This window comes from Pacificoceanicola onchidii, from assembly GCF_004804335.1.
GTDB lineage: Bacteria > Pseudomonadota > Alphaproteobacteria > Rhodobacterales > Rhodobacteraceae > Pacificoceanicola > Pacificoceanicola onchidii.
The window spans coordinates 113,863-170,653 of record NZ_SRXY01000006.1; the positions used below are offsets into that span (position 1 = coordinate 113,863).

General features: G+C 61.9%; 52 protein-coding genes and 1 tRNA gene (2 of these 53 running past the window's edge). 30 read left to right on the plus strand and 23 right to left on the minus strand.

Features of this window, described 5'->3' with window-relative positions; all coding sequences use genetic code 11:
* The 8 genes in view from E4662_RS16135 to lpdA are tightly spaced (at most 44 nt apart) and all read left to right on the plus strand, a layout consistent with a single transcriptional unit that may run on beyond the window.
* On the plus strand, positions 1–787 hold the 3' end of the coding sequence (locus tag E4662_RS16135) for a thiamine pyrophosphate-binding protein (RefSeq protein WP_136442640.1). Its footprint begins 926 nt before the window's first position; 787 of the gene's 1,713 nt are visible here — the last part of the coding sequence; its start codon lies off the left edge, out of view; the stop codon is at positions 785–787.
* Between the two features lie 14 nt (positions 788–801).
* On the plus strand, positions 802–1,575 hold the full coding sequence (locus E4662_RS16140) for an SDR family NAD(P)-dependent oxidoreductase (protein WP_168798003.1): 774 nt from the start codon (positions 802–804) through the stop codon (positions 1,573–1,575).
* Positions 1,576–1,590: 15 nt separating this feature from the next.
* Positions 1,591–2,511 (plus strand): transketolase, encoded by a 921-nt coding sequence (locus E4662_RS16145; RefSeq protein ID WP_136442642.1) that lies wholly within the window; start codon positions 1,591–1,593, stop codon positions 2,509–2,511.
* Between the two features lie 3 nt (positions 2,512–2,514).
* A complete protein-coding gene (locus E4662_RS16150; RefSeq protein ID WP_136442643.1) occupies positions 2,515–3,528 on the plus strand; it encodes a transketolase family protein in 1,014 nt (337 codons plus the stop codon).
* A 34-nt stretch (positions 3,529–3,562) separates the two neighbouring features.
* Positions 3,563–4,984, plus strand: a complete 1,422-nt coding sequence (locus E4662_RS16155; protein ID WP_206080303.1) for an aldehyde dehydrogenase family protein — start codon at positions 3,563–3,565, stop codon at positions 4,982–4,984.
* 6 nt (positions 4,985–4,990) lie between these two features.
* Complete coding sequence (locus E4662_RS16160; RefSeq protein WP_136442644.1) at positions 4,991–6,148, plus strand: mandelate racemase/muconate lactonizing enzyme family protein; 1,158 nt, start codon at positions 4,991–4,993, stop codon at positions 6,146–6,148.
* A gap of 15 nt (positions 6,149–6,163) precedes the next feature.
* Complete coding sequence (locus E4662_RS16165) at positions 6,164–8,038, plus strand: SulP family inorganic anion transporter (protein ID WP_136442645.1); 1,875 nt, start codon at positions 6,164–6,166, stop codon at positions 8,036–8,038.
* A 44-nt stretch (positions 8,039–8,082) separates the two neighbouring features.
* Positions 8,083–9,477 carry a dihydrolipoyl dehydrogenase gene (gene lpdA, locus E4662_RS16170; RefSeq protein ID WP_136442646.1) on the plus strand — a complete coding sequence of 465 codons (1,395 nt, stop codon included), beginning with the start codon at positions 8,083–8,085 and terminating at the stop codon, positions 9,475–9,477.
* 73 nt (positions 9,478–9,550) lie between these two features.
* Here the strand turns inward: lpdA and E4662_RS16175 are convergent, their stop codons facing one another.
* A complete protein-coding gene (locus tag E4662_RS16175; RefSeq protein ID WP_136442647.1) occupies positions 9,551–11,464 on the minus strand; it encodes an FAD-dependent monooxygenase in 1,914 nt (637 codons plus the stop codon).
* Between the two features lie 154 nt (positions 11,465–11,618).
* On the opposite strand from E4662_RS16175, the gene E4662_RS16180 reads away from it, so the two are divergent.
* From E4662_RS16180 to E4662_RS16200, 5 genes are all read left to right on the plus strand, one after another.
* Complete coding sequence (locus E4662_RS16180) at positions 11,619–12,050, plus strand: MarR family winged helix-turn-helix transcriptional regulator (protein WP_136442648.1); 432 nt, start codon at positions 11,619–11,621, stop codon at positions 12,048–12,050.
* Positions 12,051–12,340: 290 nt separating this feature from the next.
* Positions 12,341–13,108, plus strand: coding sequence for a crotonase/enoyl-CoA hydratase family protein (locus E4662_RS16185; RefSeq protein ID WP_136442649.1), 768 nt, complete (start codon positions 12,341–12,343; stop codon positions 13,106–13,108).
* Between the two features lie 4 nt (positions 13,109–13,112).
* Positions 13,113–13,595, plus strand: a complete 483-nt coding sequence (locus E4662_RS16190) for a MarR family winged helix-turn-helix transcriptional regulator (RefSeq protein ID WP_136442650.1) — start codon at positions 13,113–13,115, stop codon at positions 13,593–13,595.
* 2 nt (positions 13,596–13,597) lie between these two features.
* Positions 13,598–15,415: a feruloyl-CoA synthase gene (locus E4662_RS16195; RefSeq protein WP_136442651.1), complete on the plus strand. Its 1,818-nt coding sequence runs from the start codon at positions 13,598–13,600 to the stop codon at positions 15,413–15,415.
* A gap of 15 nt (positions 15,416–15,430) precedes the next feature.
* On the plus strand, positions 15,431–16,303 hold the full coding sequence (locus tag E4662_RS16200) for an amidohydrolase family protein (protein WP_136442652.1): 873 nt from the start codon (positions 15,431–15,433) through the stop codon (positions 16,301–16,303).
* A 187-nt stretch (positions 16,304–16,490) separates the two neighbouring features.
* Here the strand turns inward: E4662_RS16200 and E4662_RS16205 are convergent.
* A tRNA-Ser gene (locus tag E4662_RS16205) sits at positions 16,491–16,580 on the minus strand.
* A 219-nt stretch (positions 16,581–16,799) separates the two neighbouring features.
* On the opposite strand from E4662_RS16205, the gene E4662_RS16210 reads away from it, so the two are divergent.
* The 4 genes from E4662_RS16210 to E4662_RS16225 all read left to right on the plus strand — a co-directional run bounded on the left by E4662_RS16210 (position 16,800) and on the right by E4662_RS16225 (position 20,936).
* On the plus strand, positions 16,800–17,729 hold the full coding sequence (locus E4662_RS16210) for an SPOR domain-containing protein (protein ID WP_240705220.1): 930 nt from the start codon (positions 16,800–16,802) through the stop codon (positions 17,727–17,729).
* 308 nt (positions 17,730–18,037) lie between these two features.
* A complete protein-coding gene (locus E4662_RS16215) occupies positions 18,038–19,204 on the plus strand; it encodes a D-alanyl-D-alanine carboxypeptidase family protein (RefSeq protein ID WP_136442653.1) in 1,167 nt (388 codons plus the stop codon).
* Positions 19,201–19,821 (plus strand): dTMP kinase, encoded by a 621-nt coding sequence (gene tmk / locus E4662_RS16220; RefSeq protein WP_136442654.1) that lies wholly within the window; start codon positions 19,201–19,203, stop codon positions 19,819–19,821. The genes E4662_RS16215 and tmk overlap by 4 nt, the downstream gene beginning before the upstream one ends.
* On the plus strand, positions 19,818–20,936 hold the full coding sequence (locus E4662_RS16225) for a DNA polymerase III subunit delta' (RefSeq protein ID WP_136442655.1): 1,119 nt from the start codon (positions 19,818–19,820) through the stop codon (positions 20,934–20,936). The genes tmk and E4662_RS16225 overlap by 4 nt, the downstream gene beginning before the upstream one ends.
* Positions 20,937–21,041: 105 nt before the next feature.
* Here E4662_RS16225 and E4662_RS16230 read toward each other — a convergent pair whose 3' ends face one another.
* Positions 21,042–22,109 (minus strand): Mrp/NBP35 family ATP-binding protein, encoded by a 1,068-nt coding sequence (locus E4662_RS16230; RefSeq protein WP_136442656.1) that lies wholly within the window; start codon positions 22,107–22,109, stop codon positions 21,042–21,044.
* A 220-nt stretch (positions 22,110–22,329) separates the two neighbouring features.
* Between E4662_RS16230 and E4662_RS16235 the strand changes: the two genes are divergently transcribed.
* Positions 22,330–22,548 (plus strand): DUF1127 domain-containing protein, encoded by a 219-nt coding sequence (locus tag E4662_RS16235; protein WP_136442657.1) that lies wholly within the window; start codon positions 22,330–22,332, stop codon positions 22,546–22,548.
* A gap of 709 nt (positions 22,549–23,257) precedes the next feature.
* Positions 23,258–26,173 (plus strand): valine--tRNA ligase, encoded by a 2,916-nt coding sequence (locus E4662_RS16240; protein ID WP_136442658.1) that lies wholly within the window; start codon positions 23,258–23,260, stop codon positions 26,171–26,173.
* A gap of 77 nt (positions 26,174–26,250) precedes the next feature.
* On the opposite strand, the gene E4662_RS16245 is transcribed toward E4662_RS16240, so the two are convergent.
* From E4662_RS16245 to E4662_RS16260, 4 genes are all read right to left on the minus strand, one after another.
* Entirely contained in the window at positions 26,251–27,699 is a 1,449-nt protein-coding gene (locus E4662_RS16245) for a TrkH family potassium uptake protein (RefSeq protein ID WP_136442659.1), read from the minus strand.
* Positions 27,700–27,766: 67 nt separating this feature from the next.
* Positions 27,767–27,991, minus strand: coding sequence for a hypothetical protein (locus tag E4662_RS16250; RefSeq protein ID WP_136442660.1), 225 nt, complete (start codon positions 27,989–27,991; stop codon positions 27,767–27,769).
* A 198-nt stretch (positions 27,992–28,189) separates the two neighbouring features.
* Positions 28,190–29,287, minus strand: coding sequence for a GTP cyclohydrolase FolE2 (gene folE2, locus E4662_RS16255; protein ID WP_136442661.1), 1,098 nt, complete (start codon positions 29,285–29,287; stop codon positions 28,190–28,192).
* A gap of 154 nt (positions 29,288–29,441) precedes the next feature.
* Positions 29,442–30,629 (minus strand): aminotransferase class I/II-fold pyridoxal phosphate-dependent enzyme, encoded by a 1,188-nt coding sequence (locus tag E4662_RS16260; RefSeq protein ID WP_136442662.1) that lies wholly within the window; start codon positions 30,627–30,629, stop codon positions 29,442–29,444.
* 275 nt (positions 30,630–30,904) lie between these two features.
* Between E4662_RS16260 and E4662_RS16265 the strand changes: the two genes are divergently transcribed.
* Complete coding sequence (locus E4662_RS16265) at positions 30,905–31,846, plus strand: DUF726 domain-containing protein (RefSeq protein WP_136442663.1); 942 nt, start codon at positions 30,905–30,907, stop codon at positions 31,844–31,846.
* A 79-nt stretch (positions 31,847–31,925) separates the two neighbouring features.
* Positions 31,926–33,803, plus strand: coding sequence for a monovalent cation:proton antiporter-2 (CPA2) family protein (locus E4662_RS16270; RefSeq protein ID WP_136442664.1), 1,878 nt, complete (start codon positions 31,926–31,928; stop codon positions 33,801–33,803).
* A gap of 187 nt (positions 33,804–33,990) precedes the next feature.
* Here E4662_RS16270 and E4662_RS16275 read toward each other — a convergent pair whose 3' ends face one another.
* The 5 genes from E4662_RS16275 to E4662_RS16295 form a co-directional block, all read right to left on the minus strand.
* Entirely contained in the window at positions 33,991–34,500 is a 510-nt protein-coding gene (locus E4662_RS16275; RefSeq protein WP_136442665.1) for a CarD family transcriptional regulator, read from the minus strand.
* 265 nt (positions 34,501–34,765) lie between these two features.
* Positions 34,766–35,104 (minus strand): ferredoxin FdxA, encoded by a 339-nt coding sequence (gene fdxA / locus E4662_RS16280; RefSeq protein ID WP_136442666.1) that lies wholly within the window; start codon positions 35,102–35,104, stop codon positions 34,766–34,768.
* Positions 35,105–35,158: 54 nt separating this feature from the next.
* Positions 35,159–35,545: an RNA-binding S4 domain-containing protein gene (locus tag E4662_RS16285; protein ID WP_136442667.1), complete on the minus strand. Its 387-nt coding sequence runs from the start codon at positions 35,543–35,545 to the stop codon at positions 35,159–35,161.
* On the minus strand, positions 35,546–38,365 hold the full coding sequence (locus tag E4662_RS16290) for a helicase-related protein (protein ID WP_136442668.1): 2,820 nt from the start codon (positions 38,363–38,365) through the stop codon (positions 35,546–35,548). It lies immediately after the preceding gene.
* A 17-nt stretch (positions 38,366–38,382) separates the two neighbouring features.
* Entirely contained in the window at positions 38,383–38,949 is a 567-nt protein-coding gene (locus E4662_RS16295; RefSeq protein WP_240705221.1) for a tetratricopeptide repeat protein, read from the minus strand.
* A gap of 66 nt (positions 38,950–39,015) precedes the next feature.
* Between E4662_RS16295 and E4662_RS16300 the strand changes: the two genes are divergently transcribed.
* The 6 genes from E4662_RS16300 to E4662_RS16325 all read left to right on the plus strand — a co-directional run bounded on the left by E4662_RS16300 (position 39,016) and on the right by E4662_RS16325 (position 45,796).
* A complete protein-coding gene (locus tag E4662_RS16300; protein WP_136442669.1) occupies positions 39,016–39,306 on the plus strand; it encodes an SCP2 sterol-binding domain-containing protein in 291 nt (96 codons plus the stop codon).
* A gap of 4 nt (positions 39,307–39,310) precedes the next feature.
* Complete coding sequence (locus tag E4662_RS16305; RefSeq protein ID WP_136442670.1) at positions 39,311–40,273, plus strand: alpha/beta fold hydrolase; 963 nt, start codon at positions 39,311–39,313, stop codon at positions 40,271–40,273.
* Between the two features lie 36 nt (positions 40,274–40,309).
* The gene (locus E4662_RS16310; RefSeq protein ID WP_136442671.1) at positions 40,310–41,320 is read left to right on the plus strand and encodes a ligase-associated DNA damage response exonuclease; all 1,011 of its coding nucleotides are present in this window, start codon (positions 40,310–40,312) and stop codon (positions 41,318–41,320) included.
* Positions 41,317–42,909 carry an ATP-dependent DNA ligase gene (locus tag E4662_RS16315; protein ID WP_136442672.1) on the plus strand — a complete coding sequence of 531 codons (1,593 nt, stop codon included), beginning with the start codon at positions 41,317–41,319 and terminating at the stop codon, positions 42,907–42,909. Before E4662_RS16310 ends, E4662_RS16315 begins: the two co-directional genes overlap by 4 nt.
* A gap of 81 nt (positions 42,910–42,990) precedes the next feature.
* A complete protein-coding gene (locus tag E4662_RS16320) occupies positions 42,991–43,866 on the plus strand; it encodes a hypothetical protein (protein WP_136442673.1) in 876 nt (291 codons plus the stop codon).
* A gap of 97 nt (positions 43,867–43,963) precedes the next feature.
* Positions 43,964–45,796, plus strand: coding sequence for a M3 family oligoendopeptidase (locus tag E4662_RS16325; RefSeq protein WP_136442674.1), 1,833 nt, complete (start codon positions 43,964–43,966; stop codon positions 45,794–45,796).
* A gap of 56 nt (positions 45,797–45,852) precedes the next feature.
* Here the strand turns inward: E4662_RS16325 and E4662_RS16330 are convergent, their stop codons facing one another.
* Complete coding sequence (locus E4662_RS16330) at positions 45,853–46,623, minus strand: nuclear transport factor 2 family protein (protein WP_136442675.1); 771 nt, start codon at positions 46,621–46,623, stop codon at positions 45,853–45,855.
* A 92-nt stretch (positions 46,624–46,715) separates the two neighbouring features.
* On the opposite strand from E4662_RS16330, the gene E4662_RS16335 reads away from it, so the two are divergent.
* Both E4662_RS16335 and E4662_RS16340 read left to right on the plus strand, forming a co-directional pair.
* The gene (locus E4662_RS16335) at positions 46,716–47,081 is read left to right on the plus strand and encodes a winged helix-turn-helix transcriptional regulator (protein WP_136442676.1); all 366 of its coding nucleotides are present in this window, start codon (positions 46,716–46,718) and stop codon (positions 47,079–47,081) included.
* A gap of 69 nt (positions 47,082–47,150) precedes the next feature.
* Complete coding sequence (locus E4662_RS16340) at positions 47,151–47,618, plus strand: GNAT family N-acetyltransferase (RefSeq protein WP_136442677.1); 468 nt, start codon at positions 47,151–47,153, stop codon at positions 47,616–47,618.
* A 3-nt stretch (positions 47,619–47,621) separates the two neighbouring features.
* On the opposite strand, the gene E4662_RS16345 is transcribed toward E4662_RS16340, so the two are convergent.
* The gene (locus E4662_RS16345) at positions 47,622–47,891 is read right to left on the minus strand and encodes a DksA/TraR family C4-type zinc finger protein (RefSeq protein ID WP_136442678.1); all 270 of its coding nucleotides are present in this window, start codon (positions 47,889–47,891) and stop codon (positions 47,622–47,624) included.
* An 80-nt stretch (positions 47,892–47,971) separates the two neighbouring features.
* On the opposite strand from E4662_RS16345, the gene E4662_RS16350 reads away from it, so the two are divergent.
* Positions 47,972–48,487, plus strand: a complete 516-nt coding sequence (locus E4662_RS16350) for a glutathione peroxidase (RefSeq protein WP_136442679.1) — start codon at positions 47,972–47,974, stop codon at positions 48,485–48,487.
* 47 nt (positions 48,488–48,534) lie between these two features.
* Here the strand turns inward: E4662_RS16350 and E4662_RS16355 are convergent, their stop codons facing one another.
* The 9 genes from E4662_RS16355 to E4662_RS16395 all read right to left on the minus strand — a co-directional run.
* Positions 48,535–48,774 (minus strand): HP1242/YdcH family protein, encoded by a 240-nt coding sequence (locus tag E4662_RS16355; protein WP_136442680.1) that lies wholly within the window; start codon positions 48,772–48,774, stop codon positions 48,535–48,537.
* Positions 48,775–48,881: 107 nt separating this feature from the next.
* Positions 48,882–49,496: a thermonuclease family protein gene (locus E4662_RS16360; protein ID WP_240705222.1), complete on the minus strand. Its 615-nt coding sequence runs from the start codon at positions 49,494–49,496 to the stop codon at positions 48,882–48,884.
* A 137-nt stretch (positions 49,497–49,633) separates the two neighbouring features.
* Positions 49,634–51,289 carry a choline dehydrogenase gene (gene betA / locus E4662_RS16365; RefSeq protein ID WP_136442682.1) on the minus strand — a complete coding sequence of 552 codons (1,656 nt, stop codon included), beginning with the start codon at positions 51,287–51,289 and terminating at the stop codon, positions 49,634–49,636.
* A 132-nt stretch (positions 51,290–51,421) separates the two neighbouring features.
* Entirely contained in the window at positions 51,422–52,879 is a 1,458-nt protein-coding gene (gene betB / locus E4662_RS16370; protein ID WP_136442683.1) for a betaine-aldehyde dehydrogenase, read from the minus strand.
* 28 nt (positions 52,880–52,907) lie between these two features.
* Entirely contained in the window at positions 52,908–54,413 is a 1,506-nt protein-coding gene (betC, locus tag E4662_RS16375) for a choline-sulfatase (RefSeq protein ID WP_136442684.1), read from the minus strand.
* Positions 54,410–54,979 (minus strand): choline-binding transcriptional repressor BetI, encoded by a 570-nt coding sequence (gene betI, locus E4662_RS16380; RefSeq protein ID WP_136442685.1) that lies wholly within the window; start codon positions 54,977–54,979, stop codon positions 54,410–54,412. Before betI ends, betC begins: the two co-directional genes overlap by 4 nt.
* 114 nt (positions 54,980–55,093) lie before the next feature.
* Positions 55,094–55,291, minus strand: a complete 198-nt coding sequence (locus E4662_RS16385) for a hypothetical protein (RefSeq protein ID WP_136442686.1) — start codon at positions 55,289–55,291, stop codon at positions 55,094–55,096.
* Between the two features lie 146 nt (positions 55,292–55,437).
* A complete protein-coding gene (locus E4662_RS16390; protein ID WP_240705223.1) occupies positions 55,438–56,331 on the minus strand; it encodes a DMT family transporter in 894 nt (297 codons plus the stop codon).
* Positions 56,332–56,378: 47 nt separating this feature from the next.
* Positions 56,379–56,791, minus strand: the 3' portion of a protein-coding gene (locus tag E4662_RS16395) for a LysE/ArgO family amino acid transporter (protein WP_136442687.1). 181 nt of this gene lie beyond the right edge of the window; only the last 413 of its 594 coding nucleotides appear in the window; the start codon falls outside the window, past its right edge — the gene reads right to left on this strand; its stop codon occupies positions 56,379–56,381.

The following is a 56,791-nucleotide window of genomic DNA, read 5'->3' on the forward strand; positions in this document are numbered from 1 at the left end:
CGACATCGAACCGACGCAGGTGGGCCGCAACTACCCGGTCGCGCTGGGCCTGACAGGTGATCTGCGCGACACGCTGCGCGCCCTGTTGGCCAAACTGCGCACGGATCCCCGCGTGACACCGAAGACCGCCCAGCGCGATGCCGCTTCCGCTCTCACCGCCGTGTGGCGGCGCGAAAAGGGGATCGAGAGTGATCTGGCCCGGGACCTGTCCACCAAACCCGTGCACCCCATTCAGGTGATCCGCGCCATGCGCGAGGCCATGGGCGAGAGGGACGTTCTGGTCTGTGACAGCGGTTTCAACCAGATCTGGGGCGGACAGTATTTCGAGCTCCGCAGCACCGGGCGCAACTACCTTGGCCCACGGGGGTTTGGTGTCATGGGCTATGCCACCCCCGCCGCGATTTCCCGCGCGCTGACAACGCCGGATCAGAACGTGGTCTGCCTGACCGGCGATGGCGGCTTTGCCATGGTCATTCAGGAGTTGGAGACCGCCACCCGCGCCGGGGCCAATCTGACCATCGTGGTCATGAACAACTCCAACATGCAGTTCATCCGCGACAACCAGCGCCTGTTCTTTGACGCCCGCTATATCTCGACCGAGTTCAGCGAGTTGAACTACGCCGACATCGCCCGATCGTTTGGCTGCCATGGCATTCGTGTCGAGGTCAGTGGCGATCTCGATGCCGCCTTTGCCGAAGCCTTCGCCACGCCCGGCCCCACGGTCATTGATGTGCGCATCGACGATGACGCGGTGCCCGAACGCACCAGCCTGCAATCCTTCAAATGAGCATGGAACGCCAAATGAGTTCACTTTCCGGAAAAACAGCCGTGGTCACCGGCGGCGCGCGCGGCATCGGTCGTTCCATCGTCGAACGCTTCGCGCGCGAAGGGGCGGACATTGCCATCTGCGCCCGCACCCAAGGCGATCTGGACGACACGCGCGCCGCCGTTGAGGCGCTTGGGCGCAAATGCCTCGCCGTGGTCACCGATTTGTCGGATCAGGCCAGCACCAAGGCGTTTTGCGATGCTGTTCTGGCGGAGTACGGCCGGATCGACATTCTGGTGAACAACGCCGGGGTCTATCTCGACAAGGGCAAGATCGCGGAGGTCGACCCGGACGTCTGGATCAAGAATGTCGTCATCAACCTGCACGCGCCGTTTCTTGTCACGCGTCACCTGCTGGAGGCCATGAACGACGGGGCCAAGATCCTGAATTTCTCGACTGGCAAGGCGCTCAACCCCGGCAATGACGCCTCCTCCTATCACATCGCCAAGGCGGGCCTGCACATGCTGACCGGCTGTCTTGCCAATGAGCTCTGGCCGCGCGGGATCGACGTCAACAACATCGTGCCCGGCCCCACGGCAACAACCACTTTCAGCCGCGAGGATCCGGCCAATCGGTCCACGCCGGAGGCGCTGCTCGAAAGGTACAAGTCCGAGGTGCCAAACGGATTGCCGAAATGGGAGCGCGTCAAACACCCCGACGAAATCGCCGATCTGGCTTTCTGGCTCGTCTCCATGCCCGAAGGCGGCCCGACCGGCCAGACCTTCTCGCTTGCCCGCCGTCCATTGTGATCTGAGGAGAGGCTGATGGATAACACATGGCAAACCCAAACCCGGCGCGTGGCCTTTGGCGTGCGCAAACGAGTTCTGGAGCTGACCCTCAAGAACAACGGCTGTTATCTCAGCCAGACGTTGTCGAGCGCCGATGTTCTGGCCACGCTCTATACCAAGGCGCTCAACCTTGGCCCGTCAGAAGCGCCCTACATGCCCACGCTGCACCCCGGTGTTCCGGGCGAAAACGGCATCGAGGCGGGGTATGGGGCGACCTACAACGGCCCGCGCGGGCCGGAGAATGACCGCCTGCTGATCTCACCCGCGCATTACGCGGTGGCGATCTACGCCACGTTGGCCGAAACCGGGCGTCTGTCGCCGGAGGCCTTCTACAGCTTCAACACCGATGGCAGCACGGTCGAAATGATCGGGGCGGAGCATTCGCCCGGTTTCGAGCTGACCACGGGCTCCTTTGGGCAGGCCGTCAGCCAGGCCGGCGGGATCGCCTTTGCCAAACGGTTGCGCGGCGAAAGCGGGCGTTGTGTTGTCTTCATGTCCGATGGCGAACTGGAAGAAGGCCAGACCTGGGAAGGGCTGCAGTGCCTCGCCCACTACAAGATGGACAACGTGATTGTCATTGTCGACGTGAACGGCATGCAGTGTGACGGCGCGACGGCTGACATGATGAACGTGGAGCCGATCAACACGCGCATCGAAGCCTTCGGCTGCAAGGCTGTCGTGGTTGACGCCCATGATGTGGAGGCCATCGACGCGGCGATCAACGAGACGGAGCACGCGGGCCAACCTCTTGTGATCCTTTGCTATTCCAACAGCTCCGAAGGCATCCCCCTGCTCGATCATCGCAAGCCCAAGCTGCATTACGTGCGCTTCGGCAGCGCGGAAGAAACCGCGCAATACCAGGACTTCCTGGACAATTGGACATTCGAGGAGGCCTGAGCGATGGAAATGGTATCGAACCCGCACGCCCATAACATCGTGGCATTTGCCAAAGACCGGCCCGACGTCGTTGTGCTGTCCGGCGATCTGACCGTGGCCACCGAATGCCACAAGTTTCGGGAAGCCTATCCGGAGCGGTTCTTTGGCATGGGCATGGCGGAGCAGAACATGCTCAGCTGGGCCGGGGGCATGGCGCGCGAAGGGCTGAAACCCTTCATCCATACGTTTTCTGTCTTTCTTTACCGCCGCCCCTATGACCAGTTGCAGATGTCGGTGGCCTATCCGAACCTGCCGGTGCGGCTGGTCGGATTCCTGCCGGGATTGGACACGCCCGGCGGCGTGACGCACCAGTCGATCGAGGATATCGCGGCCCTGCGGCCAATCCCGAACATGACGATTTTCGAGGCCGGAGACGCGACGGATATCGAATCCCTGCTCGATCTCACCGACGACATTCCCGGCCCCGTGTACCTGCGCATGTTGCGGGGCGAGGTGCCGCGTTTGTTCGACGCGGACAAACCCACCCGGTTCAACACTGCGCGGGTTCTGAGCGAAGGCAGCGACATCACCCTGATCACCTCGGGGCGCTGCACCGAAGAGGCCATGCGCGCCACCTCTGTCATCCGCCAGCGCGGCGTGTCGATCAAACATCTGCACGTCACAACGTTGAAACCCTTCACCGATCCGGTGGTGCTGGAGGCGCTGGGCGCGCCCGGGTTCGGCATCATCACCATGGAAAACCACGTCCGGATCGGCGGGCTTGGCGGGGCAGTCGCGGAAATGATGACCGACCACGGGGTGGGCAAACGTCTGGTCCGGATCGGCATCGATGACACCTACTGCTCCGGCGCAACGCTGGCCTACCTCATGCGCAAACACGAAATCGACGCGCTCGCGCTTGTGCACCGGGTCGAGGAGATGATCAGCGAGAGGCTGAACATCTCCGAGGACGATCTCGCCGCCGCGCGCATCGACGATGTGAAATCCCGCTCCACCGAACAACTGGAGGCGCTGTGACGCCTGCCCGCCCTTGCACGAAGGACCCCCTGACATGACCTTGCGATACGATCACGCATCCGGATCTGAAAAGACCTATGACACCGTCAATCCGGCCGCCCCATCTGAAACGGTAGGCCGATATGCCATTCCCGACGAGGCCGAGACCGCCGCCATCATCACCCGCGCCAATGCCGCGGCGGCTGAATGGGCCCGGGTGCCGGGGCTGGAGCGCGGCCAGCGTTTGAATGCCTTCCTTGATGCGGTTGTGGCGAGGGTGGATGAGATCGCCGAGGCGATCACGCTCGAACAGGGCAAGATCCTTGCCGAGGCGAAGGCGGAAATCCTCAAAGGCTGCGCCGAAGGCCGGTTCATGGTGGGCGAAGCGGCCCGGATGGGCGCAACGCCGATTGCCGATGGCCGCCCGAACTTTTCCAACCAGATCCTGCGCCGCCCCCGCGGCGTGATCTTTTGCATCAGCCCGTGGAACTTCCCGGCGATGACGCCACTGCGCAAGATGTGCCCGGCCATTGCCTTTGGCAACGCGGTGATCATGAAGCCGTCGCAGTTCACACCCGCCGCCTCTTTCCTGCTTGAAGAGATCGCGCGCGCGCATCTCCCGGCGCACCTCTACCAAAACGCCATGATCAGCGGCCGCGCGGCCAGCGAGGTCATCGCCAAGGGCGATATCCAGGGCGTCAGCTTTACCGGCTCGGTCGAGGTTGGCAGGCTGGTCTATTCCGCCGCCGCCCAAAACCTGATCCCGGTCCAGTTGGAACTGGGCGGCAAGAACGCGGCGATCCTGAGCGATACAGATGATCTGGCAGGCGCCGTGCAGCAAATCGCAGCCGCAGCCTTCCAGACCGGGGGCCAGCGCTGCACCGCGATCAGCCGGGTTCTGGTTCAGCGCGATCTGGCCAAGCAGGCCAGCGCGCTGCTGGCCGAACGCGCGGATGCGATCACGCTGGGGAGCGGCATGGCGGACGGCGTTCAGATGGGTCCGCTGTGCAACCTGCCCCATTGGGACGGAGTTTGCGCGAACACGGCCAAGGCGATTGACGAAGGCTCAATTGCGCTGGCCGGAGGTGGCGCGGCGGAGGGTGCCGGGGCCGAGGGCGGTTATTTCTTCCGCCCGACGATCCTTGGCAATGTGGCCCATGACAGCACCGCCAGCCAGGTCGAGATCTTTGGCCCGGTGCTGTCAGTTCTGGAATACGACACTTTCGATCAGGCGATGGAGATGCTGAACGGCACGGAGTTCGGCCTGACTTCGGCGCTGTTCTCCAACAACAACGCCCATGTGCAGCGCTTCCTGAAGGAAAGCAACAACGGCATGCTGCACGTCAATCACGGCACGATCCCGGACAACAACATGCCCTTTGGCGGCATCAAGAATTCCGGTGTCGGCGCCTATTCCGTCGGCCCGACGGCGGTGAACTTCTACACCTCCGAACACGCTGCCTATGTGACGTGGTGATCCGTGATGCAGCCCGCTCTTGCTCTTGATGACAAAGGATTCACCCAGACCCTGACTCTGGACACGGTCGGGCTGTATCCTCTGCGCGCCGCCGGGGGCATCAGCCCTTCGATGGCTCTTGGCACCATGCCGACCCGGCCTGCCCTGCTGGTGTCATTGACCGACAGCCAGGGTTGCATCGGCTGGGGCGAGGTCTGGGCGAACTTCCCGCCCCGCGCCAACCTGCACAAGGCGCATCTGATCCAGGATGTGGTTGTCCCGAAGCTGGCGGGTCTGCGTTTCACCGAGCCGCGCGAGGCGATCAGCCAGTTGCGCGAGACGCTTTCGGTCTACTTCCTGCACATCGGGCAGGAGCAGGTGTTCGAGCATATTCTGGCCGGGCTCGACACCGCGCTTTGGGATCTGGCGCTGCGCAGTGCGGGGCGCAGCTTTGCCGAGCACATGCAGGTCAGCCCGCGTGCGCAAAGCTATGCAAGCTCGCTCAATCCCGATGATCTGGACGAAAAGCTTGCCGAACACGGGGGATACGGGCAGCGGCATTTCAAGCTCAAGCTTGGGTTCGGGGATGACGCCGATTGCGCCTTTGTTGCGCGCGCCGCAAGGGCCTGCCCGCCCGGGGGCCACCTGATGGTCGACAGCAATCAAAGTTGGGATCTGTCCCGCGCAACACGCATGTTGGACCGACTGGCGCCAAACGGCCTCCTCTTTGCCGAGGAACCCATGCCCGCCAATGCCCCTCTGTCCGAATGGGAAGCCCTTGCCCGTGCCAGCGACATCCCGCTGGCCGCCGGAGAAAACATCTACGGGATCAACAACTTCCTTGCGATGGCGGAGGCCGGGGTCCGGATCCTGCAACCGGACGTGGCGAAATGGGGCGGCCTCTCCGGGGCTTGCGATCTCGCCCGGGCCCTGCCGGACGGTGTACAGCTCTGGCCGCATTTCATGGGCACCGCTGTCGGACAGATGGCTGCCCTGTCGATTGCGGCGGCTGTCGGGGATAGCTCTGTCTGCGAGATGGACGTGAACGCCAACGTGCTGCGCACGGAGTTGTGCGGCGGGGCGCTTGGGATCGATCGGGGCGCAGTTGCCCTGCCAGCGGCCCCCGGCCTCGTGACGCCCCCCCGGACAGAGCTGCTCGAGCGCTTGGATGAAACCAGAAAATAAGGCCCCGCGCCGCTGATGCCCCAGTCATTCAAATCCTTGTTTGGCATGCCACGCCCGTGGTTTGCCGCCGTAACGCCTGACACGATGCGCGCGGATGCAATGGCTGGGCTGACCAATGCGGCGATTGTCCTGCCGCAGGGGGTGGCCTTTGCCGTCATCGCCGGGTTGCCGCCGGAGTACGGGCTGTTTACCGCGATGATCACCCCGGTGATCGCAGCGCTCTGGGGCATGTCGATGGTGATGGTCTCCGGCCCGACCACCGCCATTTCGGCCGTGATGTTCGCTTCGCTGTCGCAGCTGACACCACCCGACACGCCGGTGTACATCCATTTTGCTCTGACCCTGACGATAATGGCTGGGCTGTTCCAATTGCTGGCCGGTATTTTCCGGCTCGGCGGGGTGATTTCCTTTATCTCGCATTCGGTCATGGTCGGCTTCACCGCAGCCGCGGCCCTGCTGATCGGAGCCTCGCAGCTCGGCGGTGTTCTGGGCATCGCCGTGGAAAGCGGCGGCGGCGTGGTGGAGCGTGTGCTGCGGGTGATCGATCACCGGGACGCCTTCCAACCGCTTGCCCTGACGATTGCTGGCTTGTCCTTCGGGACCATCGTTGTCACCCAGCGCATCTCTCGCAGGATCCCGTCTTATGTCCTCGCCCTGGTCGTCGGGATTGCCGCCGGGGAGGCCCTTGGCGCGCGGGACGCCGGGATCGCCATGTTCGAGCCGCTCCCATCGATCATTCCAAGCCTGTCCGTCCCGCAAGTGACCCTCTCGCAAATCACCGAACTGATGCCTGCGGCCGTCTCCATTGCCTTTATCGGTCTTCTGGAGGCGATCAGTATTGGCCGGTCTTTTGCCATGCGCCGACACGAAGCCTACAACGCCAACCAGGAAATCATCGGCCAGGGCCTGTCGAACACGGTGGCCGGATTCTTTCAGGCCTATGCGGGATCGGGATCGTTCACCCGCTCCGCCCTGAATGCGGAAAGCGGGGCGCGCACGCCCATGTCGGCGGTCTTTGCCGCCGTGTTCCTGCTGCTGATGCTGTTCGTGGCCGCCCCTTTTGTCGACATGATCCCAAAACCGGCCATGGCCGGGATCATCCTGTATGTCGCGTGGCGACTGATCAGCTTCGAAGAAATCCGCCACATCCTGCGCGGCAGCAGCAGCGAAACGCTGATCCTGTGTCTGACCTTCATGACCGGCATTCTGACGGAGCTGGAGAACGCGATTTTCGTCGGGGTCCTGACCTCGTTGATCGTCTTCCTGCATCGCAGCGCCCACCCGCATGTGGCGGCGATTGCGCCGATCATTCACAATGGGCGGCGGATCATGCGCGGGGTCTTGTTCCACGATCTGGAGCAATGCCCGGAGATCATGATGTTGCGCATCGAAGGGCCGGTTTTCTTTGGATCGGTTGAACATGTGGAGCAGGAATTCCGCCGGTTCGATGGGCTGTTCCCCGGCCATCGGATCAAGGTTCTTGTTCTCAAAGGGCAAGGCAAAGTCGACTTTGCCGGCGTGGATCTTCTTGTCGAGGAAATCACGAAGGCGCGCGGACAGGGCGGCGATTTCCACCTCGTGATCGCGTACAAGGAAACCGTGACTGCGCTCGAACGGATGCGTCTGTTCGACGTTCTGGACCACAGCAACCTGCACCCGAACAAGGCCGAAGCGCTGGCGGCGGCGGTTGATCAGGTGGACCCGGCGGTCTGCGCGCGGTGCCAGATCCGGGCCTTTGTCGAATGCGGAACCCGGCCAGCCCCGGACGGGCATACCCCCGATCATCGCACGCCGGTCAAAGACGCATTGGGCCGGCCGGCCCCGGGCTTTGCCCCCGCGAAACGCTCTGGCGTGGCCAATCGTCTTCGCAAGAAAAGACCGCCGCAGTGACGCCCACCGCATCACGTCCCGGCCTTGAGCAACAGGAGACCCCCATGTCCGACACATCCTTCGACATGATTGTCATCGGCGCAGGCCCCGGCGGCTATGTGGCCGCCATCCGCGGCGCGCAGCTTGGGCTTAGCGTGGCCTGTATCGAGCGCGCGCATCTGGGCGGGATCTGCCTCAACTGGGGCTGCATTCCGACCAAGGCGATGCTGCGCTCAGCCGAAGTGCTGCATCTGGCCCGGTGCGGTCAGGAGTTCGGGCTGGACATCGCGCCGCCCAAGGCCGACCTGAACGCCATCGTCAAACGCTCGCGCGGCGTGGCGAAACAGCTCTCGGACGGGATCGGATTCCTGTTTCGCAAGAACAAGATCACCACGATCATGGGAGAGGCCCGCCTGACCGGGAAAGGCCGCGTTGCCGTTATCGGAGAAGACGGCGAACAGGTTTTGCAGGCCAAAAGCATTGTCGTCGCCACCGGCGCGCGGGCGCGGGCGCTGCCGGGGTTGGAGGCCGATGGCAAACGGGTCTGGACCTACAAGGACGCCCTCTCCCCGCCGCATGAGCCTAAAAAGTTGCTGGTGATCGGCTCTGGCGCAATCGGGATCGAATTTGCCAGCTTCTACAACAGCATCGGCGCGGATGTCACCGTTGTCGAGGCGATGGATCGGGTGTTGCCCGTCGAGGACGCGGAGATTTCCGGACTGGCGAAGAAAGCCTTTGAAAAACAGGGCATGACGATCCTTGAAGGCGCGAAAGTAACCCGGCTTGATCGCGGCGCAGACGAGGTGACAGCGCATTTGGAGACAAACGAAGGCAGCCAGACAGAGGTTTTCGACACGGTCATTTCCGCGGTGGGGATTGTCGGCAATGTCGAGGGGCTGGGCCTTGAACGGCTGGGCGTTCGGATAGACCGGAGCCACATCATGACGGATGCGCACTGCCGAACCGGGGTCGACGGGGTCTATGCCATCGGCGATGTGGCCGGAGCGCCGTGGCTCGCGCACAAGGCCAGCCATGAAGGCGTCATGGTGGCCGAGTTGATCGCCGGTCAAACACCGCATCCGGTCAAACCCGAAACCATCGCGGGATGCACCTATTGCAGCCCTCAGATCGCAAGCGTCGGCCTGACGGAAGCGCAGGCCATCGAAGCCGGGTTTGACATCCGCGTGGGCCGGTTTCCGTTTCAGGGCAACGGCAAGGCCATCGCGCTCGGTGAGGCGCAAGGGCTGATCAAGACCGTGTTTGACAGCAAGACCGACGAGCTTCTGGGCGCGCATATGATCGGGGCGGATGTCACGGAACTGATCCAGGGCTACGTGATTGGGCAAAAGCTCGAAACCACGGCACAGGACTTGATGGAAACCGAGTTCCCACATCCGACGCTCAGCGAGATGATGCACGAAAGCGTGCTGCACGCGTTTGATCGGGCCTTGCACATCTGACCGCCGCGCCCTCGCGCATTGCCGTCTGTTCAGGCAATGGTCATTGCAAACTGGCCAACGGCTCTATCGAGCATCAAAGCGGAGAACCGCTGCCGTAAACCCCTTCAAAGAAAGAAGAAAGCGCATCATATTCGTCTAATGGCAGCACATGGGCGATGTATTGGTCCGGGCGAACCAAGACCATGCATCCCTGCGCGCGGTCTATGCCGCGCATGTCAAAGATATCGCCACGCCCCTTGTGATCGACACAGAACACCTTCTCGCGGTCCTGCAGCGCCAATCGGCCCTTAATCGGCATCAGCAGACGCGGCAGATCATCAAGAGACAGCGCGTCAAAGCTCTCCTGGAACACCGCGCGCAGATCAAGGAACGCATCGATGTCCTCATCGGCGCGGGTGCCCCTCACAACCGGCGAGCGGGCATCGTGCTCAAGCCAGCGCGCCAGATCAAAGACAGCGTCATGGCGCGCGCCGCAGAAGGCATAGAGACGCCACCGGCCATCCGCTTCGGCCACATGGCCCAATTGCATCTGCTTCGCATCCGAGACCCGGACAACCGGCGCGGAATGAAACCGTTTGCCGATCTCCTGCCCCTTGGCCAAAGGCTGAAACGTGGGCGCTCCGATCAGGTTGGAGGCGTCGTATTTCACCGCAAGCCCCCCGGTGAATTCGAGGTTCTCCTTAAAGGCGCGGACAAAGCGCGGTTCGTCACCCGCGTCCAGTTCGCTTTGTCCCGGTGGGGCCGACATAATGCGTGCCCATGCGTGATCCGTGTCGATCAGGCGCTTCGCCTCGGCCCAGCGCTCTGCGGAATAGGAATGGAGCAGCTCTGGTCCTGCCCGTCCTTGCAAAACATGCGCCAGCTTCCAGCCGAGATTGAACGCATCCTGCATTGAGACGTTCATGCCCTGCCCTGCCTTGGGGCTGTGTGTGTGGCAGGCGTCGCCCGCCGTGAACACCCGCGGCGTTCGCGTGTCACCCTCGCCTTCCGGCACGTCGTCAAACCGGTCCGTCAGCCGGTGGCCGATTTCGTAGATCGACCACCAGACCACCTCTTTCACATCAACCGAAAAGGGCCGCATGATGCGGTTGGCGGCGGCGATCAGATCGTCTTGCGTGAACGCCTTTTCGGCCACCCTTTCGTCCGCGCGCAGCTTGTCCAATTCCACGTACATGCGGAACAGATAGCCGCCCTCACGCGGCAAAATAAGGATATTGCCTTCCGTGGCGGAGGCGATCAGGCACTTCTGTCGCACGTCCGGGAAATCCGTGTTCGCCAGAATGTCCATGACGCCCCAGGCCTGATGCGCCGCGTCACCATGCAGCGTGCCGCCTATCGCGCGCCGCACGTTGGAGCGCGCACCGTCACAGCCAACGACATAGTTTGCCCGAACCCTGTGCCGTTGCCCCCAGTCAACACCGGTGTCTTCCAGTGTGACCGTCACGGGGTAGTCCTCTGTTGAGGTATCGACCTGAACATCCGTGACCGCCCAGCTGTAATCGGGCGCGAGGCGCGACGGCGCGTTTGCCATGACATCAAGGAACAACTGATGCAGGCGGGCCTGATTGATCAGGATGTGCGGCATCTCCGAGGAATCGTCCGCCACATCCTGAACCCGGCCAATCCGTTTGATGTGTTCGGGGCGGGCCGGATCCGACATCCAGAAACTGGTCTGGTTGACCCAGTAGCTTTCGCGCATGACCTTGTCCGCAAATCCGAAGGCCTGGAACATCTCCATGGTACGGGTGTTGATCCCATCCGCTTTGCCCTTGTTGATATTGGCCGGATCACGCTCGACGATCATGGTGGTGATCTCGGGGAACTGGGCGAGCTGCGCGGCAAGGCAAAGCCCCGCAGGCCCCGTCCCGGCAATCAACACATCAACCTTCTGGGGCAGGCGGCCATACGCGTCCCGCTCCCGCCGGTTGGGCGCGGCTTCCTTGACGTCCGGATCACCGCCGCGAAATCCATCCAAGTAGAACTGCATAAGCTCCCCTCCCCCTCAAAACCTGGCAGGCACAAACTGATATGTATACTTATCACTTTCGCTCGCCAAGAATTAATATGCATACACACCATATTGCATCCTCTACGGTTCTGGAGGACACTTATGCGCACGCGCCACAAGTCTCGGGTTCTCCATGCATTCGACCGATATGGCAGGCCATCTGATCCGGCGTCTGCACCAGAAATCCACTCAGATCTTTGCCGCACGGCTGCAACAGGAAGGGATCGCGCTGACCCCGGTGCAGTTCGCGGCGATGGACGCCATTCAGGCCAACCCCGGCCTCGATCAGGCGCAGATCGCGATGCTCATCGCCTATGATCGGGCGACAATCGGAGGGGTCATTGATCGGCTGGAGAAGAAAGGGCTGGTGGAACGCAGCGTGAGCGCCAAGGACCGCCGGGCGCGCGTGGTCCGGCTTACGACAAGCGGCCAGCGCCTGTTTGAAACCGCGCTTCCCGTCGTGCGCGCGCTTCAGGACACTATCCTTGGCGGTTTGGACGATGACGACCGCGGTGCGTTCATGGAATTGGCAAAAATCATCCTGACGTCCGACGCGGCGGAATAAGGCATTTCAGAAAAGCTGTTGTGGCCCCTGATCGCGGTCAACACGGGCTTGCGGCGGTTCATCCTGAGCCTGCTGCTTTGCACCGAGTTGTGAACCGTCTTCCCCGAAAATGGGACGACTCGAATCGCACCCTGAGAGCGAAAACCACTTAAAATACTGAAATGACGTATAAAAAAACCCTTCCACATTTAGTTATGGTGTATAATTATTATGGCAGAAATCTAATCGTTCGGTTTGCTGCCGTTGTCACGGAACGAAGCCAAGTGCCTCGCCATACCACGGAGAGATAAATGACCAGTCCCCTGTTGGACATCGCCATTGACGGCAAGATCGCCACGCTGACCATGAACCGACCCGGCAAGCGCAACGCCATGTGCGAAGAGCTGCTGGGCGCGCTTCAGGCGTTCTATTTCAATCCGCCCAAGGGGGTGCGCGTGGTGATCCTGACCGGTGTGGACGGACATTTTTGCTCGGGGCTCGACCTGTCCGAACACGTCAACCGCTCTGCCGAAGAAAACCTTCATCATTCGCGTCATTGGCATGAGGTGATGGAGCAGATCCGCTTTGGCGGGCTGATCACGGTGTCCGCCCTGTTCGGCGCGGTGATTGGCGGCGGGCTTGAGCTGGCCTCGGCCACCCATGTGCGCATCGCGGAGGCCACGACGGTCTTTCAACTGCCAGAAGGGCGGCGCGGGATTTTTGTCGGCGGCGGGGCAACAGCGCATGTCGGACGCCTGCTGGGGCCGGACCGTATGCTGGAGATGATGCTGACCGGGCGGAAGTATGGCGCGGACGAAGGGCTGGCGCTTGGTCTGGCGCATTATGCGGTTGCTGACGGCGAGGCGCTGGCCCTTGCTCAACACCTGGCGGGCAAGATCGCCGACAATGCACCCATGTCCAATTACCTGATGGTTCAGGCCATTCCCCGGATCGGCGACATGTCCGCTTCGGACGGGTTGTTCACCGAGTCCCTCGCCGCCGCCCTGTCGCAAACCACCCCAGACGCTGAGGAAGGCCTGCGCGCCTTCCTTGAAAAGCGCGAACCGAAATTCCGGTGATGACATGAAGAGACCTGCGCCCGCACACCCTGACCCAGAGGCCATCCCGAAGGTTGACGACAGCACCTTGCGAGGCTTTGTCGGGTATCGCATGAAACGCGCTTTCAACGTGATTCAGGATGACCTGAGCAAGACGTTGAAACCGTTTGAACTCAGGATGTTGACCTATACGGCATTGATCCTGATCGTCGACAATCCGGGCCTGCGACAATCCCAGTTGGCGGATGCCATGGACGTTGAGCGGCCAAACCTCGTTGTGATCCTGGACGAACTGGAGCGGCGCGAGTTGATCGTACGGGACCGCGTTCCGACGGACCGGCGCGCCTATGCGCTGAAGGCCACGCTGGCCGGGCGCAGATTGTCGGAACAGGCGGTTGCCGCCGTGACGGCGCATGAAGACCGCCTGATGCGAGGTCTCGACGACGGGGCGCTTGAAACCCTGCGCCACGCCTTGAAAACGATCGAAGCCCGCAAGCGCAGGGACTGACCATGAAACGATCCTCACAGTTCCTGTCCCATGCGGTTTCGCGCGAGGATCGCCCCGACGGCACGATCCTGCTGCGCTCCGAGCATGACCTGGGGCCGGTGGCCGAAAAAACCGGTGTTTGGCTGCACGACTGGGCATTGAAAGCCCCGGATCGCACGTTCATCGCCGAGCGCAGCGGCGCGGTCTGGCGCGAGGAAAGCTACGCCAGCGCATTGCAGAAGGTGCGCGCCCTCGCCTCTGCGCTGCTGGCACGTGGCATGGGACCGGATACGCCGATCCTCATCCTGTCCGGCAACGGCGTGGATCACGGGTTGCTGACCCTTGCCGCGCAGTATGTCGGCGTCCCGACCGCCCCGATGGCCGAACAGTATTCGATGATCCAAGGCGCGCATGAACGGTTGCTCCATGCCATCGCGCTTGTCGGCCCTGCAATGGTCTATGCCATTGACGCGGCGCAATATGCAGAGGCGCTGGCACTGGAGGCCATGGCCGGGCTCGAAATTGTCGCGAGCCGAACTGGCGGCAGGACGGACGTCACCGCCTTTGACGATCTTCTAAAGGGCGACTGCAGCGTCGATCTGGACGCCGCCCATGACCGGGTTGGCCCGGATACTGTCGCCAAGATCCTGATGACCAGCGGGTCCACCTCCGCGCCCAAAGGGGTGATGACAACCCAGCGTATGATGTGCGTGAACCAGACCATGGTGGCCGACGCCCTGCCCTTCCTGCGCGCCCGCCCGCCGAAGATCGTGGACTGGCTGCCATGGAACCACGTGTTTGGCGGCTCGCATAATTTCAACATGATGCTGGCCAATGGCGGCAGTCTGTACGTGGATGATGGCAAGCCGGTCGCCGGGCTGTTTGACCGGACGCTGGAAAACCTGTCCTTGATGACCGGAACACTCAGCTTCAACGTCCCCGTGGGCTATGCGATGCTGCTTGGCGCTTTGCGGAAAGACGCCGCGCTGCGCCACCGGTTCTTTCGCGATCTTGATCTGGTTTTCTACGCAGGGGCGTCCTTGCCGCAGGACATCTGGGAAGGCTTCGAAGCCATGGCACAACAGGTCAAAGGGGAGATCCCTCTGATGACCTCCTCCTGGGGCCTGACAGAAACCGCCCCAGCCGCGATGATGCAGAGCGAACCCATCGACCGATCCGGTGTCGTGGGCGTTCCGCTGAACGGTGTGACGCTCAAGCTGATCCCCGATGACGACATGCGCTGCGAGGTTCGGATCAAGGGGCCAAACGTCATGAATGGCTATTTCCGCGACCCCGGGAGAACCGCGGAGGTCTTTGACGAAGAAGGCTATTTTGTCACCGGCGACGCGATGCGGTTCGTCGATCCGGATGATATGAACAAGGGCATGACATTCGATGGCCGGATTTCCGAGGATTTCAAGCTTCTGACCGGCACATGGGTGCGCGCGGCGCAATTGCGGCTCGACATGCTGGCCTGTCTTGCGCCGTTTGCGGCGGATCTCGTGATCACGGGCGCGGACCGCAACGAGATCGGCGTCATGATCTTTCCCGACCGCGCCGCGCTGGACGCGCAGGGCTTTGATCTTGAGGACGACGCGGGCGCTTTCCGGTGTGCTTTGCTGCAGGACAAGGTTCACCGCCGCCTCAAGGAACGGGCGCGGGAGACGTCCGGCAGTTCGGCCCGCGTAACCCGCGCCATTGTGCTCAGCGCGCCGGCCTCCCTGTCCGAAGGGGAAATGACCGCCAAGGGCAACCTGAACTTCCGCACGGTGCTGACGCGCCGCAAGACCCTGCTGGAGCGGCTCTATTCCGATGCCGACCCGGCGGTTGTGACGATCTGAACAAGGAGCAAAGCCATGGTAGACATCTCGAAAGTCCGGGCAATCGACATCCATACACATGCCGAAGAGCCTTGCGGGTGCCATTCGGACGATGGCTACGATGATCTTCAGGCCGCCATGGCCTCCTATTTCAATGCACCGATTGTCCAGCCCACCATCGCACAGACCGCCGCGCATTTCCGCGAACAGAACGTGGCGGCAGTGATCTTTCCGGTCGATGCCGAACGGGAGACCGGCTATCGCCGCTACTCCAACGACGAGGTACTGGCCGAGGTCCAGAAGCATGACGATATCCTGATCCCCTTTGCCTCCATCGACCCGTGGAAAGGCAAGATGGCTTTGCGCGAGGCGCGCCGTTTGATCGAAGATCACGGCATCAAGGGCTTCAAATTCCACCCGACGATGCAGGGGTTCTACCCCAATGACCGCATGGCCTACCCGTTCTACGAGGTGCTGGCGGAACACGGCTGCATCGGGTTGTTTCACACCGGGCAGACCGGGGTCGGCTCGGGCATGCCGGGCGGCAACGGGATGCGCCTCAAGTTCTCGAACCCGATGTATCTCGATGATGTGGCGGTGGACTTCCCCGACATGAAAATCATCATGGCACATCCCTCTTTCCCCTGGCAGGAAGAGGCGCTGGCGGTGGCCCAGCACAAACCGAACGTCTACATTGATCTCAGCGGTTGGTCGCCACGGTATTTCCCGCCGATCCTTGTGCGCTATTGCAACTCGGTCCTGAAGAAAAAGGTGCTGTTTGGTTCGGACTGGCCAATGATCACCCCGGAACGCTGGCTGAGCGATTTCGAAGCAATCGACATCAAGGATCACCTGCGCGAAGACATTCTGAAGAACAACGCAGCCCGGCTCTTGGGACTGATGGACTGACGGAGATCACGGTCCGGGCTCTCATCTTCGCGCCAGTCCCTGGTGCGGCGGGCACCTGAAACAGAGCCAAGCGTTCATTGATCAGCCGATTGGCGTATCACCCATACGGAACGAACCCGCCCGGCAACCTGTCACCAGAACGCAATACGTCACCCATCGGGGCGCAAATCAAGCGTTTTGAAAGCTGTGGCGGAGGCTCAGGGATTCGAACCCTGGGGACGCTCTCACGCCCAACGGTTTTCAAGACCGCCGCATTCGACCACTCTGCCAAACCTCCGGTGTTCGCCTGATACCCTCCCCAAAATGATTCTGAAAGCGCACGGTCGCGGGAAAATCCGCCTACCCCCTTGTCAGCAGGCTTTTCTTATGAAGCGCATCGCGTTACTGTGTCTTCCAACGGGCCGCAAAGTGTCCGATCGAGAGCAGTTGAGACCGGGGCAAAAGACCCTGGCTAATCCCGCGACAGCGTGCGCGGACATGAGGCGAGAGGCAAGTTATGAGCAGGTGGACCCATGCACTCCGCAGCAGGATGCTGCGCAATTCGGTGCTTATCCTTGGATTTTTCGCATTGTCGGCCTGTGCGGATGGCCAGATGCCAGCGTTCCTGCAAGGCAACGCAGGAGCCGACCAGGAAGTGTCGCGAGCAGCGTCCAACGATCTGGCCCCGGGTGAAACCATCGAGCGCGACATCGAAGCGCCGGATATTTTTGCCGCAAAAGAAGCTGGCCTGTGGGACGGTCGTCCTTCTCTGGGCGGTGTCTGGGTGGCGCACCCGGATGTGGATGAACCGGGCCGCGTGATCATTCGCAATGAAACCAACGGCAAGTTTGTCATTGGCGCGCTGTTCCGCCGGGAACGCCAGTCGCCGGGACCGCGGTTGCAAATCTCGTCTGATGCGGCGGCGGCGCTTGGCATGCTGGCCGGTCAGCCGAACAACATGAACGTGGTGGCGCTCAAGCGCGAAGAGGTGAAAGCCCAGCCGACGCCGCTGAGCGAACCAGTCGCGGGTGACAGCATTCCGCCCGCCCCCGAAGTGGCCGAAGGGGCCCTGCCCCCTGCCGGATCGGATCCGGTGATTTCCGGTGCGGCAGCCGCGATTGAAACCGCCTCGCTGGCCCCATCGAAGCCTGTTGCGGCAGCCCCGGCAGCTCCGAAACCGGCCGCTGCCCCGACGCCGAAGAAGCCGTCGACGCTGAAGAAGCCGTATATTCAGATTGGCATTTTCTCGATCGAGCAAAACGCCAAGAACACCGCCGTCGCCATGCGTCAGGCGGGCATGGTGCCGACGATCAAGAAGCACAACTCCAAGGGCAAGGTGTTCTGGCGTGTCATCGTCGGCCCTGCGCAGACCAAGGATGAGCTTTCGTCGCTGCTGACCAAGATCAAAGGCTCTGGGTTTACAGATGCTTATGCGGTCACGCACTGAGGCGTCAAAGTGATGTGAGACTGAACCCCCGGGCCGTTGGCGCGGGGGTTTTTCGTTGGTACGTGTTGGCAATTGGCGGTCAACCAGTCCCCCCGTCCCGGACTTGATCCGGGACCTCTCGGCCAAGAACAAGCCACGCGGTTATGCCGGACGCATGATGGCGTGGCGAGTGGAATGTCCCTCTCCGGCCCCCAAGCAACCCCTGCCCCATCCCGCCCCTCGCGAAACCTCGCCAACCCTGCGTGACAGCCCCGAAACTATCGGCCATAAATAGCCTGACTCGAGCAAACCCCATGAGGAGCAGATAAATGACCGCCCTCCCCCGCCTTCTGAGCGCCGTGGCCGCGCTGGCGCTTTCCGCAAGCCAGGCCATCGCGTTTGACACACGCGCCGAAGCCGCCTTTGTCATGGATCAGACAACCGGCACCGTGCTGATGGCCAAAAACGCAGACGACGCGCTCCCGCCCGCCTCCATGTCCAAACTCATGACGCTCTACCTCGCGTTCGAAGCGGTGCGGGACGGCAGGATGCGCATGGAAGAAGAGTTGCGAGTCTCGCAGCACGCGATGAACTACGGCGGCTCGACCCTGTTCCTGAAAGCCGGAGAGCGGGTGAGCGTCGAAGATCTGCTGCGCGGGATCATCGTTCTGTCCGGCAACGACGCCTGCGCCGTAATTGCCGAAGCGCTCTCGCCCGATGGCACGGAAGCCGGCTTTGCCCGGCTCATGACGCAGCGGGCGCAACAGCTTGGGATGACCTCGTCGGTCTTCAAGAACTCGAACGGCTGGCCGGCAAACGGGCATGTGATGTCCATGCGGGATCTGTCGCTGCTGGCGCGGCACCTGATCGAGGATTTCCCGGAATACTACCCGATGTTTGCGCAAGAAGAATTCCTGTTCGATCAGAAAGAGAGCCAGAACCGCTATAACCGCAACCCGCTTCTGGGCCTCGGGATCGGCGCGGATGGTCTCAAGACGGGCCATACGCAGGAAGCAGGCTACGGCCTTGTCGGCAGCGCAAAGCAAGGTGAGCGCCGGGTGATCTTTGCCATCACGGGCCTGAGCACAGCCAAGGCGCGGGCCGAGGAATCCGAGAGCATCGTCAACTGGGCCTTCCGCCAGTTCGCCGAGAAAACCGTTGTCACCAAAGGCACGGAAGTTGCCCGCGCTGACGTCTGGCTTGGATCAGACGACAGCGTTGGTCTGGTGGCGGACAAGGATCTGTCGCTGCTGCTGCCGCGCGCAACGCCCGGAGGCCTGAAAGCGGAGGTGGTGTATACCGGCCCGGTCGAAGCGCCAATCCGCGCTGGTCAGCAACTGGCGGAACTGATCATCTCGCCCGAAGGGCTGGAAGAAACCCGCGTGCCGCTGTTTGCGGCCAGCGCCGTCGAAGCGGGCGGCTTCATGGATCGCATTATGATCGTCAGCAAACACCTGATCGCACGGGTCCAGGACCAACCCGGGGAGAGCATGTGACCCGCCCCGGCCTGTTCATCAGTTTCGAAGGCATCGACGGCTCCGGAAAATCCACTCAGACGCAGGCGCTGGCCGCCTATCTGCGTGAAAAGGGCCATGAAGTGGTGCTGACGCGCGAGCCCGGGGGCAGCCCCGGTGCTGAAGAAATCCGCGCGCTGGTGCTGCAGGGCGAGCCGGATCGCTGGTCCGCCGAGACAGAGCTGCTGCTGTTCACCGCAGCACGGCGCGATCATCTGGAGCGGGTCATCTGGCCTGCGCTGGAGCGCGGCGCAGTGGTGATCTGTGATCGCTTTGCCGATTCCACGCGCATGTACCAGGGGCGCTCCGGCCTGCGCGACAAGGTCGATGCGCTGCATGATCTGATGATCGGTGTTGAGCCGGACCTGACCATCCTGATCGACATGGACGCGGCTGAAGCGCTGTCCCGCGCCAAGGCGCGCGCCACCGACGAAGAACGTTTTGAAGACTTTGGCCTCGGCCTGCAGGAGCAGATGCGCGCCGGGTTTCTGGAGCTTGCCAAGGCCGCGCCCGAACGCTTTTGCGTGATCGACGGCGCGCGCGTTCCGGCGGTGATCTGCGCGGACATCATTCTGGCCGTGGACGCGCGCCTGTCATGAGCGAGACCGCCCTGCCTGATCCCGATTGCGTCGCCGGTGCGCCGCACCCGCGCGAGACACCGCAGATCCTCGGGCAAGACGCGGCCGTCGCGGACTTTCTCACGGCCTATAACACGGGACGCCTGCACCACGGCTGGCTGATCACCGGACCGCGCGGCACCGGTAAAGCGACGCTGGCCTGGGCGATTGCGCGGTTCCTGCTGGCCACCCCTCCGGACGAGGGCGACGGGCTCTTTGGTGCACCGCCCCCACCCGAAAGCCTGCATATCGATCCCGAACATCCCGTTGCGCGGCGCATGTTGGCGCTGTCGGAGCCGGGGCTGTTCCTGCTGCGGCGCGGGGCCAACGACAAGGGTGACAAGCTGGCCGCTGAAATCCGTGTGGGCGAGGTCCGCAAACTGGCGAATTTCTTTGCCCTCTCGGCGGCGGATGGCGGACGGCGTGTGGTGATTGTGGATTCAGCGGATGAGCTGAACGTGCAGGCGGCCAATGCGATCCTGAAGATGCTCGAAGAGCCGCCCGCGCGCACAACCATCCTGATGATCTCGCACCAACCGGCGCGGCTTTTGCCCACCATCCGCTCGCGCTGCCGTGCGCTGCGGCTGGATCCTTTGGGCGCGGAAGACATGGCGGCTGCTCTGGCGCAGGCGGGTGTCGCAGTGCCCGAAACCGACGCGGCGGCCTTGACGGAACTGGCGGGTGGCTCTGTCGGGGAAGCGGTGCGGCTGTTGAACCTGGGCGGGTTGGAGCTTTACCGCGAGGTGCTTTCGGTGCTGGGCAGTCTGCCGAGCCTTGACCGGGCGCGGATGCTGACGCTGGCGGACAGCTGCGCCGGACGCGGCAAGGAAGACCGGCTGGACCTTTTGCTGACGCTGACCGACCAGATCACCGCCCGGATCGCCCGCACAGCGGCCACCGGGGTTCTGCCTTCAGGAGAAGCCGCGCCCGGGGAACACCAGACGCTTTCCAAACTCGGCCCCAACCCGGCGGCGGCGCGGCGGTGGGCGCAGGTGGCACAGGACGCAGGGGACCGCGCGCGTCACGCCCGCGCGGTGAATGTGGACCCGGCGGCCCTGGTCACGGATCTGTTTCTGCAATTGCAGAAGGCGGTGTGATCCCGGGGAAAAATTTTGCCGGGACAAAATTTTGATTGGGGGCCTTGCCCCCGCGCCGTACGGCGCTCCCCCAGGATATTTCAGGCACAAAGAAGCAAGCGCGCGTCAGATGAGACCGCCCTCAATGAAACGGGCCGCAAGGCGGGCGTAGGCCTGCGCCATTTGACCCTCGCCCAGAGCGATAGGTGTGCCGTCGTCACCGCCGAGGCGAGTCTCGAGATCAATGGGCAGTTGTGCAAGCAGCGGCACGCCAAGTTTGTCCGCTTCTTTCGCCACACCCCCGTGGCCGAAGATATGGCTGTCTTTGCCGCAATGCGGGCAGGTGAACACGGCCATGTTTTCGATCAGCCCCAGCACCGGGGTTTTCAGCGTCTGGAACGCGTCGAGCGCCTTGCGGCTGTCGAGGAGGGCCACATCCTGCGGCGTGCTGACCACGATCGCCCCGTCGACGCCGCTTTTCTGGCAGAGGGACATCTGTATGTCCCCGGTGCCCGGCGGCAGATCGACGATCAAGGCGTCCAGATCCCCCCAATCGACCTGCATCATCAACTGTTGCAGCGCGCCCATGAGCATCGGCCCGCGCCAGATCACCGCCTTGGTCTCTTCGAGCATGGAGCCGATGGACATCACCGTCACACCATGAGCCTTGAGCGGCCGGATGGTCTTGCCATCCGGGGACTCGGGTTTTGTGGTCAGACCGAACATGCGCGGCTGGGAGGGCCCGTGAATGTCCGCATCAAGCAGGCCTACTCTCTTGCCCGCGCGCGCCAGCGCCACCGCGAGGTTGGAGGAGACCGTGGATTTACCCACCCCACCCTTGCCGGAACCAATGGCGATGAGCGTTTTGACCCCGGGCGGGCGCATAGGGCCCTCTTGCTGTTTGGCGTGACCGCCGATTTTCAGGGACGGTGCCTTTTGCTGAGCGGCGGCGGTCAGGACAGCATGCGCCGCGCTGACGCCCTCGAGCTCCGCAACAGCGGCTTCTGATGCCTTGCGCAGAGGCTCCATGAGGCGCGCAATTTCGGGTGTCGGGGCTTCGATCACGAAGCGCACAACGCCGTCTTCGATGCGCAAAGCCCGAATCATATCTCTGGAAATCAGGTTTCCACCGTCGGGCAGCTCGAACTGCTCCAGAACATCTCTTACAAACTCAAGTTTTCCAATTTTGCCCATTTTCTACTCCTGCCGCCGCTTTCCCGAGCCGTGACCCAGGGTCAACTCAACCGAGATGGCCCGTTTTGCACATTTTTCAAGCTTAACACGACCTTAGACCCGCTGCCCCCATGCATATGCTGCATAGCAGCATTGTCATTCCAATGGATTGTGCACCTGCAGCATATACCCCATGTTTAGCGCAACCAGACACAAACACCGCCAGTGAGGCAAGAACAACATGGCACATGCACCTTCGGTTACCCGCGCACCGTCCTCCGCATTCGGTGCTTTCCTGACGACCCTGATCGTTGACCTGCGTGCCCGCAAGGCCCGCCGTTCGGTCTACAAGACCACGTACCGAGAATTGGCGTCGCTGAGCGACCGCGAGCTGAACGACCTTGGCCTGAGCCGGTCCACCATCCGCCGCGTCGCTTATCAGGCCGCTTACGAAATGTGAGATGTCCGCCCGGTCCTCTCCTCCTCCCTGGGCCGGTCGGAACAACGCGATGATCTCTCTCCTCCTCCCTGAGGTCATCGCGCAAAACACGGGGCTCCGCGCCCCAACGAGATGAAGACCCTCTCTCCTCCTCCCTGAGGGTTCTCATCAAGGCGACAGCTTCCGCTCCTCCTCCCTGGGAGCTGTCGCCACTCAGTTTCAGGGCCAGAAACGGCCCACAAATGCTGGCTCTCTCTCCTCCTCCCTGAGAGCCGACATGACAGCGGCAGCCTCCTCTCCTCCTCCCTGGGGGCTGCCGCGACCCAGAATTCGGGCTGGAAAAGCCCAGACGCGATTGACGCCGGATCTTCTCCTCCTCCCTTGATCCGGGTCATGTCAGCGGCAGAGCCCTCTCCTCCTCCCTGGGCGCCTGCCGCCTCCATAAGAGCCTTCGGGCTCAGAAATGTCGGTGCTCTCTCCTCCTCCCTGAGCATCAGCATGAAAGCGGCGGCTTCCTCTCCTCCTCCCTGGAAGCCGCCGCACCAGATTTGAGATCGGGGCCCCTCTCCTCCTCCCTGGGGTGCCCGTACATGGAACGGCGGCGCTCTCTCCTCCTCCCTGAGCGTCGCCGTTTTCTTTTGTCTGATTGGCTTGCGAAGCCCCTGACCCCTTTCATTTCCGCCCCCATCCCGCTATCTGCGGACCCAAGCAAAGATTGGGAATTGAACCGATGGCGATGGACAAGAGTTTCGACGCAAAATCCGCAGAACCGCGCCTTTACGAGGCCTGGGAAAAGGCCGGGGCTTTCCGGGCCGGGGCGAACAAATCGCGGGATGAAAGCTTCTGCATCATGCTGCCGCCGCCAAACGTCACAGGCGCGCTGCACGTGGGCCACGCGTTCAACCATACGCTGATGGATATCCTTGTGCGCTGGCACCGGATGCGCGGCTTTGACACGCTCTGGCAACCCGGTCAGGACCACGCGGGCATTGCGACCCAGCTTCAGGTCGAAAAGAAGCTGAAGGCCGAGAAAAACATCCGCCGCCGCGATATGGCGCGCGACGAGTTCCTCGGCCATGTCTGGGACTGGAAAACGCAATATGGTGGCACGATCATCGACCAGATGAAGCGCCTTGGGGACAGCTGTGACTGGGAGCGCAACGCCTTTACCATGTCCGGCGCGCCCGGTGCGCCTGCGGGCAATGAAGGCAACTTCCACGATGCGGTGATCAAGGTTTTCGTCGACATGTACGAAAAGGGCCTGATCTATCGCGGCAAGCGCCTCGTGAACTGGGACCCGCATTTCGAAACTGCCATCTCGGACCTCGAAGTCGAGAACATCGAAGTTGCGGGCCACATGTGGCACTTCAAATACCCGCTCGCCGATGGCGTGACCTACACCTATGTCGAGAAAGACGAGGACGGCAACGTCGTGCTTGAAGAGGAGCGCGATTACATCTCCATCGCCACCACCCGGCCGGAGACAATGCTCGGTGACGGCGCGGTTGCCGTGTTCACCACCGATGAGCGTTATGCCCCCATCGTCGGCAAGCTCTGCGAGATCCCGGTTGGGCCGAAAGAGCATCGCCGCCTGATCCCGATCATCACCGATGAATACCCGGATCCGGAGTTTGGCTCGGGCGCGGTGAAGATCACCGGCGCGCATGACTTCAACGACTATCAGGTGGCCAAGCGCGGCGGCATTCCGATGTATCGCCTAATGGACACGCGCGGCGCGATGCGTTCCGATGGCGCGCCCTATGCGGAAGCGGCAGCGATTGCGATGGAAGTTGCGCAGGGCAAGCGGACCTTGACCGAAGCCGAGGCCGATGCAGTGAACCTTGTCCCCGATCACCTGCGCGGGCTGGACCGGTTTGAGGCGCGTGAGGCGGTGATCAAAGAGATCACTGAAGAGGGTCTGGCGGTGATGACCACCTCCGACGATCCGCGCCTTGGGCCGAAGCCGAAACTCAAGAAAGGTCAGGAAGAGCCGCCCGTGGTCCCTGCCCCGCTGGTCGAGGCGAAGGCCATCATGCAGCCGTTCGGCGACCGCTCGAAGGTGGTTATCGAGCCGATGCTGACGGACCAGTGGTTTGTTGACGCTGAAAAGGTCGTTGGCCCGGCGCTGGATGCCGTGCGCGGCGGCGACATCAAGATCATCCCGGAGAGCGGCGAGAAGACCTATTACCACTGGCTGGAGAACATCGAGCCCTGGTGCATTTCCCGCCAGCTTTGGTGGGGGCATCAGATTCCGGTTTGGTATGATGCCGAAGGCAACCACTACTGTGCTTCGACCGAGGCCGACGCGCAGGCGCAAGCAGGTGCCGGCGTGGCCCTCACACGCGACCCCGACGTGCTCGACACATGGTTCTCCTCCGGTCTCTGGTCCTTCGGCACGCTTGGCTGGCCGGAGCAGACGGATGAACTGAGGCGCTTCCACCCGACCGATGTGCTGATCACCGGGTCCGACATCCTGTTCTTCTGGGTGGCGCGGATGATCATGCAGTCGCTGACTGTCACGGGCGAAATCCCCTTCCACACCGTCTATCTGCACCAGCTCGTCCGCGACGAGAAGGGCAAGAAGATGTCGAAGACCACCGGCAACGTCATCGACCCGCTTGATATTGTTGACGAATACGGCGCCGACGCGCTGCGCTTCAACAATGCGGCCATGGCCTCCATCGGCGGCGTGTTGAAGATGAGCGTGGATCGGATCACCGGCTACCGCAACTTCGGCACCAAGCTGTGGAACGCGGCGCGGTTTGCGGAGATGAACGAGGCCTGCGGCTCGGATGGCACCATCCCCGCGCCCAAAGCCACGCTCAACCGCTGGATCGTCGGCGAGACCGCGAAGGTGCGCGAGAGCGTGGATAAGGCGCTGACCGAATACCGCTTCAACGACGCGGCGAGCGCACTTTACGCCTTTGTCTGGGGCAAGGTCTGCGATTGGTATCTGGAGTTCTCCAAGCCGCTATTTGGCTCGGACGATGCGGACACCGTGGCCGAGACCCGCGCAACCATGGCCTGGGTCATCGACCAATGCCTGATCCTGCTGCACCCGATCATGCCCTTCATCACCGAAGAGCTTTGGAAAGAGACGGGCACGCGTGACGGCTTCCTCATGCTTACCGATTGGCCGACCTATGGCGGCGAATTGGCCGATGCAGAGGCCGCGGCCGAAATGGAATGGGTGATTGCGCTGATCGAAGGCGTCCGCTCTGCGCGCGCACAGATGCACGTGCCTGCCGGGCTTTATGTGCCAATGCTGGTGACCGGCCTCAGCGAGACCGAACAGGGCGCATGGGACCGCAACGAGGTGATGATCAAGCGCCTCGCGCGGATCGAGAGCCTTGAAACGGTAGACGCCTTCCCCAAAGGCTGCGTGACGGTGCCCGTGGGCGGCGCAAGCTTTGGTCTGCCGCTGGCGGATATCATCGACGTGGCCGAAGAAAAGGCGCGGCTTGAGAAAACGCTGGGCAAGCTGGCCAAGGAATTGGGCGGTCTGCGCGGGCGTCTGAACAACCCGAAGTTCGCAGAAAGCGCCCCGGCGGAGGTGGTTGAAGAAACCAAAGCCAACCTCGCCGCGCGCGAAGGCGAAGAAGCGCAGCTCAAAGAGGCTTTGGCCCGCCTCGCGGAGATTGGCTAAGGGGATGCGGGGCATAGCCCCGCCCTACCGTCTTTTGTGACAAATGACGCCCGGACCGATCAGGTTCGGGCGTTTTCCTATGCGCGCCAGAACTGGACAGTAAACAGCGCAAAGACCGCGAGAATCTCAAGCCGCCCGGTCAGCATGGCAAAGCTGAGCATCCATTTCGCCGTGTCATTGAGCCCCGCGAAATTGCCCGCGGGACCAATCTCATCCCCCAGCCCCGGCCCAATGTTGGCAATCGCCGTAGCCGCACCGCTGATCGAGGTGATGAAATCAAGACCCGTGAGCGACAGCCCCACGGACAGCACCCCCATCGACACGACGAAAAACACGAAGAAGGACATGACCGAGCTGAGCACTTCGTCCGAGACCGGCCGCCCTTCGTAGCGCGGGGTGAAGACGCCGTTGGGCGAGTAGATGCGTTTGAGCTGGACTTTGACCGAGGCGAACAGAAGCTGGTATCGGAAGATTTTCACCGAACAGGAGGTTGATCCCGCGCAGCCGCCAATCAGACCGACGAAGAAGAACAGCATGATCAGGAACCCGCCCCACTGCATGTAATCGGTGCTGGCATAGCCCGTGCCGGAGAGGATCGAGATGATGTTGAAAAGCGCCTCGCGGATGGCCTTTTCCGGGGCCTGCGGAAATTGCCAGAGCAGGATGGCGACCGTCACAGCCACCAGAACGGCAATGATCAGCAGGAAAACATGGATTTGTGTGTCGCGCAGTAGCGGTTTGTGTGAGCCGGCGACCAATTGGACGTAGCGCACAAACGGCAGAGCGGCGAGCACCATGAAGACCGAGGCGACATACTCCGCGGGGCCGGAGAAAGTGCCGAACGACGCGTCATAGTTGGAAAAGCCGCCCGTGGCGATGGTGGTCAGCGCGTGAACCGACGCGTCAAAAGCGTCCATGCCGGTAAGCAGGTAGGCCCCGGCGCACATCAGGGTCAGAGAGACATAGATGGTGCTGATCGACGAGGAAATCTGCGTGGCGCGGGGCAGGATTTTCCCCATGGTATCAAAGGATTCCGACCGAAAAATCTGCATGCCGCCGACCCGCAGTTCGGGCAGAAACACCATGGCGACAACGATGATGCCGATGCCGCCCAGCCATTGCAGCAGACCGCGCCAGAGCAGGATGCCCTTGGGCAAGGTCTCAAGACCCGAAAGCACGGTGGAGCCGGTGGTTGTCAGGCCCGACATTGCCTCGAAATAGGCGTCCGTAAAGCTCGACTGCGTGGCGCCCAGCATCAGCGGCAGCGCACCAAACAGCGGCAGCGCCGCCCAGACACCAACGGTCAGCAGGAAGGTCTGCTGAATACTCAGACCTTCCTTGATGGCATTACGGCAGGCGAGCGCCGTCAGGCCACCGATGAACATGGTGATCGCCGCGCTCTCGAAGAACACGGTCCAGTGGCCCCGCCCTTCGGCGATGTCCACAAGCATGGGCAAGAGCATCGTAGCGCCAAGGCAGGCGACCAGAAGGCCGATGACATAGGCGACGGGGCGGATATCGAACATGCGCAAAGGCTTGGCCCCGCTGTGCGCGGCTGTCAAGCGGGGTTGCGCTCAAGCCGGTCCCGTCGTGTCAGGTCAGCAGATCCCGGAACACATGCGGCAGGATATCATCCCGATGCAGGCCCATATCCGCCAGTTGCGCATCACTGGCCGCCTCAAGCGCAATGATTTCGCCCAGGCGCGCGCGGCGCATCCGGCCCGGATTGAAACCGAATCCGATGGACGCAAGATAGGTGTCTATTTTTGCCCCAAGGGATCTGTGCCCCATGGCGATCTGTACGTTGTGTCTTGGCATTTCGGAAACCTCCTGTCAGGGGTGTCGCGCCCCAATGGGAACGCGAAAGGCAATCGGTTTCCTCCCATATGGGTCGATTATGACGCAAAACCTGTTTTCAAAGGGTGAACCTGCGATCACGTTTTGGGCAAATGCCCGTATTGCACAAAAAACGCCCGCCGAAGCGGGCGTCTGGGCATTCAAGCACCGGTTTTGCCGCTATCCGACGTGGAACAGCGTCGAAAACAGCTTGGGATCAAGGCTGTCCGAGGCGAAAAGCGTGCCTTCCGTCAGGACAGACACCGCGTCATGCGAATGCAGGCTTTCCTGGTGGGAGGCGATCACGCGGTAGTCCCCGATGCGCTCATCGTTCTGGCAGCCCTGTGCAAACAGGCGCGCCGCGTCTTCGACGAAAATCGGGTTGGCGGCGTTCAGTTCGGCAAAGGCCTGCTCGTCTTCGCGTTTGACCATGACCTGCGTTTCAGTCGGCACGGCCTCGCGGCAGATGTCGATCAGATCTTCGAACCACAGGCATTCGCCCGGCTTCACTTCGACAGAAATGCGCGCCACAGAGCGTTGCGAGTGCGGCGTGGCCAGTTGCCCGCGCTCACGGCGGGCATGTTCCGAAAGCTCCAGCGAACAGGGGCACGTGGAGGAATAAACATAGTCCAGATGCACGATCTTGCGGCGCACCCCGTCAACTTCCACCAGTTCGAGCGCGATGTCGTAATACTGATAGCCCGACAGCCCCGAGCGCAGCGATTTCACCTTCATCGGAAAGGAAAACCGCATGTTGATCCGCGCATCGAAGCTTTCAAGATCGGTTTTATAGTCGTCCAGCGCCGCTTCGATGACTTCGAAACTGAAGGTCTTTTCCGCGTGCGTGTAGAACGAGCGCATGATGCGGGACATGTTGATGCCCTTCTTGTCCGCATCGAGGCTGACCGTCCCGGTCACAGACGTCTCAAGCATCAGATCGCCGTTGTCACGGGTGTGATACCCAAGCGGCAGGCGGAAATTGGAAATGCCCACATGCTGGATCGCTCGGTTCGCGCCTTTGATCAAAGACGACGGACCGTTTTGAAGGTCCGGGAGGGACTCCTTGTAGGCCGGATCAACCGCGAAGTCTTCCGGATAGGCACGGCGCAGCGCCGGATAGGCTTCCGGCGCCAAGTCAGCCAACTTGGCCATTGCGGGGTCAAGCGCGCGCAGCTCTGCGCCGTCCTTGCCATCCGCCCAATGGCGCAGCAGCGCCAAGGCGGCCTCGGCCTCGTCCTTGGTTGGTTTCCGGTCAATTTCCGGCGTGTACATATTCATGGGGGTTCCCCCTCGCCTGTCGCGTTCCCAGTCTAAGATAGGAACTGTCCATCGTTTTTTCCATTCTCGCCTAGACATACGCTCGATACGACACTTTGGTTCAGAAATTCCCGGACTCCCTCACGAATCTGTGTTCCGATAAGCGCGGAAAGGCTCAGATTGCCTCCAGAGCTTGCAGAATATCACCGATGATATCGTCTGTCTCTTCGAGACCGACCGAAAGCCGCACAAGACCAGGTGTGATCCCCAGCATCCCTTTCTGTTCATCCGGCAAACGCTGATGCGTTGTCGTCGCCGGATGAGTCGCGATGGACTTGGCATCCGCAAAATTGTTGGAAATCAGGATGATATTCAGCGCGTTGAGGAAACGGAAGCAGGCGTCTTTGCCGCCCTTGACGTCAAAGGTCAGAACCGTGCCGGCCGCTTCGGACTGCGCCGATGCCAGAGCATGTTGCGGGTGCGCCTTGTGTGTCGGGTAGCGCACGGCGTTCAGCTTGGGATGGCCATCAAGCGCTTCGGCAAGCTTGAAGGCCCCTTTAGCCTGCGTTCGCACGCGCAACTCCAGCGTTTCAAGTGCCTTGAGGTGCGTCCACGCGGTGAACGGGTTCATCGCGCCTCCGGTGTGCTTCATATAGGCCTCAACCGAGCCGCGAATGATCTCTTTCGGCCCGCAAATCAGACCGCCAAGCATCCGCCCCTGCCCGTCCACGTGTTTGGTAGTCGAAATGATGCACAGATCCGCGCCGCAATCCTTTGCATAGGAAAACACCGGCGTTGCCATGGCATCATCGACCAGAACCAGAGCCCCGACACCGTGAGCCACGTTACAAACGTGTTTTAGATCAATCACTTCCAGCGTCGGATTGGAAATCGATTCAAGGAAGACAAGCGTGGTGTCTTCTGTGATGGCCGCGTCCCAGGCCGCGTTGTCCGTGCCATCAACCATGACCACTGTCACGCCAAAACGGGCAAGGATGTCTTCGAGGACATAGAGGCAGGAGCCGAACAAGGCGCGGCTGGCCACAACCTTGTCCCCGGCTTTGAGCAGAGACATCAACGCGCCATTGACCGCTGCCATGCCGGAAGCGCAGGCAAAACCGTCTTCAAAACCGAGATAGCCGCTCAGGCGGTCCTCGAACATGCGCATGGTCGGGTTGCCGTAGCGGGCGTAGATGAATTCATCATCCCCGACCTTGATAAACCGCTCTTCGGCGGATTCGGCCGTGTCGTAGACAAAGCCCTGCGTCAGGAAAACCGCCTCGGACACCTCGTTCCACTGGCTGCGTTTGCTGCCGCCATGCACCAGCTGGGTGCGGCGGCTTTTCTTGCCCTGTTCGCTCATGTTCCCTTCTCCCGGACGTCCTGCGCCCAATAAAAAAGCCCCGATCGCGGTCAAGCGAAAGGAGCCCTTCGTCTGACCTCTTTAGCGGTTTTTGGGGTCGCAGGTCTGAACGACCCGCCCCGTGGCCCGCAATCCGGTAACAAATCGCCACGGCGCATCGAATAAGGGTGTTGCGCGATGAAATCAAGGGCGTCACGGAGCGGTAATAAAAGGTTCACGAAATCGTCTCAGCCTTCTGGGACACGTTTCTCACACGCCGTTCGCGAGCCGCCACCATGCCCCTGCTACAGATTTCCGCACGCGAGACAGGACCAGCCCTGCATGGGGCCACGGCCCCGCTGCTGCCTTGTCTGCGCCGCGCGCTGGCCGGGGATCCGGGGCCGATCACAATCATGGTCCACGGCTACAAATACCTGCCCGGTCATCCGATTGCCTGCCCTCACAGGGGTATTCTGGCGCGCAAGCCGCTTGTAACCGGCAAGCGCGTGATCAGTTGGCCCCGGCGTCTCGGGCTGCGCGGACAGCATGGCGAGGGGCTTGGCATCAGCTTTGGCTGGCGCGCGCGGGGCTCGATCTGGGCCGCTTGGGAGGCTGCCTCCGAAGCGGGCCTGCAATTGGCCGCGCTGCTCGACATGCTGAGCCAACTGGCCCCTGAGCGGCCCATTCACCTGATTGGGCATTCCATGGGCGCGCGGGTGGTTCTGACCGCTCTGAATACCGCCGCGACAGGCACGCTGCGCACGGTCATCCTCTTGGCGGCAGCCGAGTTCGAGAGCACGGCGCGCCGCGCTCTGAACCGGCTGGAGCCGCAAACCCAGGTGCTCAACGTGACCAGCCGCGAGAACGATCTGTTTGATTTCTGCCTTGAACGGCTGGTCCCGGCACCAGAGACCGGGGCGCGGATGCTTGGCTGCGGCGGTCTGCGGCATCCGCGCATGGCGACCATCGCGCTTGATGACCCCAGTCACCTTGCCGCGCTGCGCCGCGCGGGCTTTCCCATAGCCCCTCCGGTTCGGCGCGTGTGCCACTGGTCGCCTTACCTGCGGCCCGGGGTGTTCCCGCTCTACCGCGCCTTGCGGGCGGGACGTATGGATGTGGCCCGGCTGCGCGCGCAGTTGCCCTGCGATACCAGCCCGCGCTGGTCCCGGCTTCGGCCGCCGCTCTGGAGCGGTCTGATGCAAAATCAGGCGCAAAGCCGCACAATCGGGCAGATTTGACACATTGAGACACCCCCGCCTGTTGCCTTTCCCCGCCGCTCCGCAGCATTCTTGATCCAGCGCAACAGGCAGGCACCTCATGGACACCTTTCTCCTTCAAGCATCGGTCTTTCTGGCGGCCGCGGTCATTGCCGTGCCCGTCGCCGCACGTCTCGGGCTTGGATCGGTGCTGGGTTACCTCATTGCCGGTCTGATCATCGGGCCGGGGCTGGGGATCGTGGCCGACACAGAAGACCTGCGCCATTTCGCCGAGTTCGGCGTTGTCATGATGCTCTTCCTGATCGGGCTGGAACTGGAGCCGCGTGCGCTTTGGGACATGCGCCACAGGCTTATCGGCCTCGGCGGATTGCAGATCACAATGACCATGGCGGCTGTCTTCATCGCCTGCTCGCTCATGGGCATGTTGTGGCAAACGGCGCTGGCTGTCGGCATGATCATGGCGCTGTCATCGACGGCGATCGTATTGCAAACACTGACGGAAAAAGGATTGGTCAAAACCTCCGGCGGGCGCTCGACCTTCTCGGTGCTGCTCACGCAGGACATCGCGGTGATCCCGATGCTGGTTGTCCTGCCGCTCTTGGCGACCGTTTCACCAATCTCCGCCAACCCGGACGGATCCATCAGCCGCAATCTGGCGCATGACAGCCACCACGGTCTGTCGCTGGTCGAAGGGCTGCCGGGCTGGGGCGCGGCGCTGGTGACGCTGGGCGCCATTGCCGCGATTATTCTGGGCGGTGTCTTTGGCGCGCGCCCGCTGTTTCGCTACATCCACTCCGCCAAGCTGCCGGAAATGTTCACCGCTGTCGCGCTGCTGATCGTGATCGGCATTGGCGCTTTGATGATGCTGGTTGGCCTGTCTCCGGCGCTTGGCACCTTTCTCGCAGGCGTCGTGCTGGCCAACTCCGAGTTCCGCCATGAACTGGAATCCGACATCGCCCCGTTCAAGGGGCTGCTGCTGGGGCTGTTCTTCATCACCGTTGGCGCGGGCATCGACATCGAGGCGCTTGGACGGGAGCCGCTGACGATTATTGGCCTCGCGCTTGGGGTGATCGTGCTGAAAGGGACGGTGCTCTACGTTCTGGGCGTCGCCTTCAAACTCAAAGGGCGCGGGCGTTGGCTCTTTACCCTGGGTCTCGCCCAGGCCGGGGAGTTTGGGTTTGTCCTGATCTCCTTTGGCCTGCAGCAGCAAGTGTTAACGCAGCGGTTGTCGGATCAGCTTTTGCTCATCGTGGCCCTGTCGATGCTCATCACCCCCCTGCTCTTTCTGCTGTTCGACTGGCTGGAAAAACGTCTGGAGCATGGGACGGAGACCATCGAAGACGATCAGATCGATGAGACCGGTCCGGTGATCATCGCCGGGATCGGCCGGTTCGGACAGCTCGTCTATCGCCTGCTGCAAAGCACCGGAAAGAAGGCGGTGGTGATCGACCGGGACATGCAGACGATCCAGATGATGCGCCAGATGGGCTACAAGGGTTTCTTTGGCGATCCGACGCGGCCGGAACTGCTGCATGCCGCCGGGATTGATAGCGCGCGGGTGCTGGTGGTGGCGCTGGACGATCCCAAGCAGGTCAACCGGCTTGTGGCCTATGCCCGCCGCGTGCGGCCCGATCTGCATATCGTGGCGCGGGCGCGGGACCGGACCCATGTATACCAGCTTTATCAGGCCGGGGCGGACGACATCGTGCGCGAGCTTTTCGACAGCGCCCTGCGCGCCGGGCGCTATGTTCTGGAAAACGTGGGAATGAGCGAATACGAGGCGGCGATTGCGCAGGAGACCTTCTTTCACGAAGATCGGCAGAACATTCGCGCCCTGGCGACCCATTGGGACCCGACCAAAACCGCCGCGGAGAACCCGGCTTACATGGCGCGGGCGGTGGAGCTTGAGAAAGAGTTGGAACGCAAGCTGTACGAGCGGCTGGAAGCGAAGGACAAGTCGGACGAAGACGCGGCTTGAAGGAGGGGTTTCGCCCCGCTGCGCGGTGCGACTCGCGTGGCGTGCCCCTCGGGCACGCCACGGTGAGGGCGCTGCCCTCGCCCCTTGCGGGGCTCACCCGAGGTATTTTTAGCCCAAAGAAGCCGGGATGCGCGCATGAAAAAGGGCCGCTCCATGGCGGCCCCTGTTGTGTTTGACTTGAGTGCGGTCAGGCCGCGCGCAGGTCCAGCACGTCCCCAACCTGCTTGGCTGCGGCCACTTCGTCGCCACCGGCAACGGCGGCGACTTCACGGGTGAGACGCTCAAGCGCTGCTTCGTAGAGCTGACGCTCCGAATAGCTTTGCTCGCGCTGGTCGTCGGCCCGGTGCAGATCGCGCACCACTTCCGCGATGGCGATCAGGTCGCCGGAGTTGATTTTCTGCTCGTACTCCTGGGCACGGCGCGACCACATGGCGCGTTTGACCTTGGCTTTGCCCCTGAGCGTTTTCATCGCCTGATCCACCACGTCCGGAGAGCTGAGCGAGCGCATGCCCACTTCGGTTGCCTTATGCGTCGGCACCCGTAGGGTCATCTTGTCTTTCTCGAAGGAGATCACAAAAAGCTCCAGCTCGATGCCGGCGATCTCCTGCTCTTCGATATTCACGATCTGGCCGACACCGTGAGCCGGATACACAACGTAATCATTCGGACGGAATTCGGATTTCTTGGCTTTGCTCATCTATGTCGCTTCCTCGCAACTGGCACAGGCGACAAAAAGGGCGAACGGAGGCTTGCGCTTTCCGTTCACCCGTTTCCATCGCTTTGGGATTACTCGCTGAACTGCGCCGCAGTCCGGCATCCTGTGCATTTCGTTTCCATATACCGAAGGAGTATATCACAAAAAGCGACCGATCGGTAGATATGCCAAAAACGCGGTAAAACCATTTTCAATCAGTGTCTTGCACGTCTTTTCGCCGCTTATCCCGGACTTGGCTCCGAATCGGTCAGCCGCCCTCGCCCGGCGCTTCGGAGAAATGTTTCTCCAGCTTGTTCGGCTCGCCATCCCGCTCTTCGTAGCCCGGCAGCGGATCTTTCTTGGTGATGATCACTGGCCAGAGCTCGGAGTACTTGCGGTTGAACTCGACCCATTTGTCCATATCCGGCTCCGTATCCGGACGGATGGCATCGGCAGGGCATTCCGGCTCACAGACACCGCAATCGATGCACTCGTCCGGGTGAATCACCAGCATGTTCTCGCCTTCGTAGAAACAGTCCACGGGGCATACCTCGACACAGTCGGTGTATTTGCAGGCGATGCAGTTGTCGATAACGACATAAGTCATTGGATCACATCCTGATAAGGCGCGTTGCGCGAGTAGCTAATCCAGCGGGGCGGATCATTCAAGCGCCCCCCGACGATCAAGATCGAGTTTCCTGCGATCCTTCTTGGTCGGGCGCGCATTGCCTTCCAAACGGCGAATTGGTGGAATTTCCGTCTCTTCTCGGGGCTTTGGCGGATCAAGATCCTCGTAGAGCGCCTGTGCCTCGGGCGCGGGACCACGCCGCGTGCCCAGTGCGACGATTTTGATCACCCGGATGTGACGATCTTTTCGGAACGTCAGAACGTCACCGATGCTCACCGCATAGGCCGGTTTCGCAATCGGCTGGCTGTTGACCCGGCAATGCCCCGCACCAACCTCCCGGGCTGCCAGCGTGCGCGTCTTGAAGAAGCGCGCATGCCAGAGCCATTTGTCGATGCGGAGTTTGTCCGGCGTCTCAGACACTTATTGCTTGTCCTTGAGCCCCATGAGTGCGGCGGCGAAAGGGTTGTCCGGGTCGATCCGGTCTTTCTTCTCCGGGCGGGATTGGAAGGTCTTGGGGCCACGATCGCCCTTTGGACCACCTTTGCCCTTGCCCTTCGGTCCTGCTTTGCCGCGCGGCTTGCCGCCCGCGTTCTGGCGACGGCCCTGCCCCTGATTGTCTCGGTTCGGACGTCCCCCGCCGCGACGTTCGCCGCGATTGCCCCGGTTTCCACCCCAGGTGAAGGTGTAGAAAACCTCCATCTCCGGGCCGGTCTCTTCATCAGCTGCAGCCTCGGCGGGCTGCTCAGCTGCCGGGGTTTCCGGCGCGGGGGTTGGTTCAGCAGCCGGTTCAGCTGGTTCAGCCGCGTCTTGCGGTGCCTCGGCGGTGAGAGCCGCCTCAGGCGCAGGCTGTTCCGCTGCGGCCTTGACCTTCTCCCGCTCGCCTTTTTCCGCCTTGTAGCCCAGACCGCCCATCAGATCGGCGAACTGTTCCAGCGTCATACCGGTGATCGAAAGCATGTCGGCCTTGGCTTCAAAGCCACCCCGGCTGTCCTCTGTGCGGATCATGTCCGCGAGGCGTTCCAGCATATCGATGCGAATGGCGCGCTGACCCGCTTTGCGATAACCCGCAAGCGTGTAGTGCTGCGCCGGCACGTCTTCCATGTTCGGCACGGTCACCAGCCCCGGCGGCGGCGCTTCGGGGAATTCTTCCAAACCGTTCGAAAGGCTCCACAAAACCAGACGCAGGCGCGTGGGAGCGGGTTTCAGCAGAAGTGGCATGAAGATCGTGTATTGGCCGAACCGAACACCATGTTTGCGCAGTGCGCCGCGCGCATCCTGATCCAGCGCCTTGACCTCATCGGCCACGTCGGCGCGCGGGATCACACCCATGCCTTCAACCAGACGGAAAGCAAACCCACGCGCAAGGCCGGTTAGCGTCTCGTCGTCCTGCATTTTCTGCAGCGGCTCGAACAAGGCCGCGACCTTGCGGTCAATGAAGTGTTGCAAGCGGCGCTCGACCTTCTGCGCCACGTCCGCTCCCGCTTCGTCATCGACAAAGGCAACAACGCGCGGCTTCAGCGGATCGTCGCCTTTGGCGAGTTTGCCCACCGCTTCGGTGCCCCACATCAGACCACCCTGCTCGGTGAAGTCGATCTCGGTGTCCGGCGCATTATAAAGCCGGTCTGCCCGCAAATGGAAATGCGGTGCGAGCGCCTGCATGGAGGCGGCCTTGAGCGTCTTGGCCTCCTGGCCCTGCGCGTCCTTGTCCTGGCGGAACCGGAACCCTTCGAGTTTCCCGACGAATTCACCTTCGACGGTCACTTCACCCTGATCGTTTACTTCGGCCAAGAGGGCCTCCTTCTGTTTCAACCGGCGAAGCAGAACACTTGTCCGCCGGTCTACAAATCTCTGAGTCAGCGCCGCGTGCAGGGCATCTGACAGGCTGTCTTCTACAGCGCGCGTCGCTTCGCGCCAATGGGTTTCGTCATGGACCCAGCCGCGTCGTTGCGACACGTAGGTCCATGTCCGGATATAGGCGAGACGTTTCGACAATGTGTCAATGTCGCCATCTGTCCTGTCGATGCGTTTCAGCTGACGGGCCATGAAATCGTCCGGGACCTTACCGGACTCATGCAGATGCTGGAAGATGGTCTGAAGCAGGCCTGCGTGCTCCGCAGGCGAAATTCCGCGAAAATCGGGGATTCTGCAGACATCCCAAAGCAGTTGCACGGATTGCGGGCTGCTGGCGCGGGCGCGGATTTCCGCCTCGGAGGCGAGCGCCCGGAGCGCCCGCAGATCATCCGCTTCGCGCGCTTTCATCAGGGTTTCGTGGTCCGGGGATTGGTCCAGGCTACGATCCAGCGCGTCGATGGAGCCGAAGTTGAGCTTGGCATTCCGCCAGTTCAGCTTTTTCAGCGGGGTGAAGCTGTGGCTGGTGATCGCGTCGACCCAGTCGTCCGGGATCTGGCCCGCGTCGCCCGTTGTGCCAAACGTGCCATGGCTCATGCCGCGCCCGGCCCGCCCGGCAATCTGGGCCAGCTCATTTGGCATTAGGGGGCGCATGCGGCGGCCGTCAAACTTGGTCAGGGAACTGAACGCCACGTGATCAATGTCGAGATTGAGCCCCATGCCGATGGCATCCGTCGCCACGAGGAAGTCCACCTCGCCGTTTTGATACATCTCGACCTGCGCGTTGCGCGTCCGCGGGCTCAAAGCCCCCATAACCACCGCCGCGCCGCCCTTCTGGCGCTTCAGGAGTTCAGCGATTGCATAGACATTATCAACAGAAAACCCCACGATTGCGGTGCGAGAGGGCATTCTGCTTATCTTTTTCGAACCTGAGTAGACAAGTTGGCTCATCCGCTCACGACGCATGAACTCCACACCCGGAACCAGCTGGGCGATCGGTCCGCGCATGGTGTCAGAACCCATGAACAGCGTCTCGTGGGTGCCGCGCATACGCAAAAGCCGGTCCGTGAACACGTGGCCACGTTCGGGATCCGCGCAAAGCTGAATCTCGTCGATGCCAACGAAATCCGCGCCCATGCCTTCCGGCATCGCCTCAACTGTGCAGACCCAATACTGCGTGCGGGGCGGCACGATCCGCTCTTCGCCGGTGACCAGAGCCACAACGGACGGGCCGCGAATGGCAACGATCTTGTCATAGACTTCCCGCGCGAGCAGCCGCAGGGGCAGCCCGATTATGCCGGTCCGATAGCCGAGCATACGATCAATGGCGTAATGGGTTTTTCCGGTGTTGGTCGGGCCGAGGATGGCCGCGATCCGTGCGCTCATGGCCATGGGGCCGCCTTATCTTATCAGAGCTTGATGCCCTTCACTGTCGCTTCAAGCCGCCCCAACGCTTGCAGAACGTCTTCGTCATGCGGCCTCAGTTCCAGTACCCTTTCATAGGCTTCATAGGCAAGCGCCGGATGACCGGTTTGCTCATGCACCGCCCCAACCCCGCGCAAAGCGGCAAAATGATGCGGATTGATTGCCAATGTACGTTCCAGAGCGTCCATCGCCGGGCCAAACCGGTTGGCCTGAAAATAGGCCAACGCCAACCCGTGCCAGCCTTCCGCAAAGTCAGGCGCGTGATCTGTCAAAGCGCGAAAGTGCTCTGCGGCTTCCGCGTGCTTCTTCACTTCCAGCGCGTTTTGCCCGCGCTTGAGCAGCAAATCCATGGCCGGAGAGCCGGATTTTGACCATTCGTCAATGATTTGCCGTTCCAATCGGTCTGCGGCAGTGGCGTCTTCGGCACCCTGCAACTCCTGCAAAAGGGAATCGGCGCGGGATTCCGCCGACACAACCATTGGTAGGGAAATCATTACTGTGGCCGTTAATGCCGCAACGGTAGATTTGAAGTCCATAATGCCTACGCTCATAGTGTGCTCCTAGTGTAGCGTCTGCGACGAACAAATCCAGCGCACGAAACCGAGAGGACCACGTAAATGAGCGAAACACTGACCACCGCCGTTGAGGCACTGAACGACAAACTGGGCGGCCAGGGCTTTGACGGTACCGCCAAGTTCGTTCTGGGCGACGACGGCAGCCTGATGATCGATTCGGACGGGGCCCGGCTCGGCGATGATGATGCGGATGTGACGCTCACCGCCGAAACCGAGACCTTCCAGCAGATCTTCGAAGGCGAGCTGAACCCGACCAACGCCTTTATGGCCGGGAAATTGACGATTGACGGAGACATGGGCGCCGCCATGCGGCTCGCCTCCCTGTTAGGATAAACGTATGCTCACTCCTGCGCCTTTCCACGCCGATCTCGCTGAAGGGCCCGCCTGGTCGCGGGCCTGGTGGATCACCGCTTCCGACGGGCTGCGCGTACGCGTTGCCCATTATCCGGCGGGTGAAAACGCGCGGGGCACCGTCCTGCTTTTTCCGGGGCGCACGGAATACGTTGAAAAATATGGCCGATCCGCTGCAGCCTTTGCAGCGGGCGGCTATCATACACTGGTGATCGACTGGCGCGGTCAGGGGCTTGCCGACCGCATGCTCGAAGACCCGCGCACCGGCCACGTGCATGTTTTCGAAGATTATCAAAAGGATGTCGCCGCCATCCTGCATGTGGCGGCGGAGCTTGACCTGCCGCAGCCGATGCATCTGATTGGCCATTCCATGGGCGGCTGCATTGGCCTGCGCGCAGTGATGGACGGGCTTCCCGTTGCCTCTTGCGCCTTTTCCGGGCCGATGTGGGGGATCCGGATCGCCGATCCGCTGCGCCCCGCCGCGTGGGCCCTGTCCTGGGGCAGCAAGCAGATGGGCCTGTCGCACCACTATGCGCCGGGCACCGGCATTGACAGCTATGTCGCCTCCGCCCCATTCGAGGACAACCTTTTGACCCGCGATCCCGAGATGTGGGATTACATGCGCCGGCAGGTGCTTGCCCACCCGGATCTGCAACTGGGTGGTCCCTCGCTTGGCTGGTTGCACGAGGCGTTGAGTGAATGCCGCACCCTTGCCCGGCGCCCTGCCCCGACCATGCCCTGCCTGACCTTCCTTGGCACCAATGAACGGATCGTGGACATTCCGCGCATTCGCGAACGCATGGCCCATTGGCCGGGCGGCAAACTGGTGATGATCGAAAAGGGCGAACATGAGGTCATGATGGAAGATGCGGGCACCCGTGGGCGCATCTGCAACCAGATGATCTCGCTTTTTGACGGAGCTTCTGCCAGTCACGCGATGACCGCCTGATCTGGACAGCCCGCCCCGCGCCGCTACCATGAGCGCATGGCCGATCCACTGCTGACTTTCACCGACCGTGGCATCTATTGCCCGCGTGGCGATTTCTATATCGATCCGTGGCGCCCCGTAGACCGGGCAGTGATCACGCACGGCCATTCCGACCACGCTCGTCCCGGCCACCGCGCCTATCTCGCAACCCATCAGGCTTTGCCGGTCATGCGCCATCGGCTGGGAGAGATCACGGCCCAGGGTCTGGACTACGGCGAAACCCTTGATATCGGCGGCGTCACTGTCTCGCTGCATCCGGCGGGCCACATTCCCGGCTCCGCGCAGGTGCGCGTTGAACATCGGGGCGAGGTTTGGGTTGTCTCTGGCGACTACAAGACCACCCCGGATGGACTGTGCGAGGATTTTGAGCCGGTGCAATGCCAGCATTTCGTGACCGAATGCACATTTGGCCTGCCGGTCTTCAAATGGAAGCCGCAGGCGGAGGTCGCGGGGGAACTCAACGCCTGGTGGGCAGAACAAGCCGCGCAAGGCGGCTTCGCCATGCTGGGCGCTTATTCGCTCGGCAAGGCGCAGCGTCTGTTGCACATGCTGGACCCCGGGATCGGGCCGATCCTGACCCATGGCGCGGTTGAAGCAACCAACGAGATTTTGCGCGGGCAAGGATACGATCTGCCCATGACAGAACAAGTGACGCCAGACATGGACGTCAAATCCAGAACGGGTGCCCTGATCATCGCGCCACCTTCGGCGCTCGGCAGCCAATGGGCCCGGCGGTTCAAAGGCGCATCCACTGGATTTGCCAGCGGCTGGATGCGGCTCAGAGGTGTGCGGCGGCGGCGCTCAACGGATCGCGGCTTTGTCGTATCGGACCACGCGGATTGGGACGGCCTCCTTGAAGCAATCAAATCCACGATGGCAGAAAATATATACCCAACGCATGGTTACACAGATATCTTCGCGCGATACTTGAACGAGATTGGATACACAGCGCGAGTTGTACCGACAGAATTTGGCGGTGATGAAGACGATCAGGAAACCGCCGCATGAAGGACTTTGCAGCGCTCTTCACACAGATCGATCAAACCACAAAAACCTCCGTTAAAACAGAGGCTTTGGCGGCGTTCTTCAGAAAAGCGAACGATGAAGACAAGCTCTGGTGCATCGCGCTTTTCTCCGGCCGACGCCCTAAACGCGCTGTCACCACAACGCAGTTGCGGGAATGGGCGGCTGAGCGCGCGGAGGTGCCGCTTTGGCTGCTGGAGGAGAGCTATCCGATCGTCGGCGATCTGGCAGAAACCATCGCCTTGCTTCTGCCCGAAGGCGGAGAAACCTCGAACGAGAGTTTGTCGTTCTGGGTCAAGGAATTGATCGCGCTGTCTCAAGTGGATCTGGACGCGCGCAAACCGCGTATTCTGGCGGCCTGGGACAGGCTGGATGCGACAGAGCGCTTCCTGTTCAACAAGCTCATCACCGGCGGGTTTCGCGTTGGCGTGAGCCAGAAGCTGATGACCCGGGCTTTGGCATTGGCCACCGGGCAGGACGAGGCAGTCCTGGCGCTCAAGCTGATGGGTGGCTGGACACCGCAGACGACCAGTTACCATGCTTTGATCGAAGCGGACTCGCCGGATGCCGATGCCAGTCGCCCCTATCCGTTTTACCTCGCACACCCGCTTGAAAGCGCGCCGGACGAACTCGCCGCGCCGCAGGATTGGCAGGCGGAGTGGAAGTGGGACGGGATACGCGGGCAACTGATCCTGCGGGACGGCGCGCAGTACCTCTGGTCGCGCGGCGAGGAATTGATCACGGACCGCTTTCCCGAGTTCGCCCGTACCGTCGATTTCCTGCCCCCGGGCACAGTGCTGGACGGCGAGATCGTCACCTGGGATGGCGCGGCGCCGATGGGTTTCTCAACTTTGCAGCCCCGGATCGGGCGCAAGACAGTGCCAAAGAAACTGTTGAAAGAAGCGCCCGTCATCCTGCTTGCTTACGATCTTCTGGAAGTAGGCGGTGAAGATTTGCGGGACCGCCCGTTGCACGAGCGGCGCGCAAGGTTGGACACCCTCCTGCAAGACATCCCGCCAGAGGCTGCCGTCCGCCCTTCTCCGGTGATCCGATTTGAAGACTGGCAGTCGCTTGCAGATACACGGGACACGGCCCGCGCCGCCAGGGCCGAGGGGCTGATGCTCAAACGCCTGTCCAGCCCGTACCAGATTGGCCGCAAGAAGGGTGATTGGTGGAAGTGGAAATTGGACCCGCTGACGGTGGACGCGGTGATGATCTACGCGCAGCAAGGGCATGGCCGGCGGGCCGGGCTGTTCACCGATTTCACTTTTGCGGTGTGGAAGGGTAACGAACTGGTGCCCTTCACCAAGGCCTATTCCGGCCTGACCGACGCGGAGTTTGGCCAGATCACGACCTGGGTGCGCAAAAACACGCTGGAGCGGTTCGGCCCGGTGCGGCGGGTCTCGCCTGAACATGTGTTCGAGATCGCGTTTGAAGGCATTCAGGCCAGTCCGCGCCACAAGAGCGGCATTGCCCTGCGCTTCCCGCGCATGGCGCGCTGGAGACACGACAAGCCGCCGCAGGAGGCAAACACGTTAAAAGATTTGCAAGACATGCTGGCGCTCTATGGCTGATCCAATTCTGCCCTTGCCGTAACGTCGCACAGGGTCATACTGAGGACAGGATTCTTTCGGGAGGCGGTTATTTTGATACGCATGGCCCTAATTTCTTTCGCTTTTTTCATTTCTCTGGCACCGGCTGGAGCGGCGCTTGCGCAAAGCTCCGGCATATCCACCGAAGGCACGCTTTCCATCAGCGCCCATGGCTATGGTCCCGATCATGGCATCGGCGCGGTGGACATCACTTTTAGCCTGCCGATCAGCCGAAACGGACGGTTCGGCCTCGAGCTCGGCACGTTCATGTACATCCTGCCGCAAAAACGTCCGCACGAAACCTATGTGGCGCTAACGATTGATGACCGCTGGCGGATTGGCGTGGTGCGGCCTGCCTATGATTTCGTATTACCCTCAGTCTTCGAAGAGGCCGCGCCGCATCTGGCTTATGCGCGGGCGGAGTACAGCCGGGCCTATACCACCACAAACGCCATGCGGCAGGGCGCCGTGCCGTGGGGGCTGTCCTACACGGATAACCGCGCGCCGTTTGGCTGGGCCATGTCGGTGCACCATGCCGCGGTTGGCGGGTTTTCCTCGGCCTCTCTGGCGGCGCGCTGGCAACACGGGGCGTGGCGGCTCGCGGCGGCCGTCGAAGGGGTCTGGAGCGAGGCCGGGGACTTTGACGACATCAACGCCAAGCTTGGCCTGTCATACGTTCAGGACCGCTGGTCCATTGGACTGGCATGGCTGCACCCTGAGGCCGAAGGCTTGCCCGACGCGCTGGCGTTGAACGCCGGGTTTGACGTCACGGACAAGCTGTCGCTTTCTCTGTTCGGGGAATTCACCGATGGCGGACGCGACGACGCTTACGGGCTTGCTGCGCATTACGCTTTTCATGACAGGGCCACGCTCAGCCTCGCCGCAACCCGGTGGAACGATGAGACGGGGTTTCATCTGACGTTGACGCATCGGTTCTAAGCCCGACCCGCAGCCCCGTTTCGCATTTTTCGCATGCGCCTGTTCCAACCGCCTGCAGCGCAGACTATGTCTTGGGACAAGCAGATATGAGGATGCCATGAAGCACAGCGCTTTCCCCCGCCCCAAACCGCTCTTTGACGCCAACGCCAGCGCCGGGGGCAAGGACCTCGGTGCGCTTCCCGAATGGGATCTGACGGACCTTTACGCGTCCGAAGATGCCCCGGAACTGACCCGCGATCTGGACTGGCTCGAAGAGGCCTGCGCGTCCTTTGCCGCCGATTACGAGGGCAAACTGGACACGCTGGACGCGAACGGCTTCCTTGAGGCCGTGCATCGCCACGAGAAGATCGAGAACATCGCCGGGCGGATCATGTCCTTTGCGGGGCTACGCTATTACCAGCTGACCACCGATGCGGACCGGGCAAAGTTCATGTCCGATTGCCAAGAGAAGATCACGATCTTCACCACGCCGCTGGTGTTCTTCACGCTGGAGCTGAACAGGCTCGATGATGCGTTGATCGAAGGCTTCTTTGCTGAAAACGCCGATCTGGCCCGCTACAAGCCCGCCTTTGACCGCATCCGCGCGATGAAGCCGTACCAGTTGTCCGACGAGCTGGAAAAGTTCCTGCATGATCTGGGCGTTGTGGGCGACGCGTGGGAGCGGCTCTTTGATGAGACCATCGCCGGGCTGACTTTCGAGATTGACGGCGAAGAGTTGAACATCGAGGCGACGCTGAACTTCCTGACCGAACAGGACCGCAGCAAACGCGAAGCCGCCGCCCATGAGCTGGCGCGGGTGTTTGGCGAGAATATCAAGATCTTTGCCCGCGTGCACAACACGCAGGCCAAAGAGAAAGAGATAATGGACCGCTGGCGCGGGATGCCCTCCGCGCAGATGGGTCGGCACCTGTCGAATGACGTGGAGCCGGAGGTTGTTGAGGCGCTGCGCAACGCGGTGGTGAACGCCTATCCGCGCCTGTCGCACCGCTACTACAAGCTGAAGGCCAAATGGCTCGGCCTTGACACCATGCAGGTCTGGGACCGCAACGCGCCCCTGCCGATGGAAAGCGACCGCACCGTGGATTGGGACGAGGCGCGCGAGACGGTGATGAGCGCCTACAACGCCTTTGATCCGCGCATGGGCGAGATTGCCGAGCCGTTCTTTACCAAAGGCTGGATTGATGCGGCCGTGAAGCCGGGCAAGGCCCCCGGTGCCTTTGCGCATCCCACGGTGACCAATGTGCACCCCTATGTGATGCTCAACTATCTGGGCAAGCCGCGCGATGTGATGACGCTGGCGCATGAGCTGGGTCATGGGGTGCATCAGGTGCTGGCAGCCGGGCAAGGCGAGATGCTGGCCTCCACCCCGCTGACACTGGCGGAGACGGCCTCTGTCTTTGGCGAAATGCTGACCTTCCAGAAGATGCTGGACGGAGCCAAGGACGATGCAGAGCGCAAGGTCATGTTGGCGGGCAAGGTCGAGGACATGATCAACACGGTTGTCCGCCAGATCGCCTTTTATGACTTCGAGTGCAAACTGCACGAAGCGCGGCGTGGCGGGGAGCTGACACCGGAGGATATCAACGCGCTGTGGATGTCCGTTCAGGCCGAAAGCCTCGGCCCTGTCTTCGAATACATGCCGGGCTACGAGACCTTCTGGGCCTATATCCCGCACTTCGTGCACTCGCCCTTCTACGTCTACGCCTATGCTTTCGGCGACGGCCTCGTGAACGCGCTCTATGCGGTCTACCAGGAGAACCCGGACGGCTTTGAGGACAAGTACTTCGACATGCTCAAGGCGGGCGGCTCCAAGCATCACAAGGCTCTGCTGGAGCCCTTCGGCCTCGACGCCACGGACCCGACCTTCTGGGATAAGGGCCTGAGCATGATCGAGGGTTTCATTGATCAGCTTGAAGCAATGGAAGACTGAAACGGACAGGGCGGGGATGACCCCCGCCCTGCCTTTGCGCAAGCCCGGCGGTTTGCTCAGAACTTTCCGTTATCATGGGCCATCTCGTCCGGGATGGCCTGAATGACATCCCAATGCTCGACGATCTTGCCGTTTTCGACGCGGAAGAGATCATAGAAGGCCGTCGACGCGCCGCCGAAAGTGCCTTCGGAGCCGGTGAAGACAAAGTTGCCCTGCGCCACCACAAGCGGCGTGCGGGTGTAGACCATCGCGAGCCCCTGCTCTGCCATCGCCGCAAGCGCTGCACCCAGCCCGTCAAGGCCATCCCCGACGCCGGGGTTGTGCTGGTGGTAGGTTTCGGTCGAGATGAAGTCGGTGATTGTTGATGCATCACCGCCCTGCAGTACGGTTTCGACGAACCCCATGACCAAAGCCTTGTTTTCGGCGGTCTTGTCCAGATCGGTGATCTCGGTCGGACCATCGGTCATCGAGCGGCCGGAGACGGTTTCGGTGACGATAGGCTGCAAGTTGTCCCAGTGTTCGGCGACCTTGCCGTCCTCAACGCGGAAGACGTCAAACCCAACAAGCGTGTCGCCGCCAAACAGTTGCGCGTTCGAGTAGGTGCCGTGCACCACCACCAGATCACCCTCGGCAATCACGCGGTGCGTCTCGACGGTCAGCCCGCTTTCCTTGAGCGCGGGGATCACGCCCAGGATCGGCTCCGCCCCGCTTGGCACGCTTGGGTTATGCTGGATGTAGTCCGGCGCGACGAGCCCGCGGGCCGCCTCTGCGTCGAAGTCCACAAAAACCGCCGTTGCAAAGGCGAGTACGATTTCGGTTGGTGTCATGGTTCTGCCCTTTCGGAATCATTGAATCAGTGATGGGCGAGTGGTATCAAATTCGCACCTAGTATCAATTACGCACAATAAAGGAACCAAGTATGCTTCCCGTAACCGCCCTGACCGAAGAGGCTGGCAAGACTTGTCCGGTCCGCAATGTGCTGGCGAAGGTCACAGGCAAATGGCAGGTGCTGATTGTCCTTGCGCTGGAAGATGGATCGCTGCGGTTTGGCGAACTCAAGCGGACCATCGGCGACGTCACGCAAAGGGTCCTGACCGAGAACCTGCGCTCGCTCGAACGGGATGGTTACCTGACCCGAACGGTCCACCCCGGCCCGCCGCTGGCCGTGAGCTATGCCTTGACCGACATGGGGCGGGAGTTGCTGGGTGTCATGAAACCCATGGTGTCCTTCGCCGCCAAACGGTTTGACGATGTGATGGCGTCACGGGAAGCCTATGACGGATAAAGGGCGCTTTATCTTCTGAGAAAACGCTGGTCTGTCGTTGCCTGTCCCAACCCGAGGTTTTCTGGCCGCATGTCTATCACCATCCGCCCGCTGCCGCTGTCAGAGCTGCATCTGACCCAAGGTTTCAACTTGCCCCCCGATCAGGCCGGGTTTGCGGATATGCCTATGGTCTCGATGCGCAATCCGGACGGACGCGATGGGCATTTGATTGAATACAACGGCGGGCCTGCAGGTTTCTTTGCCATCGATCGGCATTACGGCGCAGAGCAGACCTACGCGCCTGAGGGGGTCATTGGCCTGCGCATGTTCCTGATCGATCACGCCCAGCAGGGAAAAGGCGTGGCCTCGGGTGCCTGCCGCCTGCTGAAGACCTACCTGCCGCAGCACTACGACGCGCCGGAATGCTGGCTGACGGTGAACGAACGCAATCCCGGCGCGCGCAAGGCGTATTTGAACGGCGGGTTTGTCGATACCGGCGAGATGTATCTTGATGGCGGCTTTGGCCCGCAGCACATCCTGCGTTTGCCGCTGCGCTGATGCCTACTTGAGCTGACTGTCCTTGGAACCGCGCCGGTTGATGCCGGAGCGCACCTTGAACGCGCCGTCGCGCTCTGTTGCACAATCAACGCAGAGCTTCACCCCCGGCAAGGCCAGCCGGCGCTTTTCCGGGATCTCCTCGCCGCATTCGGCGCATTCGGCAAGGCTCTCCCCCACCGGCGCGCGCCGCAGTTTCATCCGCGCAAGCTCCTCCTGAATGGAAGCCTGCATCTGTTCATTCTCCGCGCCGTCGCGGCTCCATCCGCCAGCCATCGGGTCCCCTTCAAGAAAAAGTGATCCAAACCATGGCAGGCAGCGTAACTGGAATATATGACTTGGGCAAAGGGGCCGCCATGAACGCTCTTCTCACCGTGCTTGCCACAGTCGTCGCCCTGCCCGCTCTTGCAGCGCAAAGCTTTACGTTCGACAGCATCGATGGCGGGACGATTGACCTCGGCCAATGGAAAGGCCAGCCAGTTCTGGTGGTCAACACCGCGTCGAAATGCGGGTTTACCCGGCAATACAATGGTTTGCAGGACCTTTACGAGCGCTACGCACCGCAAGGGCTGGTCGTTCTTGCGGTGCCGTCCAACGATTTCAAGCAGGAACTGGCCTCCGGCGATCAGGTCAAGGAGTTCTGCGCGGTCGCTTTTGACCTGACATTGCCCATGACGGACATCACGAAAGTTCGCGGCGCACAGGCCCATGACTTTTACCGAACTCTGCGCGAGACCAAAGGATGGGAGCCGCAGTGGAACTTCAACAAGGTGCTCGTCGCTCCGGACGGCAGCATCGCCGCCACCTGGGGCAGCACAACCCGGCCCATGTCGCGCCCCATCATCGCGGCCATTGAAACATTCTTGCAATGAAAAAGCCCCGCCGTTTCGGGCGGGGCCTCTGATCATTTTGGCGTGTCTCAGGCTTTGCTGAGAATGCCGTAGATCTCGTCTTTCAGAGCCGCGCGCTGCTTGCGCAGGGTCTCTTCGGCCAGTTGCTCCATCGGCTCAACATTGGTCTCGGCGCGGTGCACCTGACGGTTCACTTCGTGGTATTCGTCCGCGAGCTTGGCAAAATGCGCATCGGACTGTTTGAGCGAGCTCATCAGGTCAACCTTGTCCGGGAATTCCTCGGCCAGTTCGTGGGGGGTATGGGACATGTCGCGCCTCCTCTTTCCTTGTTTGTTCGCAAAGAGTTTCGGCGATTCACCCGGTCCGGACCTTGACCCTGATCAATTGGCGAAGGGCTTTTCAAAAAACGTTAACGTCAGTTGTGCGCCGGACGCCAGCCTGCCGCCCTCGCCTCCTGCGTGTTGCAGAACCAGCGCTCACCCTGCGCCGCATTGATCCGCGTATCGTCGTAGTGCCGCTGACCCGGCAGATGATAAATCCGCGCCCCGCCATTGCGCGAGATATTGCCTTTGATCAGGCAGCCTTCCGGCGCGCCCCGCGCGTGCAGCAGTGCCGCCGTTTGCCGCACAAACTGACGAAAATCGGCTGGCGATTGCACCCCGACGGCGTGCAGGCCACGGCCCTGATCCGCCGCTGCGCGCTCATCGTCGAGATAATCCAGCGAGTAGCGGGTGTAGGCAAAGGCCAGTCCGCTGCGCACCAAAGCGGCCGCCATGTCCTCACCATCGACTTCGCAGCGCGCCACGGCGCGCCCGTAACGATCCGTATCAAGCCACTCACAGCGCGCCTCCCGGCCCGCGTAACGCGCCCGCACTTCCCCGCTCGCCCAAGCGCCGCAGGCCCAGACCGGCGCGCCTTTGCCCCCACAACGCTGCGCCTGTTCGGGCGCATCAATGCCGTGCAAGCGGATCTTCACATCCCCGATGCGTACCGTGTCCCCGTCCGTCACCAGGAGCGGGCCGGTGATCATGTCACCAACCCCCGACTGGGCCGGAATTGCAGTGAGGAGAAGAAGAAACAGTGAACAAGCTCTTAACATTCCGTTAAGATCGGCCTCTGGAGGCCAGATTTCAAGCCAATCTGTTTACTTCGGTTAACAGCTCGCGCTTACCTCTGCGCGTTTTCCCAGTCCGGGTGCACCCACGGCGCACTGTTGTCGGGGGGCAGTTGCCGCCCCAGAACATGGTCCGAAATCTTCTCACCCACCATGATGGATGGCGCGTTGAGGTTGCCGTTCGTGATGCGCGGGAAAACAGAGCTGTCCGCCACGCGCAATCCTTCGACGCCGATAACCTGCCCTTGCGGGTTAACCACGGCGGTCGGATCATCCTCCCGTCCCATCCGGCAGGTGCCGCAGGGGTGGTAAGCGCTCTCTGCTTCCTCTCGAATCACATCGTCCAACTCGTCATCGCTCTGCGCCTGATCGCCCGGTTGAATCTCGTGCCGGCGGTAAGGGGCAAAGGCCTCCTGCGCAAAAATCTCGCGGGTCAGGCGGATGCATTTGCGGAAGTCGATCCAGTCCTGCTCCTCGCTCATGTAGTTGAAGAAGATGCGCGGCGCGTCCTTGGCATGGGCGGTCTTGAGCGTGATCTCCCCGCGCGACGGCGAGCGCATCGGGCCGGTATGCGCCTGAAAACCATGACCTTCCGCGGCGACGGAGCCATCATAACGCACGGCCAACGGCAGGAAGTGATACTGGATGTCGGGATAATCCACCCCTTCGCGGGATCGGATGAAACCGCAGCTTTCGAATTGGTTCGACGCGCCCGGCCCGTCACGCCGGAACAGCCAACGCGCGCCCACATAGGCCTTGCCGATCAGGTTCCAGTACTTGAACAGGCTGACCGGCTGGCTCGCGGCCATCTGGATGTAAAGCTCGAGGTGATCCTGCAGGTTCTTGCCCACCCCGGCGCGGTCCGCGATGACGTGGATGCCAAGCGGGCCAAGCTCCTTCGCCGGGCCAATCCCAGACAGCAGCAAAAGCTGCGGCGAGTTGATCGCGCCCGCGCTGAGGATCACCTCCTTGCCCGCGTGGATCACCTCGCGCTGGCCCCGGCGCTCGATTTCGACGCCGATGGCGCGCCCGTCCTTGAACACAACCTTTTGTGCAAGCCCGCGCACCACTTCGGCCCCCAGTTTCTGCGCCGGGCGCAGGTAGGCCTTGGCAGCGGACCACCGCTCTCCCTTCCACACTGTCATGTCAAAGGGGCCAAAGCCTTCCTGTTGCTGGCCGTTGTAATCTCCAGTGACCGGATAGCCCGCCTGCCGCCCGGCCTCGACAAAGGCCTGCACCAACGGATTGTCCCGTTTGCCTCGGCTGACGTGCAAAGGCCCATTGGTTCCGCGCCAAGACGGATCTCCGCCATGACCGCCGTCATGCCAGTTCTCTTGCCGCTTATAATAGGGCAGCACGTCCGCATAACCCCAGCCGTCCGCGCCCTGATCGCGCCAATAGTCGAAGTCATGCGCATGGCCACGCACGTAGATCATGCCATTGATCGAAGAAGACCCCCCGACAACCTTGCCACGCGGACAGGCGAGCTGTCGCCCGCCCAAATGCGGCTCGGGCTCGGACTGATATCCCCAGTCATACTGCTTCATGCTCATCGGATAAGAGAGAGCGCCAGGCATGTTGATAAGCGGCCCCCAGTCAGAGCCGCCATGTTCGATCACGATGACGGACTTGCCCGCTTCCGCCAAACGATAGGCCATCGCGCAACCTGCACTGCCTGCCCCCACAACGATGTAATCTGCTTGTCTCATACCGATGTTTCCGTCTCGACTTTATGAACGCCTCCGGCGGGGATATTTGGAACAGAGAAGAAACAGGAACGCCGTGCCCTTTCTTCTCTGTTCAAATATCCACTTCGACCGCCGCCACTGGGCGCGGAGTGTTTAGAAAGGCGCCTCTACGTCGCCCATGCGCACAAAGACGCTTTTGAGTTGGCTGTAGTGTTCAATGGCTGCCTTGGAATTCTCACGGCCCACCCCGGATGCCTTCACCCCCCCAAAGGGCAGTTCGACCGGCGCGTCGTTGTAGCTGTTGATGAAGCAGCTGCCTGCGCGCAGTTTGCCAATGACGCGGTGGGCGCGGGTGAGGTCACGGGTGAAGACACCGGCCGAGAGGCCGAACTCGGTCGCGTTGGCGCGGGTGATCACCTCATCTTCATCGCAGAACGGCAGCACCGACATCACCGGGCCGAAAATCTCTTCGCGGGCGATGGTCATCTCGTCGGTCACATCTGAAAACACGGTGGGTTCCACGTAGAATCCATCCTGCTTCGGGGCTGTGCCGCCGCTGACCAGCGTTGCGCCCTCCTCGAGGCCCTTGGCGATGTAGCCCATGACGATCTCGCGCTGACGGTCCGAGACCATCGGGCCGATGTTGACCGCTTCGTCCATGGGATCGCCCATGACCACGCCCTTCAGCCGCTCGGACAGGCGCGCGAGGAAGGCGTCCTTGACCGCTTCATGCACAAAGACCCGCGTGCCGTTGGAGCAGACTTGGCCCGATGAGTAGAAGTTTCCGTTGATCGCGCCGCCGACGGCGTTGTCGATGTCCGCGTCTTCAAAGACGATCAGCGGGCTCTTGCCGCCGAGTTCCATGGTGACGTGCTTCATCTGCGCCGCCGCCGTGGCGTAGACCTTTTGACCCGTCGGCACAGAGCCGGTCAGAGAGACCTTGTTCACGCGGGGATCCGTGATCAGGGCGCCGCCCACGGCCCCAGCCCCCTGAATGACGTTGTAAAGCCCGGCAGGTGCGCCCGCCTCGATCAGGATTTCCGCGACCTTGAGCGCGCAGAGCGGGGTGGTTTCCGAAGGTTTGAAGATCATCGCATTGCCGCAGGCCAGCGCCGGCGCGCCTTTCCAGCAGGCGATTTGCGTCGGGTAATTCCAGGCCCCGATGCCAACGCAGAGCCCCAGCGGCTCGCGCACCGTATAGCCCCAGTCCGCGCCGAGCGGAACGTGTTCACCGGTCAGGCTGCCCGCAAGGCCACCGAAGTACTCCAATGCATCGGCGGCAGAGGTGGCGTCCGCCACGAGCGTTTCCTGCAGAGGTTTGCCGGTGTCATAGGTCTCGAGCACGGAGAGATCCCGGTTGCGCTCGCGCAGGATGTCTGCGGCCCGGCGCAAGACGCGGCCGCGCTCGACGCCCATCATACCGGCCCATTCGGCCTGCGCGCGCAAACCCGATGTGATGGCCTTTTCGATCACCGCGGGCGTCGCCGCGTAGACAACGCCGATTTCCGCGCCCGTGGCCGGGTAGATGACCGGAATGCGTTCTCCGGCCGTGTCTTCAAGATAGGCCCCATCCACGAAATGGCTGGCCTTGGGCTGTGTGTCATAGCTCATGTTTTGTGTCCTTACGATTGCCCGCCGGTTATTCGCCGCGCGGGAAACGTTGGTTTTCCTCGACCACGTTCAGGTCCATGTGGTTGCGCATGTAGCGCTCTGATGCTTTTTGCAGGGGCTGGTAGTCCCAGGGGTAATAGCCGCCCTCACGCAGGGCTTCGTAGACCACCCAGCGCCGGGCCTGGCTTTGCCGGACATCCGCGTCAAAACGGTCCAGGTCCCAGCGGGCATCCGCCTGAGTCCGGAAATCCGCCAGCACATCCGCCTGTGCAGGATCATCGGCAAGGTTTGTCAATTCGTGCGGGTCCGCGTCCAAATCAAAAAGCTGATCGGGATCGAGCGCGCAGCGGGTGTACTTCCACGGCCCCTGACGCAGGCAGACCATCGGCGCATAAGAGGCCTCGGCGGCGTATTCCATCGCAACGGGCGTTTCGCGGCCCTTGCCGTTCATCAAAGGCACGAGGCTTTCCCCGGCGGTCCAAGGGCTGACCTCGGACATGTCGACACCAGCCAGATCGCACAGCGTCGGGCAGACGTCGATATTGCTGACCGGATCGGTCACGAGCTGGCCTTCGCCGCCCGGCACAGCGACCATCATCGGCACCCGCGAAGAGCCTTCAAAGAAGCTCATCTTGAACCAAAGGCCGCGCTCTCCCAGCATGTCGCCGTGGTCCGATACGAACAGCACAATGGCCTCTTGCCGGGTGTCGCCGAGCACCTGCATCAACTCGCCGATCTTGTCATCGAGATAGCTGATATTGGCGAAATAGGCGCGGCGGGAGCGACGCACGTCCTCAGGGCTGATGTCGAAACTGCGCCAGTCGTTGGCGTCAAAGATCCGCTTGGAATGCGGATCGTGATCCTCGTAGTCCATCGGCGGCACCGGCGGGTCGAGGTGTTCGCAGTCTTCGTAAAGATCCCAGTATTTCTTGCGGGCCACATAAGGATCATGCGGGTGGGTGAAGCTGACGGTCAGGGCCCAGGGCCGGTCGTCATGACCGCGAGCCAGATCGTAGAGCTTCATCTTGGCGAAATGCGCGACCTCGTCGTCGTATTCCATCTGGTTGGAGATCTCGGCCACGCCTGCGCCGGTGACCGAGCCCATGTTGTGATACCACCAATCAATGCGCTCACCCGGCTTGCGGTAATCCGGGGTCCAGCCGAAATCAGCGGGGTAGATATCCGTGGTCAGGCGATCCTCGAAACCGTGCATCTGGTCCGGGCCGACAAAGTGCATCTTGCCCGACAGGCAGGTGTAATACCCGGCCCGGCGCAGATGGTGGGCATAGGTTGGAATATCAGAGGCAAACTCGGCCGCGTTGTCATACACGCGGCTGATGCTCGGAAGCTGGCCCGACATGAAGCTCGCCCGCCCCGGCGCGCACAGCGGCGAGGCGGTATACGCGTTGCGAAACCGGGTTGAGCGCGCAGCCAGAGCCTTCAGGTTCGGCGCATGGAGCCAGTCAGCGGGACCGTCCGGAAACAGCGTGCCATTGAGCTGATCCACCATGACAATCAGGATATTGGGCTTCATTCAGGGGTCTCCATCATGGCGTAGGCTGCCTGCAAAACACGATCCGCCGCCCCGCCGACCCCCTGCCCGGCCAAGGCCGCGCGCAGGTAGACGCCGTCAATCAGCGCCGAGAGGCATTCCGCGACCTGCTCGGGGTCTTTGCAGCGCCCGCGCAAGGCGTGGGTCAGGTTGGAGCGAAGACGGGATTGATAGACGCTCAGAAGCCGTGACGCCTCTGCGTCGCTCTGCGCCAGAACGTAGAAATTCAGCCAGGCGGAGATGGCGGGAGGCCGAAAGCAGCTTTCTGCGAAGTTGGCCCGGACGATGGCTTCGAGCCTCTGCTCGGGCGGCGCATCAGCCAGAGCCGTGCGCACTTCGAGCGCATATTCGGTAAGGATATGGCGCATGGCCGCCAGAAATATCTGGGCCTTGCCGCCGAAATAGTGATGCGCCAGCGCGCTGGACATGCCTGCGCGGCGGGCAATCTGGCCAACCGTCACATCAAGAGAGCCCGCCTCGCCGATGACATCGACGGTAGCGGCGACAAGCGCTGCGCGGCGTATGGGTTCCTGTCCGATCTTGGGCATGGAACTTTGGTGCCGTTTTTTGACTGGCCAGTCAATAAAAAACCGCAGGCCCCTGGCGAAGGCGGCGCGCCGGATCGGCGACGCCAGACATGCGGGCTGCTTTTACAGGCGGGCTCAGCCCTGGATCACACCAATCGGCGTGTTTTGCGGAAGGCGTGCCACTTCGATCCCGCCATCGGTGCGGCGCAGGTTGTAGCCGTAGCCACGCATGCGAAAACGCCATTCGGCGTCGGAAAGAACCTTGGCGCGCTCCGCCATCAGAAAGGCTTCGATTTCGCCCAGATCGTAGGTCATCTTGTTGTCGGCATACATTGGTCTAAACCCCGTTTTGGTGCCCGTTTGATGGGATCACCCTCTTGGCGAAATCGGGCTGAAATGCGCCCGATGCAGGGATTTTTCGGGATTTGGAAACAGTGCCGGTGCGTGCAGCGTGATCGTTTCGCAACAGTGCCGCTGCGTTAACCTTTGGTCTCGTTCATCCCCGGAGTGACCCGCCGTTTCAGCACCGCTTCGCGCCATGTGATGAAGACAACCGCGGCGACGATCACCGTGCCGCCCGCGATGACCCAAGGGTCGGCAGGTTCACCAAAGAACAGCGCACCGATACTCACGGACCAGACCAATTGCAGGAAGGTGATCGGTTGCGTCACCGTCACCGGCGCGGCCGCGAAGGCGAGCGTCATGGTGTAATGCCCTGCGGTGGCAAAGCAGGCCACACCAAACAGGATCGCCAGATCGCCCCATGTGGGCCAGACCCAGACAGCAATGGCAAGCGGCGCAAGACCGATGGTGACGGTAATCGAGAGCATCCCGACAACGACAGAGGCGCTGACCTCGCCGGAGAAAATCTTGGCCAGAAGGTAGGAAAGCGAGAAGGCAAAGGCCGTGGCAAGCATGGCGATATGGCCCGCATCCAACTCCCGAAACCCCGGCCTGAGGATGAGCAAAGCGCCCGCGAGAGCCGCCACGATCGCCAGAATCCGCCGCAGCGCAAGACGCTCGCCCAGGAACAGCACGGCGAGGATCGTGACATAAACCGGGTTCAGATAGTTCAGCGCGGTCACCTCGGCCAGCGGGATGCGGGTCATGGCGTAAAACCACATCACCACCCCGAAAGTGTGCACAAGGCCGCGCAGACCAAACAGCTTCCAAAGGCGCGGCGTCATCGGCGCGCGCCGCATGGCGGGCCACATGGGGATGAGAAAGACAAGGCCAAGAAGGTAGCGCAGGAAAGCGCTTTCGGCCGCGGGAACCCGCCCGCCCAGCGCTTTGACCAGCGCCGTGACCGCAACAAAGCACAGCCCCGTCATGATCATCCAGAAGATGCCCGCCCCGGGCCTGCTTGCATTCATGGCCCAAGGCTTAATCTGTTTGTCCGGGATGGCAAGGGGGCCCGGGTTCAGCCGATCAGCAGTTTCGCCGCGATAGCCCACATGGTCAGGGCAATGATCAGATCAAGGATCTGCCACGCCCTCGGTTTGGCGAAGAGCGGCGCGAGCAGACGCGCGCCGTAACCGAGGCTGAAGAAGAAGGCGAAAGAGGCGGTCATGGCCCCAAGCGCAAAAGCGAGGCGGTTGTCATATTGCGCCGAAATGGCACCGAGCAGCACCACGGTATCGAGATAGACATGCGGGTTCAGCCATGTGAGGGCGAGGCAAGTCAGGACCGCCTTGCGCAGGCTGCCGGCCTCTTCCCCGGCGGTGAGCGCACCGCCGCCCTTCCACGCGGAATAGAGCGTTTTTGCCCCGTACCAGATCAGGAAGGCCGCGCCGAAGAGGCGCATGGACCATTCAAGCCCCGGCATGGCTTCGA

What these genes read in the sequence shown, in the direction of transcription:
- E4662_RS16140 (WP_168798003.1), top strand. Translation starts at nt 802, where the DNA reads ATGAGTTCACTTTCCGGAAAAACAGCCGTGGTCACCGGCGGCGCGCGC.
- E4662_RS16145 (WP_136442642.1), top strand. Translation starts at nt 1,591, where the DNA reads ATGGATAACACATGGCAAACCCAAACCCGGCGCGTGGCCTTTGGCGTG.
- E4662_RS16150 (WP_136442643.1), top strand. Translation starts at nt 2,515, where the DNA reads ATGGAAATGGTATCGAACCCGCACGCCCATAACATCGTGGCATTTGCC.
- E4662_RS16155 (WP_206080303.1), top strand. Translation starts at nt 3,563, where the DNA reads ATGACCTTGCGATACGATCACGCATCCGGATCTGAAAAGACCTATGAC.
- E4662_RS16160 (WP_136442644.1), top strand. Translation starts at nt 4,991, where the DNA reads ATGCAGCCCGCTCTTGCTCTTGATGACAAAGGATTCACCCAGACCCTG.
- E4662_RS16165 (WP_136442645.1), top strand. Translation starts at nt 6,164, where the DNA reads ATGCCCCAGTCATTCAAATCCTTGTTTGGCATGCCACGCCCGTGGTTT.
- lpdA (WP_136442646.1), top strand. Translation starts at nt 8,083, where the DNA reads ATGTCCGACACATCCTTCGACATGATTGTCATCGGCGCAGGCCCCGGC.
- E4662_RS16175 (WP_136442647.1), bottom strand. Translation starts at nt 11,464, where the DNA reads ATGCAGTTCTACTTGGATGGATTTCGCGGCGGTGATCCGGACGTCAAG.
- E4662_RS16180 (WP_136442648.1), top strand. Translation starts at nt 11,619, where the DNA reads ATGCATTCGACCGATATGGCAGGCCATCTGATCCGGCGTCTGCACCAG.
- E4662_RS16185 (WP_136442649.1), top strand. Translation starts at nt 12,341, where the DNA reads ATGACCAGTCCCCTGTTGGACATCGCCATTGACGGCAAGATCGCCACG.
- E4662_RS16190 (WP_136442650.1), top strand. Translation starts at nt 13,113, where the DNA reads ATGAAGAGACCTGCGCCCGCACACCCTGACCCAGAGGCCATCCCGAAG.
- E4662_RS16195 (WP_136442651.1), top strand. Translation starts at nt 13,598, where the DNA reads ATGAAACGATCCTCACAGTTCCTGTCCCATGCGGTTTCGCGCGAGGAT.
- E4662_RS16200 (WP_136442652.1), top strand. Translation starts at nt 15,431, where the DNA reads ATGGTAGACATCTCGAAAGTCCGGGCAATCGACATCCATACACATGCC.
- E4662_RS16210 (WP_240705220.1), top strand. Translation starts at nt 16,800, where the DNA reads ATGAGCAGGTGGACCCATGCACTCCGCAGCAGGATGCTGCGCAATTCG.
- E4662_RS16215 (WP_136442653.1), top strand. Translation starts at nt 18,038, where the DNA reads ATGACCGCCCTCCCCCGCCTTCTGAGCGCCGTGGCCGCGCTGGCGCTT.
- E4662_RS16225 (WP_136442655.1), top strand. Translation starts at nt 19,818, where the DNA reads ATGAGCGAGACCGCCCTGCCTGATCCCGATTGCGTCGCCGGTGCGCCG.
- E4662_RS16230 (WP_136442656.1), bottom strand. Translation starts at nt 22,109, where the DNA reads ATGGGCAAAATTGGAAAACTTGAGTTTGTAAGAGATGTTCTGGAGCAG.
- E4662_RS16235 (WP_136442657.1), top strand. Translation starts at nt 22,330, where the DNA reads ATGGCACATGCACCTTCGGTTACCCGCGCACCGTCCTCCGCATTCGGT.
- E4662_RS16240 (WP_136442658.1), top strand. Translation starts at nt 23,258, where the DNA reads ATGGCGATGGACAAGAGTTTCGACGCAAAATCCGCAGAACCGCGCCTT.
- E4662_RS16245 (WP_136442659.1), bottom strand. Translation starts at nt 27,699, where the DNA reads ATGTTCGATATCCGCCCCGTCGCCTATGTCATCGGCCTTCTGGTCGCC.
- E4662_RS16250 (WP_136442660.1), bottom strand. Translation starts at nt 27,991, where the DNA reads ATGCCAAGACACAACGTACAGATCGCCATGGGGCACAGATCCCTTGGG.
- folE2 (WP_136442661.1), bottom strand. Translation starts at nt 29,287, where the DNA reads ATGAATATGTACACGCCGGAAATTGACCGGAAACCAACCAAGGACGAG.
- E4662_RS16260 (WP_136442662.1), bottom strand. Translation starts at nt 30,629, where the DNA reads ATGAGCGAACAGGGCAAGAAAAGCCGCCGCACCCAGCTGGTGCATGGC.
- E4662_RS16265 (WP_136442663.1), top strand. Translation starts at nt 30,905, where the DNA reads ATGCCCCTGCTACAGATTTCCGCACGCGAGACAGGACCAGCCCTGCAT.
- E4662_RS16270 (WP_136442664.1), top strand. Translation starts at nt 31,926, where the DNA reads ATGGACACCTTTCTCCTTCAAGCATCGGTCTTTCTGGCGGCCGCGGTC.
- E4662_RS16275 (WP_136442665.1), bottom strand. Translation starts at nt 34,500, where the DNA reads ATGAGCAAAGCCAAGAAATCCGAATTCCGTCCGAATGATTACGTTGTG.
- fdxA (WP_136442666.1), bottom strand. Translation starts at nt 35,104, where the DNA reads ATGACTTATGTCGTTATCGACAACTGCATCGCCTGCAAATACACCGAC.
- E4662_RS16290 (WP_136442668.1), bottom strand. Translation starts at nt 38,365, where the DNA reads ATGGCCATGAGCGCACGGATCGCGGCCATCCTCGGCCCGACCAACACC.
- E4662_RS16295 (WP_240705221.1), bottom strand. Translation starts at nt 38,949, where the DNA reads ATGAGCGTAGGCATTATGGACTTCAAATCTACCGTTGCGGCATTAACG.
- E4662_RS16300 (WP_136442669.1), top strand. Translation starts at nt 39,016, where the DNA reads ATGAGCGAAACACTGACCACCGCCGTTGAGGCACTGAACGACAAACTG.
- E4662_RS16305 (WP_136442670.1), top strand. Translation starts at nt 39,311, where the DNA reads ATGCTCACTCCTGCGCCTTTCCACGCCGATCTCGCTGAAGGGCCCGCC.
- E4662_RS16310 (WP_136442671.1), top strand. Translation starts at nt 40,310, where the DNA reads ATGGCCGATCCACTGCTGACTTTCACCGACCGTGGCATCTATTGCCCG.
- E4662_RS16315 (WP_136442672.1), top strand. Translation starts at nt 41,317, where the DNA reads ATGAAGGACTTTGCAGCGCTCTTCACACAGATCGATCAAACCACAAAA.
- E4662_RS16320 (WP_136442673.1), top strand. Translation starts at nt 42,991, where the DNA reads ATGGCCCTAATTTCTTTCGCTTTTTTCATTTCTCTGGCACCGGCTGGA.
- E4662_RS16325 (WP_136442674.1), top strand. Translation starts at nt 43,964, where the DNA reads ATGAAGCACAGCGCTTTCCCCCGCCCCAAACCGCTCTTTGACGCCAAC.
- E4662_RS16330 (WP_136442675.1), bottom strand. Translation starts at nt 46,623, where the DNA reads ATGACACCAACCGAAATCGTACTCGCCTTTGCAACGGCGGTTTTTGTG.
- E4662_RS16335 (WP_136442676.1), top strand. Translation starts at nt 46,716, where the DNA reads ATGCTTCCCGTAACCGCCCTGACCGAAGAGGCTGGCAAGACTTGTCCG.
- E4662_RS16340 (WP_136442677.1), top strand. Translation starts at nt 47,151, where the DNA reads ATGTCTATCACCATCCGCCCGCTGCCGCTGTCAGAGCTGCATCTGACC.
- E4662_RS16345 (WP_136442678.1), bottom strand. Translation starts at nt 47,891, where the DNA reads ATGGCTGGCGGATGGAGCCGCGACGGCGCGGAGAATGAACAGATGCAG.
- E4662_RS16350 (WP_136442679.1), top strand. Translation starts at nt 47,972, where the DNA reads ATGAACGCTCTTCTCACCGTGCTTGCCACAGTCGTCGCCCTGCCCGCT.
- E4662_RS16355 (WP_136442680.1), bottom strand. Translation starts at nt 48,774, where the DNA reads ATGTCCCATACCCCCCACGAACTGGCCGAGGAATTCCCGGACAAGGTT.
- E4662_RS16360 (WP_240705222.1), bottom strand. Translation starts at nt 49,496, where the DNA reads ATGATCACCGGCCCGCTCCTGGTGACGGACGGGGACACGGTACGCATC.
- betA (WP_136442682.1), bottom strand. Translation starts at nt 51,289, where the DNA reads ATGAGACAAGCAGATTACATCGTTGTGGGGGCAGGCAGTGCAGGTTGC.
- betB (WP_136442683.1), bottom strand. Translation starts at nt 52,879, where the DNA reads ATGAGCTATGACACACAGCCCAAGGCCAGCCATTTCGTGGATGGGGCC.
- betC (WP_136442684.1), bottom strand. Translation starts at nt 54,413, where the DNA reads ATGAAGCCCAATATCCTGATTGTCATGGTGGATCAGCTCAATGGCACG.
- betI (WP_136442685.1), bottom strand. Translation starts at nt 54,979, where the DNA reads ATGCCCAAGATCGGACAGGAACCCATACGCCGCGCAGCGCTTGTCGCC.
- E4662_RS16385 (WP_136442686.1), bottom strand. Translation starts at nt 55,291, where the DNA reads ATGTATGCCGACAACAAGATGACCTACGATCTGGGCGAAATCGAAGCC.
- E4662_RS16390 (WP_240705223.1), bottom strand. Translation starts at nt 56,331, where the DNA reads ATGAATGCAAGCAGGCCCGGGGCGGGCATCTTCTGGATGATCATGACG.